At 36.1% G+C, this 57,671-nt stretch carries 57 protein-coding genes (2 of these 57 cut by a window edge); 10 read left to right on the plus strand and 47 right to left on the minus strand.

The annotated features are described in order from the left end of the window. The 9 genes from AB3M96_RS02270 to AB3M96_RS02310 all read right to left on the minus strand — a co-directional run. Positions 1-724, minus strand: partial view of a glycosyltransferase family 4 protein gene (locus AB3M96_RS02270; RefSeq protein WP_412966191.1) — the 5' portion only. Its footprint begins 440 nt before the window's first position; the window shows 724 of its 1,164 coding nt (coding positions 1-724); the start codon lies at positions 722-724; its stop codon lies beyond the left edge, outside the window. A gap of 2 nt (positions 725-726) precedes the next feature. Next, on the minus strand, positions 727-1,605 hold the full coding sequence (gene galU / locus AB3M96_RS02275) for a UTP--glucose-1-phosphate uridylyltransferase GalU (protein ID WP_412965945.1): 879 nt from the start codon (positions 1,603-1,605) through the stop codon (positions 727-729). A 13-nt stretch (positions 1,606-1,618) separates the two neighbouring features. After that, a complete protein-coding gene (locus AB3M96_RS02280) occupies positions 1,619-3,445 on the minus strand; it encodes a polysaccharide biosynthesis protein (RefSeq protein WP_412965946.1) in 1,827 nt (608 codons plus the stop codon). A 364-nt stretch (positions 3,446-3,809) separates the two neighbouring features. Further along, positions 3,810-4,475, minus strand: a complete 666-nt coding sequence (locus AB3M96_RS02285; protein WP_412965947.1) for a CpsD/CapB family tyrosine-protein kinase — start codon at positions 4,473-4,475, stop codon at positions 3,810-3,812. After that, the gene (locus AB3M96_RS02290) at positions 4,456-5,205 is read right to left on the minus strand and encodes a YveK family protein (protein ID WP_412965948.1); all 750 of its coding nucleotides are present in this window, start codon (positions 5,203-5,205) and stop codon (positions 4,456-4,458) included. The genes AB3M96_RS02285 and AB3M96_RS02290 overlap by 20 nt, the downstream gene beginning before the upstream one ends. 152 nt (positions 5,206-5,357) lie before the next feature. Beyond that, positions 5,358-5,735, minus strand: a complete 378-nt coding sequence (locus AB3M96_RS02295; RefSeq protein WP_412965949.1) for a helix-turn-helix domain-containing protein — start codon at positions 5,733-5,735, stop codon at positions 5,358-5,360. Between the two features lie 401 nt (positions 5,736-6,136). Next, positions 6,137-6,433 (minus strand): DUF5658 family protein, encoded by a 297-nt coding sequence (locus tag AB3M96_RS02300; protein WP_412965950.1) that lies wholly within the window; start codon positions 6,431-6,433, stop codon positions 6,137-6,139. 126 nt (positions 6,434-6,559) lie between these two features. Then, positions 6,560-6,805 carry a hypothetical protein gene (locus AB3M96_RS02305; RefSeq protein WP_412965951.1) on the minus strand — a complete coding sequence of 82 codons (246 nt, stop codon included), beginning with the start codon at positions 6,803-6,805 and terminating at the stop codon, positions 6,560-6,562. Between the two features lie 9 nt (positions 6,806-6,814). Next, complete coding sequence (locus AB3M96_RS02310) at positions 6,815-7,063, minus strand: hypothetical protein (RefSeq protein ID WP_412965952.1); 249 nt, start codon at positions 7,061-7,063, stop codon at positions 6,815-6,817. Positions 7,064-7,413: 350 nt separating this feature from the next. Here AB3M96_RS02310 and AB3M96_RS02315 point away from each other — a divergent pair, with 350 nt between their 5' ends. Then, positions 7,414-7,767, plus strand: a complete 354-nt coding sequence (locus AB3M96_RS02315) for a helix-turn-helix domain-containing protein (RefSeq protein WP_412965953.1) — start codon at positions 7,414-7,416, stop codon at positions 7,765-7,767. Positions 7,768-7,863: 96 nt separating this feature from the next. Here AB3M96_RS02315 and AB3M96_RS02320 read toward each other — a convergent pair whose 3' ends face one another. Both AB3M96_RS02320 and AB3M96_RS02325 read right to left on the minus strand, forming a co-directional pair. After that, a complete protein-coding gene (locus AB3M96_RS02320; protein WP_412965954.1) occupies positions 7,864-8,478 on the minus strand; it encodes a ligand-gated ion channel in 615 nt (204 codons plus the stop codon). 161 nt (positions 8,479-8,639) lie between these two features. Then, positions 8,640-9,260 (minus strand): hypothetical protein, encoded by a 621-nt coding sequence (locus tag AB3M96_RS02325; RefSeq protein ID WP_412965955.1) that lies wholly within the window; start codon positions 9,258-9,260, stop codon positions 8,640-8,642. Between the two features lie 97 nt (positions 9,261-9,357). Here AB3M96_RS02325 and AB3M96_RS02330 point away from each other — a divergent pair, with 97 nt between their 5' ends. Next, on the plus strand, positions 9,358-9,708 hold the full coding sequence (locus AB3M96_RS02330) for a YqzG/YhdC family protein (protein ID WP_412965956.1): 351 nt from the start codon (positions 9,358-9,360) through the stop codon (positions 9,706-9,708). A 240-nt stretch (positions 9,709-9,948) separates the two neighbouring features. Here the strand turns inward: AB3M96_RS02330 and sipW are convergent, their stop codons facing one another. The 5 genes from sipW to AB3M96_RS02355 form a co-directional block, all read right to left on the minus strand. Beyond that, the gene (gene sipW / locus AB3M96_RS02335; RefSeq protein ID WP_412965957.1) at positions 9,949-10,545 is read right to left on the minus strand and encodes a signal peptidase I SipW; all 597 of its coding nucleotides are present in this window, start codon (positions 10,543-10,545) and stop codon (positions 9,949-9,951) included. Continuing rightward, the gene (gene tapA / locus AB3M96_RS02340) at positions 10,538-11,176 is read right to left on the minus strand and encodes an amyloid fiber anchoring/assembly protein TapA (protein ID WP_412965958.1); all 639 of its coding nucleotides are present in this window, start codon (positions 11,174-11,176) and stop codon (positions 10,538-10,540) included. The genes sipW and tapA overlap by 8 nt, the downstream gene beginning before the upstream one ends. A gap of 132 nt (positions 11,177-11,308) precedes the next feature. After that, positions 11,309-11,911 (minus strand): TasA family protein, encoded by a 603-nt coding sequence (locus AB3M96_RS02345; RefSeq protein WP_412965959.1) that lies wholly within the window; start codon positions 11,909-11,911, stop codon positions 11,309-11,311. A gap of 118 nt (positions 11,912-12,029) precedes the next feature. Next, positions 12,030-16,361, minus strand: a complete 4,332-nt coding sequence (locus tag AB3M96_RS02350) for a S8 family serine peptidase (RefSeq protein ID WP_412965960.1) — start codon at positions 16,359-16,361, stop codon at positions 12,030-12,032. Between the two features lie 719 nt (positions 16,362-17,080). Further along, complete coding sequence (locus AB3M96_RS02355; RefSeq protein ID WP_412965961.1) at positions 17,081-26,419, minus strand: carboxypeptidase regulatory-like domain-containing protein; 9,339 nt, start codon at positions 26,417-26,419, stop codon at positions 17,081-17,083. Positions 26,420-26,905: 486 nt separating this feature from the next. Here AB3M96_RS02355 and AB3M96_RS02360 point away from each other — a divergent pair, with 486 nt between their 5' ends. Continuing rightward, positions 26,906-27,259, plus strand: coding sequence for a DUF2512 family protein (locus AB3M96_RS02360; protein WP_412965962.1), 354 nt, complete (start codon positions 26,906-26,908; stop codon positions 27,257-27,259). A gap of 93 nt (positions 27,260-27,352) precedes the next feature. On the opposite strand, the gene moaA is transcribed toward AB3M96_RS02360, so the two are convergent. After that, positions 27,353-28,375 carry a GTP 3',8-cyclase MoaA gene (gene moaA, locus AB3M96_RS02365; protein ID WP_412965963.1) on the minus strand — a complete coding sequence of 341 codons (1,023 nt, stop codon included), beginning with the start codon at positions 28,373-28,375 and terminating at the stop codon, positions 27,353-27,355. Positions 28,376-28,828: 453 nt separating this feature from the next. Here moaA and AB3M96_RS02370 point away from each other — a divergent pair, with 453 nt between their 5' ends. Beyond that, positions 28,829-29,029, plus strand: coding sequence for a hypothetical protein (locus AB3M96_RS02370; RefSeq protein ID WP_412965964.1), 201 nt, complete (start codon positions 28,829-28,831; stop codon positions 29,027-29,029). Positions 29,030-29,067: 38 nt separating this feature from the next. Here AB3M96_RS02370 and AB3M96_RS02375 read toward each other — a convergent pair whose 3' ends face one another. Genes AB3M96_RS02375 through AB3M96_RS02385 form a run of 3 tightly spaced genes read right to left on the minus strand, consistent with a single transcriptional unit; the run spans position 29,068 to position 30,645 of the window. Next, positions 29,068-29,253, minus strand: coding sequence for a YqzE family protein (locus tag AB3M96_RS02375; RefSeq protein WP_412965965.1), 186 nt, complete (start codon positions 29,251-29,253; stop codon positions 29,068-29,070). Positions 29,254-29,278: 25 nt separating this feature from the next. Further along, positions 29,279-29,797, minus strand: a complete 519-nt coding sequence (locus AB3M96_RS02380) for a shikimate kinase (RefSeq protein ID WP_412965966.1) — start codon at positions 29,795-29,797, stop codon at positions 29,279-29,281. A gap of 20 nt (positions 29,798-29,817) precedes the next feature. Beyond that, positions 29,818-30,645 carry an alpha/beta fold hydrolase gene (locus tag AB3M96_RS02385; protein ID WP_412965967.1) on the minus strand — a complete coding sequence of 276 codons (828 nt, stop codon included), beginning with the start codon at positions 30,643-30,645 and terminating at the stop codon, positions 29,818-29,820. 193 nt (positions 30,646-30,838) lie between these two features. On the opposite strand from AB3M96_RS02385, the gene AB3M96_RS02390 reads away from it, so the two are divergent. Next, the gene (locus tag AB3M96_RS02390; RefSeq protein ID WP_412965968.1) at positions 30,839-32,374 is read left to right on the plus strand and encodes a carboxypeptidase M32; all 1,536 of its coding nucleotides are present in this window, start codon (positions 30,839-30,841) and stop codon (positions 32,372-32,374) included. Between the two features lie 41 nt (positions 32,375-32,415). On the opposite strand, the gene comGG is transcribed toward AB3M96_RS02390, so the two are convergent. The 8 genes from comGG to AB3M96_RS02430 form a co-directional block, all read right to left on the minus strand. Then, entirely contained in the window at positions 32,416-32,802 is a 387-nt protein-coding gene (comGG, locus tag AB3M96_RS02395) for a competence type IV pilus minor pilin ComGG (protein WP_412965969.1), read from the minus strand. Continuing rightward, entirely contained in the window at positions 32,799-33,239 is a 441-nt protein-coding gene (gene comGF, locus AB3M96_RS02400; protein WP_412965970.1) for a competence type IV pilus minor pilin ComGF, read from the minus strand. The genes comGG and comGF overlap by 4 nt, the downstream gene beginning before the upstream one ends. Continuing rightward, positions 33,236-33,580, minus strand: a complete 345-nt coding sequence (locus tag AB3M96_RS02405; protein WP_412965971.1) for a hypothetical protein — start codon at positions 33,578-33,580, stop codon at positions 33,236-33,238. The genes comGF and AB3M96_RS02405 overlap by 4 nt, the downstream gene beginning before the upstream one ends. Further along, the gene (comGD, locus tag AB3M96_RS02410; RefSeq protein WP_412965972.1) at positions 33,564-34,007 is read right to left on the minus strand and encodes a competence type IV pilus minor pilin ComGD; all 444 of its coding nucleotides are present in this window, start codon (positions 34,005-34,007) and stop codon (positions 33,564-33,566) included. The genes AB3M96_RS02405 and comGD overlap by 17 nt, the downstream gene beginning before the upstream one ends. Beyond that, on the minus strand, positions 33,994-34,311 hold the full coding sequence (gene comGC / locus AB3M96_RS02415; protein ID WP_412965973.1) for a competence type IV pilus major pilin ComGC: 318 nt from the start codon (positions 34,309-34,311) through the stop codon (positions 33,994-33,996). The genes comGD and comGC overlap by 14 nt, the downstream gene beginning before the upstream one ends. 15 nt (positions 34,312-34,326) lie before the next feature. Continuing rightward, positions 34,327-35,367: a competence type IV pilus assembly protein ComGB gene (gene comGB, locus AB3M96_RS02420; protein ID WP_412965974.1), complete on the minus strand. Its 1,041-nt coding sequence runs from the start codon at positions 35,365-35,367 to the stop codon at positions 34,327-34,329. After that, positions 35,348-36,421: a competence type IV pilus ATPase ComGA gene (comGA, locus tag AB3M96_RS02425; protein WP_412965975.1), complete on the minus strand. Its 1,074-nt coding sequence runs from the start codon at positions 36,419-36,421 to the stop codon at positions 35,348-35,350. Before comGA ends, comGB begins: the two co-directional genes overlap by 20 nt. Before the next feature lie 357 nt (positions 36,422-36,778). Then, on the minus strand, positions 36,779-37,456 hold the full coding sequence (locus AB3M96_RS02430; RefSeq protein WP_412965976.1) for a DUF421 domain-containing protein: 678 nt from the start codon (positions 37,454-37,456) through the stop codon (positions 36,779-36,781). Positions 37,457-37,647: 191 nt separating this feature from the next. On the opposite strand from AB3M96_RS02430, the gene AB3M96_RS02435 reads away from it, so the two are divergent. Next, positions 37,648-38,340: a helix-turn-helix transcriptional regulator gene (locus AB3M96_RS02435; RefSeq protein WP_412965977.1), complete on the plus strand. Its 693-nt coding sequence runs from the start codon at positions 37,648-37,650 to the stop codon at positions 38,338-38,340. Between the two features lie 80 nt (positions 38,341-38,420). Then, entirely contained in the window at positions 38,421-38,666 is a 246-nt protein-coding gene (locus AB3M96_RS02440) for a DUF2626 domain-containing protein (protein WP_412965978.1), read from the plus strand. Between the two features lie 26 nt (positions 38,667-38,692). Here the strand turns inward: AB3M96_RS02440 and AB3M96_RS02445 are convergent, their stop codons facing one another. Next, positions 38,693-39,808: a class I SAM-dependent methyltransferase gene (locus tag AB3M96_RS02445; protein WP_412965979.1), complete on the minus strand. Its 1,116-nt coding sequence runs from the start codon at positions 39,806-39,808 to the stop codon at positions 38,693-38,695. Positions 39,809-40,152: 344 nt separating this feature from the next. After that, positions 40,153-40,791: an MBL fold metallo-hydrolase gene (locus AB3M96_RS02450; protein WP_412965980.1), complete on the minus strand. Its 639-nt coding sequence runs from the start codon at positions 40,789-40,791 to the stop codon at positions 40,153-40,155. Positions 40,792-41,121: 330 nt separating this feature from the next. Between AB3M96_RS02450 and AB3M96_RS02455 the strand changes: the two genes are divergently transcribed. After that, a complete protein-coding gene (locus AB3M96_RS02455) occupies positions 41,122-41,295 on the plus strand; it encodes a DUF2759 domain-containing protein (RefSeq protein WP_412965981.1) in 174 nt (57 codons plus the stop codon). A 358-nt stretch (positions 41,296-41,653) separates the two neighbouring features. Here the strand turns inward: AB3M96_RS02455 and AB3M96_RS02460 are convergent, their stop codons facing one another. The 12 genes from AB3M96_RS02460 to rpmG all read right to left on the minus strand — a co-directional run bounded on the left by AB3M96_RS02460 (position 41,654) and on the right by rpmG (position 53,623). Then, positions 41,654-41,965, minus strand: a complete 312-nt coding sequence (locus AB3M96_RS02460) for an MTH1187 family thiamine-binding protein (RefSeq protein WP_412965982.1) — start codon at positions 41,963-41,965, stop codon at positions 41,654-41,656. 16 nt (positions 41,966-41,981) lie between these two features. Beyond that, the gene (locus AB3M96_RS02465; RefSeq protein ID WP_412965983.1) at positions 41,982-43,109 is read right to left on the minus strand and encodes a YqgU-like beta propeller domain-containing protein; all 1,128 of its coding nucleotides are present in this window, start codon (positions 43,107-43,109) and stop codon (positions 41,982-41,984) included. A gap of 210 nt (positions 43,110-43,319) precedes the next feature. Further along, a complete protein-coding gene (locus AB3M96_RS02470; RefSeq protein ID WP_412965984.1) occupies positions 43,320-44,513 on the minus strand; it encodes a M14 family metallopeptidase in 1,194 nt (397 codons plus the stop codon). A gap of 237 nt (positions 44,514-44,750) precedes the next feature. Next, on the minus strand, positions 44,751-46,646 hold the full coding sequence (locus AB3M96_RS02475) for an LTA synthase family protein (protein WP_412965985.1): 1,896 nt from the start codon (positions 46,644-46,646) through the stop codon (positions 44,751-44,753). Positions 46,647-47,048: 402 nt separating this feature from the next. Further along, a complete protein-coding gene (locus AB3M96_RS02480) occupies positions 47,049-48,020 on the minus strand; it encodes an ROK family glucokinase (RefSeq protein WP_412966192.1) in 972 nt (323 codons plus the stop codon). Between the two features lie 25 nt (positions 48,021-48,045). Beyond that, positions 48,046-48,264, minus strand: coding sequence for a YqgQ family protein (locus AB3M96_RS02485; RefSeq protein WP_412965986.1), 219 nt, complete (start codon positions 48,262-48,264; stop codon positions 48,046-48,048). Positions 48,265-48,437: 173 nt separating this feature from the next. Further along, a complete protein-coding gene (locus AB3M96_RS02490; protein WP_412965987.1) occupies positions 48,438-49,907 on the minus strand; it encodes a spore germination protein in 1,470 nt (489 codons plus the stop codon). A 232-nt stretch (positions 49,908-50,139) separates the two neighbouring features. Further along, a complete protein-coding gene (locus tag AB3M96_RS02495) occupies positions 50,140-51,687 on the minus strand; it encodes a rhomboid family intramembrane serine protease (protein WP_412965988.1) in 1,548 nt (515 codons plus the stop codon). 120 nt (positions 51,688-51,807) lie between these two features. Continuing rightward, positions 51,808-51,987 (minus strand): hypothetical protein, encoded by a 180-nt coding sequence (locus tag AB3M96_RS02500; RefSeq protein ID WP_412965989.1) that lies wholly within the window; start codon positions 51,985-51,987, stop codon positions 51,808-51,810. A 43-nt stretch (positions 51,988-52,030) separates the two neighbouring features. Beyond that, on the minus strand, positions 52,031-52,828 hold the full coding sequence (locus AB3M96_RS02505) for a DUF92 domain-containing protein (protein ID WP_412965990.1): 798 nt from the start codon (positions 52,826-52,828) through the stop codon (positions 52,031-52,033). Further along, a complete protein-coding gene (locus AB3M96_RS02510; protein WP_412965991.1) occupies positions 52,821-53,390 on the minus strand; it encodes a 5-formyltetrahydrofolate cyclo-ligase in 570 nt (189 codons plus the stop codon). Before AB3M96_RS02510 ends, AB3M96_RS02505 begins: the two co-directional genes overlap by 8 nt. 83 nt (positions 53,391-53,473) lie before the next feature. Next, positions 53,474-53,623, minus strand: coding sequence for a 50S ribosomal protein L33 (rpmG, locus tag AB3M96_RS02515; RefSeq protein ID WP_412965992.1), 150 nt, complete (start codon positions 53,621-53,623; stop codon positions 53,474-53,476). Positions 53,624-53,928: 305 nt separating this feature from the next. Here rpmG and AB3M96_RS02520 point away from each other — a divergent pair, with 305 nt between their 5' ends. Together AB3M96_RS02520 and AB3M96_RS02525 are read left to right on the plus strand one after the other, a co-directional pair. Further along, a complete protein-coding gene (locus AB3M96_RS02520) occupies positions 53,929-54,291 on the plus strand; it encodes a hypothetical protein (protein WP_412965993.1) in 363 nt (120 codons plus the stop codon). After that, a complete protein-coding gene (locus tag AB3M96_RS02525) occupies positions 54,291-54,746 on the plus strand; it encodes a hypothetical protein (protein ID WP_412965994.1) in 456 nt (151 codons plus the stop codon). Before AB3M96_RS02520 ends, AB3M96_RS02525 begins: the two co-directional genes overlap by 1 nt. Before the next feature lie 79 nt (positions 54,747-54,825). Here AB3M96_RS02525 and phoU read toward each other — a convergent pair whose 3' ends face one another. The 5 genes in view from phoU to pstC are tightly spaced (at most 53 nt apart) and all read right to left on the minus strand, a layout consistent with a single transcriptional unit that may run on beyond the window. Then, a complete protein-coding gene (gene phoU / locus AB3M96_RS02530) occupies positions 54,826-55,485 on the minus strand; it encodes a phosphate signaling complex protein PhoU (protein ID WP_412965995.1) in 660 nt (219 codons plus the stop codon). 53 nt (positions 55,486-55,538) lie between these two features. After that, positions 55,539-56,345, minus strand: a complete 807-nt coding sequence (gene pstB / locus AB3M96_RS02535) for a phosphate ABC transporter ATP-binding protein PstB (protein ID WP_412965996.1) — start codon at positions 56,343-56,345, stop codon at positions 55,539-55,541. Next, a complete protein-coding gene (locus AB3M96_RS02540) occupies positions 56,329-56,496 on the minus strand; it encodes a hypothetical protein (protein ID WP_412965997.1) in 168 nt (55 codons plus the stop codon). Before AB3M96_RS02540 ends, pstB begins: the two co-directional genes overlap by 17 nt. A gap of 44 nt (positions 56,497-56,540) precedes the next feature. Beyond that, positions 56,541-57,425, minus strand: coding sequence for a phosphate ABC transporter permease PstA (gene pstA, locus AB3M96_RS02545; protein ID WP_412965998.1), 885 nt, complete (start codon positions 57,423-57,425; stop codon positions 56,541-56,543). A gap of 1 nt (position 57,426) precedes the next feature. Further along, positions 57,427-57,671 carry the end of a phosphate ABC transporter permease subunit PstC gene (gene pstC, locus AB3M96_RS02550; RefSeq protein WP_412965999.1) on the minus strand. The gene runs 697 nt beyond the window's last position, so only the last 245 of its 942 coding nucleotides appear in the window; its start codon lies off the right edge, out of view; the stop codon is at positions 57,427-57,429.

Consider the following 57,671-nt stretch of genomic DNA (forward strand, 5'->3'; position numbering starts at 1 on the left):
AAATACCATCTCCTGCAAGTAAAAGCTTTACGTTTGGGATATCATCCTTAATTATGGAAAGTGCTTTTATTAAGAATTGCTGATTTTTATTTTTGTTAATTTCTGCAGCATAAAACATGATAATGTCTTTTGGATTAAAGTCATCGATTCTTCGCAATACATTTCTTCTGATTTTGTCTACAGGACGAAACTTATCAAGGTCTACACCCACTCCATGTACATGTTCAATAGAACCTGCTTTAAACTGATGTCTCTTTGCTAGTTCATAATCCTCGGAGTTTATTGTAATGAGACAATCTGTACTAGAAGCTAGTAATCTTTCAATTGGATAGTACAGTAACCAGTTTGTTAGTGGCGCTCCCTTACAAAAATGAAAGCCATGTGCTGTATAAATCACTTTCGTACCATTTTTCCTGGCAGTCCTAGCTGCAAGACGTCCAAGAACGCCTCCCATTGGGGTATGACAGTGGATAATCTGGTAGTTGTTTTGATCTATTATCTTTTTTAACTCTTTGTATGCAGTAAAATTCTTTAAACTTAAAGGAGTTCGTTGAATCGGAATATTGTATTTCTTACATACAAAAGGAAGCTCAATGTCACCTTCAGCAGCAACATGAACTTCCCAGCCTTGTTCTTTGAACCATTTTAAGTAGGGGAGATGAAAAGCTTTAAAATGATAGTCTACAGTAGCACAGAATAATATTTTCTTTTTATTATTTTCCATACTCATTTTACTAACTCTTTATCGATTATATTCTTTAGATAATCAAGTAGATCGTTTCGAAGTTCCGCCCGATTTAATGCGAATTCTAACGTCGTCTGAATAAAGCCCATCTTTTCCCCAACATCATAACGAGTGCCCTCGAAATCGTAGGCATACACCGCCTCAAATTTATTCAAACTAGCGATAGCATCTGTTAACTGTATTTCCCCGCCAGCACCTGGTTGTTGATTTTCCAAAACTTCAAAAATTCTTGGGCTAAGAATATACCGACCCATGATAGCTAAATTCGATGGTGCTTCCTCAAGTTTTGGTTTTTCAACGAGGCTTCTAACATTGTAAAAACGTTCACCATATTTATCACCATCAACGATTCCATACCTTGCTACCTCATTCTCTGGAACCGTTTGAACACCTAATATTGATGCATTATAACGATTATATTGTTCAATCATTTGCTTTAAGCAAGGTTTTTCTGCCGATACAATATCATCACCTAACAAGACAGCAAAGGGTTCATTACCTATAAATTTACGTGCGCACCAGATTGCATGCCCTAATCCTTTTGGTTCCTTTTGGCGAATATAATGAATATCTACAAGTTTTGATGCCTTTTGAACTTCATTTAACAACTCAAACTTCCCTTTATCAAGAAGGGTTTGTTCTAATTCAAATGAGTGATCAAAATGGTCCTCAATAGCCCTCTTTCCTTTACCCGTGACAATAATTATATCTTCAATGCCAGATTCGACAGCCTCTTCAATAATATATTGAATCGTGGGTTTGTCTACGATAGGTAACATTTCTTTTGGCATTGCTTTTGTTGCTGGGAGAAATCTAGTTCCTAAACCTGCAGCTGGAATAATTGCTTTTCTAACCTTCATCTTTTAGACTCCTTTAACCTGGAATTGATAATAATTGTTGTGGAACTGGCGTTTTATTAGCAAGTGTTAACAGTTGTTTACGTAATTCTGTTTTATCTAAACTTGCATATGTTGCGATAATCTTCTCAATTTCATCAATATATAAGTCTGCTGTTTTCCCAACGTATATATTGGGATAGACTTGATTTTCGTGAACTTCACTATCTTTTAATAATTCTTCAAAGAGTTTTTCCCCTGGCCTCATACCCGTAATCTTTATTCCAATTTCATCAATTGAATAACCTGTTAACTTAATAATATTTCTTGCTAAATCAATAATTTTCACGGGATCTCCCATATCTAGAACAAAGATTTCTCCACCTTTTGCAAGTGCACCTGCTTGAATTACTAATCTAGAAGCCTCAGGAATCGTCATAAAATACCTCACCATTTCTGGATGTGTGACTGTCACTGGTCCTCCTTTTTCAATCTGACTCTTAAAAAGAGGAATTACACTTCCACGACTCCCTAATACGTTCCCAAAACGAACTGCAACAAATTTTGTATTGCTTTGTTTATCCATATTTTGAACAATCATCTCTGCTAGTTTCTTTGATGCTCCCATTACACTTGTTGGGTTTACTGCTTTATCGGTTGAAACCATTACAAATGTGTCGACTTTATGCCAGCTCGCTGCCTCTGCTACATTTTTCGTTCCAATAATATTATTTTTAATTGCTTCTTCAGGATTTCTCTCCATTAAAGGTACATGCTTATGTGCTGCAGCATGATATACAACATCTGGTTGATAATATCCCATTACCTTCATCATCTTTTGCTTATCTTGGACATCAGCAATTTCTGTTATTATATGAATATTTGAAGCCAGGCATATCTCTGATAGTTCCATTTCAATTGTATAAATACTATTTTCCCCGTGTCCTAGCAATATAAGTTGCTTTGGCTTAAAATTTGCAATTTGCCTGCATATCTCAGATCCTATTGAGCCACCAGCACCTGTAACAAGGACAATTTTATTTGTGACATACCCTGAGATACTATTAATATCTAAATCAACTGGATGCCTACCTAATAAATCCTCAACCTGCACGTCTCTAAATTGATTTACTGAAACTTTACCTGTAATCAAGTCTTCCAACATTGGAAGTATTTGTGTTTTTGCTTTTGTCTTTGCACACTCCTGAAAGATATTATTAAGCTCCCTTTTGCTTAGAGAAGGAATAGCAATAATGATATTCGTTACGTTTTTCTCTCTTACAATTTCCTCAATCATGTTTACCCCACCAAGAACTGGGATGCCAAGGATATCTAGGTTATGTTTCCTAACATTGTCATCAATAAATCCCACTGGAAAGAGTTGAGGGTTCTGATTATTTTTTAGCTGTCTCGCAACCATTGTTCCTGCTGAACCAGCACCAATAATTATTGTGCGTTTTTTTTGATTATTTCCTTTAATGTAAGTATCTCGGTAAATTCTCCAACAGAAACGTGATCCACCAATTAATAACATATGGAGTACCCATGTCACTGCCATTAAGCGATAGAACACTTCATGGTTTAGTAATTGTTGTATAATAGCTGCTGTAATGATTGCAAAAGTAATTGCTTTTAAAATACTTACCAGTTCACCAATACTTGCATACTCCCATGCTTTCTTATAAAGTTTAAATTTATAAGCAAAAAGATGATGGCTTAAAAGAAGAGAAAGTGAAATAATCACAGTTGGAAGTGTAAAGACAACAAGCGTTGCATCTACCAAAAAACGTCCAAAATAAATACAAGTCAAAACAATTATTGAGTCAAGAATAATAAATAATGATATCCTTTGACGATATGTCACCAATATCCCCCTTTTTCTCATCCTTTATTTGTAGATTTTTTTGTAACCTTATATAAATCAATAGATTTCTTGTTTTATATACAGATATGTCTTATAAATAGGTTTTGAAAACTAACCAAAATGACTAATAAACATATCTCTATTAACATTAAATAACTTACCTACGTTGTCTTCTGTAAAACAAAATAGGTAAATTATTTAAATATCGGGCATCTAACCCGTCCTCACACCACACTATCGACGACTTGCATCTAAGGCCTCTCAACCCACAGCATGACCGAGTGCCTCCATTGTTATTGATAAGGAGACATCACCATATATATTCTTAATAACGAACATAGTGATAAAAAAGAAAATGGTACTATTAGTTATTAAGTACAACACCTATTATTTTTGCTTTGGCTAGATTTAACAGTCTTTTTGTTTCAATTGCCTTCTTTGTATCTGTTTTACCACTCTTAACAACTAAAATGACTCCATCACACATACTTGCTAAAATCTTTGTACCTGATAATTCCAAAAACGAATTCGAATCAATAAGAACAACATTATAAAGTTTCAACGCTTTTGCTACTAATTCATACATCATGATTGATCCCAGCAACTCTGAGGAGTTGAATGGTATCGATCCACTAGGTAATACCTCCAGTCTTCCTATTTCTGTTCCTGTTACAGCTTCCTCAAGAGATAACTTTCCGTTTAATACATCCGTTAATCCGGTAGTATTGTCAATTCCAAATATAGAATGGAGAGATGGTTTAATTAAGTTGGTATCAATTAATAAGACTCGTTCTTTCTGCTGTGCAAGAGAAATTGCCAAATTTGCTGCCGTAATCGACTTTCCTTCTTTTCTTCCCGGAGAGGTTATTAATATAGATTGATTTTTCTTAACTCCATTTATAAATTGTATATTTGTTCGAATTGATCGATATTGTTCTGAGATTAATGACTCTGGGAATGTATGGGTAGTTTTTCCTTTTAATTGAAGTACTTCCTCACTCTTTTTACTACTAGGAATCAATTGTTTCACCTCTAACACTAATATACTGTTGATTCGCTTTCTTTTTATTCTTTTTATGTGTGTTTCTTTTATTTATTTTTGAAACATTCCCCAAGACAGGAAGTCCTAATGCTTTATGGATATCTTGGTCAGAGTTAATGGAATTATCTAAAGCATTTAACAAAAATACAAAACCAATTCCCAGAATAATACCTGCAATTAATGCTGTGAATTTAAGACTTGAAGAATCTCCTAAATTAGTTGGTATAGGATTTTCCTTTGCTTCAAGATAATGATTAATACCAATAACATTTATAATGCTTTCAGCTTTGTTAATAAAAACCTTTGCTGTAGCATTTGCAATATTGGCAGCACGCTTAGAAACTGTGTCGGTTACTCTTATTTCCAATATCTGTCCTCCAACATGGACTACGGTGATTTTTCCTGCCAATGCCTCTGGCGTTGTTTCCAATTCTAGTTCCGAAACTACATCAGCCAATACAATAGGATCTACAATAAATTGTTGCAGTGTTTCAATTCCACCATCAGAGCTTAGATGTAAACGGGTATATGATTCATATAAATTAATTGGCTCATTTTTTGAGTCAAAGTAATAACCAAGAGAACCTGCAATAATCGCAAAGACAATTACAATCCATATACGTCTTTTTATGACAAGGAAAAGACTTTTCAAATCAATTTCTTTCACAACATTCTGTTCATATTTATTAGTATCGTTTTGAGATTGCATATTGCTCACCAGATCCCCTTCTAAAAAGTTGTTCAGACATTAGTTCTCCATAAAGAACACTTGAATAAAAAAATAAGACTTACATAAATTGTTCAATTTGGAAAATCAATAATATATGTTCATTTTAGTTCTTAACAAAGAACAAGTCAATAAATATTTGGTTATTTTAACCATTTCTTTGATTCGGAGTATAACCTACCATCGTAATTCTTTATCTTCGCAATTTGTTCTGCCATTTCTTTTAATTCCTCAAATGTTACATTCTTACTCTTAACTTCTTGGGATAACATAAACCAATCAAGATCCATCTCTGTTAACTGTTTTTTGTTATGGTCCTCACCATCAAAAAAATATGAAATGTCGACTTTGTAATATTCAGAAAGCTTTTTCAAAAAGTCTACTGTGGGTTTACGCAAACCTCTTTCAATTTTCGAGAGATTACTATAATTAAATTTTATATCTTCTCCCAATTCCTTTAAGGTTAACCCGCGCTGAGTACGTAGCATCTTTATTTGTTCACCTATATGTTTTTTTGTCATTAACTATTTATTCTCCTTGGATTAGTATTCTAAATCTCTTTCGTTCTTAATAAAGTACGTTACTTTACTATATCATGCTTTACCGTATTGAACAATAGAGAATATATTCTTTGTTTTTTATAGTGAACAATTATGAATTTGCGGGTTTCAGAAGATGGGAAGAGTGTAAGCTTAGGAGTTATTATATATATATGTTTATAGTAAGATCATATACACTATCATTTTGAGTTTTTCTTGCTATATTATTCTGTACGCAAGCATCAACAGCCTTAGTGTTTTTTAAGTCTTTCTGACAAACCGGACAGTTCCAGTGTCCACTGTTGCTCGCACTATATGAAGGTTGTAAGCAACGATTACATATTTTTTTGTACATAAATATCACCACCAATATCATTTAATTGCTAAAATATAGAAACTATCCAGTACATATGTGCCGTACATATTATTGTGTATAAGAATGCTGCGATTACAGCTAGTCCCTTCACCCAGCTAGTTGTGGGAAGAGCTTTCAGTAATACAAATCCGTATAATAAGAAAGAGAGCATTATCTTTACACCGATAAAAAGTAGCGGATCTTTGGAATAGGTATAATCCATGAGTGGGTTACTTTCAGTTATTAAATTCAGTTTTAATCCTATAAAAGTTGTTATTCCATCCAATAAATTTACAATTGCCAGGTATTGAAATAAGACTTTCATATTTACCTCATTTCCTAATCGTTCCTAATTAAAATTTTAGAAAAAAAGACCTTGATTTATACTATTCTTTACAAATCAAGGTCATGTTAAAAACATATTTTACTCTTCTATATTTACACTGATTGCTTATTCCTCTGGAGTTTCTTCAGTTACTAGATCTGCGACTTCCAAGCTTTCTACAGAAACCTCGTTATTCATTGGAGCTCCCACTGTTTCTTCACGTCTTCCTTCAATCGTTTCCACTGTATCGGTATTGTTCGGATCATTATGAACTGGATTACCATTGTTACCACAATGCTTCCCCTCACCGTTATCATTTTCTCTTCCTTGACCATTATCAGATGGTTCAGGGCATGGATTTAATTTAGGCATGGATTTAATTTATTTTTGTATACACAACAACCTTGACTGGATGTTCAAAGTATTGGTCATATCCAATAATGAAAAATGTTTTTTTTCAAAATCGCCACAGTTCTTCGCAACTTGTTGAATATGCGTGATACTTTCCTCAGGCTGAAGAATATATACGTTTTCTCCAATTGAAACCTTCACCTGGTAATCATAAATGTTTTCAATGTTTACAGGTTGCTTGGCAATACAATTGTCCTCGTAGATTAATTCACCCTGCAATATGCTTTCCAAGTCTTCTTTTTTAGCGTTTTTACTGTCAAAGGCAGCAGCATATGCTGCGTTAAAGTCGCTCCTTTCTAAAACCGCTTTTGATTTTTGATGTACCAGTTCGTTCTTTGATGTTCTTTGATGTTCGTTATTTGTTCTTAATAATGAAACGACTAATTGATTATAAGCCTAATGAACTATTTTTGAAAAATATTAAAATCAGTCATTTCTTCTTAATAACGAACACTTTTCTATGTTTTACTTGCGTTTCCTTTTATTTTCTTACTATTTTGTAATTTTATTTAGAAGCTGTCGTTCCTTATAATGAACATATCTTGTAGATTGAATTGAGGAGAAAGAAGATGATAGGAGAGCGGATAAGACACTTGAGAAGAAAAAAAAGGTATTCAATTACAGAATTGGCAAAACGTGCAGGAGTTTCAAAATCATATTTAAGTTATATTGAACGAGATGTTCAAAATAATCCGTCTTTGCAATTTTTATCTAAGATTGCAATAACCTTAGAAACAAGTATTGAATATTTGTTAGGAGATCAACCAAACTCAACTGAAAGTAGTGAACAACTTGATAGAGAATGGACAATGCTTTTACAAAAAGCAATTGACGATGGAATGAGCAAGGAGGATTTTCGTGAGTATCGAGATTTTATCCATTATAAAAATTGGGTAAATTCACAGGGGGATATAAATAAGTAAAATCGAGAAATGTATTGAATACATGACTTTCTTTTAAAATTCATATAATTTCTCTATAGAGAAAAAGCGATCCAAATCTGGGTCGCTTTACCTCCCTTATTCATTCTTCTCCAACGCAGTTATAACAAGACCTCTCTCATTCTCCTCAGCCTTATAAGTAACATCATTCAACACGGCAGTACCATTAATCACTTTATCCTTATCGCGAAGTAGCCCAAGCTTATAAGTAGCAACACCAATATCTTGTTCCTTAACAGCCTCTTCTGTATTTGTAACGGCTACTAGTAGAAAGAATGCAGCAATCGCATCTTCATACTTATCTAAAGTAGTTACTAGATCATCTGATTCAATGTCTTTTTTCACGATAGCTAGCCTTACTACTTCATTTGTTTGTTCATTAACAATTCCTTCTAAAATTAAGCCGTCGCTAACATCTTGTTTAAACTCTCCGTTAGTGACGTTAATTGCCTCAAGTTTATATGCACCGGAGTCTTCCATCTTCTCCTGTGCTTCATTCCAGTTTGTAAGTAAATCTTCTGTAGTAAAGCCTAATGATCCCAAAGTAAGGATTCTTTCATCTGCTGCTTGTATTTTTGTTGTTTTTGGATCTTCTTTCTTCTGTTGTTCCTTCGCTTTGTCGTCGCCTTTACAGCCTACGAGTACTGCAATACTTAAAAGTAAGATTCCCAATAGATATAGTTTTTTTCGCATGGTTTTCCTCCTACAATAATTACGTTCGCATATTGATAATATGTACGCTAAAGGAGGAAATCATTCAAACATTAGTAAGTACAATTTGCGCACATGATAGTGGAAATCCTAGTCTTTACACCTTTTAATAAAAATAAAAAGCGACCTCCAAAGGTCACTTACTACTCAAAATCCTCAGATTTACTTACCATTACTTTTACTATGTATACTTCTTCAGACTGTTCAATTGTTCTTTCAATTACTTCATCATCAAGTCCTACCCCAATGCCATTTGAGCCATCTTTAATGATTAGAGAAACAGCAACTGGTTTTTCAGCAGTAATTTTTGTCTTCTCACTAATCCAACTCTTTGCTTCCCCAATCTCTTCAGGAAAAGTTTTAATTGGTAGTGATTCTGCGGAAGATAATGAGGTTCCGTCTGAAACTGACAAGTTCCATCTCTCGTATGTATCAGTCTCATTAATAGACAAGTTAATTTTTGAAAACGCAAAGGTTACATCCTCTTTATTTAATGTTGTAGCTGCTCGAACAAGATCATCTTGCTTTTTTCCACTTTTGTAATGTTCAACCCAATAGTGAATCATCTTCAAATCTTCATCTTTAATTTCTACATCGTACATAAGCAGAGTATCAAGTCCCAACGAACCAATTAAATTCATATGATCTTCGGACTGTTGTATTGGTTTAAGAACTGCATCAGACTTCTCAGTTGAAGTTATTTCATTGCTACAACCTGCAAATACAAACGAAATAATCATTAATAGTAATAATATTTTTTTCACTTGCCCACCTCCTTCAACCATATTATCATACAAACCTTAACCTGTATAAATTTTCCTAATAGGTATACCCTAAAAGAAAAAAGTGAGGTGTTTTACTTTGCTGCGTAAACTATTGATTTCATTTAGTTTAGCTTTCGTGTTAACTGGTTCTTTTTTCACTTTCGATACAACTATTTCAACTGTAAATGCCCAACCTCCAAAGAAACCAGTTCCCGATTATGCTAAATGGGGCCGCCTAGCAATGAAGGAAACACAAAAACGGTATCCGATGGCACAATTGATTGATTATTTACACATGGGAAGGGATAAAAAGAACGGAACTACAATCGAACGCTTCAAAATATGGATGAGACAGGGCAACAGGGAGTTCGGGGCATTCGTCACCATCTCGTTTGACACCAAAACCGAGCAAGTAAAAAACATCTTAATTGTAGAAACTGACCGGTAGTGTCCTCTCCAGAAGGACAAATGTATTTCTATGGTGCCTGACACATTGAAATGCTGAAGCGCCTTGATCAGAAACGAGAAAACTGGAGACTCCGACGAAGAAGCGTTCTTTGCTTCTGCTGGAGGAGTTGAAGTTTCTCGAGTTTCTAGGCGCTGAAGCTGGACACCATTGTGGATTGTGTTAAATATGTGGATAATTTAATGCGCTAATAAAGGCTGAGCCAGTTGGGTGGTCAGCCTTTTAGGTGAGGTTTTTATGTGGTGGTTCTGTGTTTGCGTTGTTTGTAGGTGTGTTGTTCTTTTTAAGTTTTAGGTAGGTTATTGATGAGTTTATGAGTGAGTATGCAAAAATAAGCAACCCAGGAATGATAAATAGTAGTATTTTTCCGTTTTTTGATTTTGTGAATTCAATCGCATATCCAAGATAGGGGATGGTGATATTTGTGTATTCTCCTACCACGTTGTTCGAAACTACTGGATTTGTGTCTCTTGTTTTATTACTATCACCTTTTGTACGATACATAACTTGGCCGTTTTTATTTATCACTTTCACAACTCTATGAGTAACAATCCTATTCTTACTCTCCTTAAAAGAAATTACATCATTCTCTTTAAAACGTGTCATGTCTCCACCAGTTTTCACAAATATTATGGAGCCTGTTTTAATACCAGGCTCCATGGACCCTGAGAGGACAATTTTTATTTGGTATCCAAATAGCTGTGGTTCTCCTTTGGAAAAAAGAGCTGAACCAATGACAAAAAACATGAAGAGTAAGGCGACATAAAATAGACATGTAATTATTTGGCCGACTACCTTTTTTACAATGTTTTTATTCATAGTCATTATTCTCCTTTCTATCATCTTCTTCAGGGTTTGAAACATCGATCTCACTTGTTATTTCCGCATTTTCTTCAACTTGTTCTTTTTCTTCAGTTATTTCAATATTTGAACTCTCATCATTCACCTCTTGTTGAGGCTCTTCCTCTTTAATACATGTCACCATAATTTCTCCACTCCATACTTCCGACCTTAAATCATAGTTTTGGTTATAACCTGGTCTTTGAAAAAACTTGAAGGCATAATACCCAGGTTTATCCGCTTGGTATGCTAAATGCAACGTACTATTAGCACCAATAGGATCAATAATGCCCTCATATATTTTTTCTCCCGTTTCATTTAGATGTAAAGCTTCAGAGTAGTAAACTTCATATTCCGTAGTTCCTATCATAGTAAAGCCTCTATTCTCAATTTCAGCTGTAATATCAACCTGAGTACATGAAGTTATATTTTGAGGATTATTAGACGTGAAATTCAAATCACTTTTATCCCACCAAGTTCCAACTTTTATTTCAGAACTCCAAGTTTGACTATCAGTAAAGTAGGCTTCAGTGCTGGACGTAATAATTGACATGAAAAATAAAAAGAAATAAATACATGCAATAATTGATACGATCTGAATTTTTGGCATCAAAATACTCGGTCCTCCCTCACGTTTATTTGCTATCGTAAATATACAATTCGATTAGTGTACACTTACGATAACAAAAAAACATCTAGAAAGATGGGATATCCCATCTTTCTGTAAAGTAGAAGACCTGAATTATTCTTTATGTTCACCTTCGCCTTGTTTAGCTTCTAAAGACCACGTTATTTGTAAAGAATCACCTTGGAATTGATTTTGATCCTGCTCATTATCAACAAATTCAAACTGAACAAACATTAGATCATCCGTCCCTGCCTCAAGTCCGCTTTCTTCAAAGCCTTCAAGAATTTTCAGCTCTACGAGGTCTGGTGTCATATTTTGAAGATCGTATAGTGTTGTTGAGTAGACAACATCGTTATATTCAAAAGGACTTTGTTTATCTACATTTTCAAGAAAGTTAACCCGAATATGCTTTCCAAGATCCTCGGTGTTATCTCCCTTAAAATCACCTACAGTATATGAAGTACTTAATAGCACTTGAGATATGTCTAAGGTTCCTAAATTATCCAGATAAAACACACGGTTCATCCAGTCACCAGGTTTGATATTATCAACATCTATGATCACCTCTGGATCAACCGCTAAATCCAAAGTCCCTGCAACAAAAGTTCCGGTAGCTTCGGCGGTATCGCTAAAATATGCATATGTACCCCCGGCAGCTATTGACAGGCCAAGTGCTGCAGACAAAAGTCCATATTTAAACTTCTTTTTTACGTTCATTAAATTGTCCTCCCTTAACTTTTAAGTTTACTTTCATCTTGTCCACTTCCAAACTTCCTTCAAAACATAGCTATTTTTAAAGAAGGATGTAAGAAACCTTACATCCTTCTTTGTTGCATTATTTTGTAAAGCTACCTGGTAGGTCTGGTCTGCCTGGTCTTGGTTTCACTGGTCGATCTTTATCACCAGGTTTCCAAGCATTAATATGAAGTTTTCCGTCAGCAATTTCACGAGATTCGTTACCATACGCATCTCTAGCAATTACTTCGATTTCCACTCCTTCAGCACTTAGGCTAACAGGTGCAGTCCAAGTTGCTTCATATTGACCTGGTTCTACTTCTGTAAGTGGAAGTTCTGTTACATTATTTAGACCAGAGAAATTTGCTAACGGCATACGCAATGCAAATCCAGCATCTAAACCTTCTTCACTTGTGAAGGAGATCGTTACTGTGTCATTTTCCCCAGACCTAAGAGTTACGTCTTCAGCAGGTTGAATATTGGAAATATCAATATCTCCAAATTTAACATCTAACACAACACTTTCAGTAGTCGTGTTACCTGCTTTGTCTGTTGCAATAACTTCAATTGTATTTTCGCCATTATCAAGTAAAATTCGCTTAGAGAATGAACCATCAGCAACAGTTGCGTTCTGTCCATTAACTGTTACTTTATCAATATTGGCATCAGCAACTGTACCTTCGACAGTAACTGTTTCTCTATTTGTTTTTGAGCCATCTTCTGGACTAGTAATTGCTAGTTCAGGAGCATTTTGATCAAGTGTAACTTTTACAGTCTCAGATGGATCTGTAACACCATTTTCAGATGAAGCTTTCGCTGTAATGTTGTTTTCACCATCAGCTAATGTTATAGCAACTGAGAATGTACCTTCAGCAGTTGCCGAAGCTGAACCTACTTCCTCGCCGTTATTGTAAACAAGAACAGTTGTCGTAGGAGCTGCTTTACCTGTTACATTAACTTCTGCTTCATTTGTAAATGAACCATCGACTGGTGCAGTAATTGTTGGTGGTGTTACTTCATAATTCACTGTTGCACGAATCATGTAGTTACCTTCTGCTTCTGGAGATGGCCCCCATGCTCCACCAACTAATTGATAGCTGCGTCCTGCATATTCACCATCTTCGTCAGTAGCAAGACCTGGTGTATTTGGATTTGCATGATTTTGAATGTATACCATGTAGAAGTCACCTTCAACAACGATACCTTCTTCACTTAAATCCACATTTGTCCAATTACCATCACGGAGTGTAGTTGCATTGAACGGTCCTGCAAGCTTCGTACCTGGTCCTCCATCAGCTCCATCAGCTGCATATACAGCTACTTGGAACTCATTTCCACCTGGTACTGGCCATGATGCATCCCAAGTACGGAATAAACCACCAGTAACTAATGCTTTATCATGACCTTCTGCAAGTGACATTTTCACTGCCCAACCATTACCTGCGTCATAGAACGCTCTTGCATTTTCTGCAGTACCATCGTCATAGCCGATTTCGCCAGGGAAACCAATGAATGGCTTTAATTCAAAGTTCTGCTCAACATTTCCTTCTAAAGAAATAGTAACTTCTTGGCTGTAGTAGCTTGGTGCAACAACCTTAAGAGTATAGTCGCCTTCATATCCAGTTAATGAATAATGACCATCTGCACCAGTTGTAACAGGTGTAACAGCAGCATCTTCCATTAAATAGATTGTTGCGCCTTCAATTGGGTTGCCCGTTTGTTCATTTACTACAGTACCAGTTACAGTACCTTTTGGCAGTTCTTCTAAATTGAAGTTTGCTGTTACTTCTTCACCATCAACAACAGTTACTGACTGTGATGCTGGTGCATACCCATAGCTTTCAGCAACTACTGTATAATCGCCTACAGCATGGCTAAATGTATAACCACCAGTAGCTGGATTCGTTTTAGTTGATCTTCCAGTTTCAACTACAGTAACAGTTGCATCTAAAGGCAATGCCATTGGAGCAACATCAGCAGTTTCTACATCGTCAGTGGTCTTAGAAGCTTCATTCATTTTTTGCTTCAATTTAGTAATGTCTACTTTTTCGCCTTTCTTCGTTGTAGCTGGCTCTTTTTCTGGTTTTGCAGTTAAAGGTGCAGCAATTTGAGTATCAGAGATTTGGAAATCATCGATGTACCAGCCATCTCTAGTTACGCTGCCATCAGTTGCAACATCAAATGAGAAGATAACAGTATCTCCTGCATATGCGCTTAGATCAAACTCAGCATCGATCCAACCGCCAGTTGTACCTGTATATTCAGCAAGTGAATCCCATGTTAACCCACCATCTGCCGTTACGAAAACTCCTCCGAAATCCCAGTTGTTTTCTAGGTTATACCATTGTTTAAATTGCAGGTACGAATTTCCAACTTCTGGAATTTGAATTGGAAGTGTTTCAAGGGATTCATAAGCATTAGAAGTATACTGACCATCAAGGTTAGTTGCTACTACATTTTCACCAGAGAATGCAGCACCAGGACCTGAAGTTGGTACGCCTCGTTCCCAAGCTTCACCTTGGACTACAGTCCAACCAGCCATATCTGTTTCAAAGTTTTGGAAATAGCCAACTGTTGGTACACCATTAATCGTTACTGTGTAATCATCACTAACAGTTTCATTTCCACCGAAGTCTGTTGCTTTGATGCGATATAACAATTCACCTTCAGCAACATCCGTGCCTGGAATTGTTGCTTGGAATACTCCATTTTTGTAGTCTCCGCTTACTCGAGAAGCTTCGACTGTCTCAAATGAACCATCTTTTGAATATTCAACAACAACACCTGTAACACTTACATTGTCAGTAACTGACGCTTGAACAACTACTGGTAATCCTGCAAATGTTTCACCAATGCTCTCATGTTCAACAACAGGTGCCTCTTCGTCATTACCATCAACTGTTACTTGACCTTTAATAGTACCCAGTCCAGAAACAACTGAAGATACTGCATCAAATACGTTGATAATCCCATGACCAAAACCATTGTTTGGAGCCTGAGGATATTGAGTATTTGTTCTTGGTGTTGCAGTGTCTTTTAAGACTTGCTCAATTTGGTCCACAGTTAAACTGTTATCTGCTTGAAGTAATAATGCAGCAGCACCAGCTACATGTGGAGCCGACATTGATGTTCCACTATTTCCAGCATATCCACTACCTGGAATTGAAGAACGAACACCTACTCCCGGAGCTGATACTTCCGGCTTCATTTCACCAGTTGGTGATGGACCTTGTAGTGAGAAACTAGCCAATGCGTCATTAATATCTGTTGCACCTACGGCAATTGCTTCTGGATAGTTACCTGGTGAAGATACTGATCCAGGACCACCCGGGTTTGTATCGCGTACATTTCCAGCAGAGAAAACGGGAACAATTTCTGCAGCTCTCCATGCTGCAACCATTGGTTGATACCAATCGTCCATACCTGCATAAATTGAACCCCAAGAGTTGTTAATAATATCTGGTGCCATTTCTGGATGTGGATTGCCTTCAGCATCCTTTGGAGCTAACATCCATTCTCCAATTTCCATAAACACTGCATCAGTTGCACCTAATGGACCGAATGCTCTTGCTGCAATCCATTTTGCACCTGGTGCTACACCTATTTCATTTGTACCATTTGGATCTGCCCCTACCATCGTCCCCATTGTGTGAGTACCATGACCATCAGTATCAACAGGAACAGATGAACCGTGAGGATCAAACCAACTAAATGTATGGTCTACTTCTCCATTGTCTGCGTTATATCCGCGATATTTCTCCATTAACGCGGGGTGATTCCATTGAACTCCAGAATCGATGTTAGCAACAACCACACCAGTACCATCGATACCTAAGTTCCAAGCTGCAGGAGCGCTTACTCGATCAACTCCCCACTCAACAGCGTTAAGTACTTGCTCTTCAGTAGCTGTATGAAGAACATTCCTAGTTTCATTGAGTTTAATTGATTCTACCTCTGGAAATGAAGCCAGTTTCTCCATTACTTCTTTCGTAGCCGTAACAGAAAGCCCGTTAACGATATAGAAAGATTTAATATCCTTTGCATTTTTCTCTTTTTCCAAATATGAAAGGACATTAGCCTGTGCTTCTTTCGCAGTTGCTCTCAATTCATTTACGATTGTTGAACGCTTAGCAACTTCTTTTTTTGCTGGTGTAAGCTTCTGTAAAGAAGCCTTTTCTTCAGCTTGCTTTGCAACACTTGCCGTATCTACTTGTTCTTTAAATCTGACTAAAAATGAAACCATTTCATTTTTATCAAATTTTTCTACTACCTTTTTGTTAATTTTGTTTTCCGCTACTTCCTTGTTGCCCTTGTAAGAAACCGAGTGTTCCTTCCCTGCAGCCAAAGCTAGGTTAATAGAAAAGCTGGGCACAATTAGAAAAGCACACATTAAAACACTTGCAATTCTGGTCAGTCTTCTTTTTTTTCTCAACGCTACATCCCCTTTACTAATTTTTATTAGGTAACAAACTCTCCCCCTCACTTTGTAGATTCCTATACTCCAAAAATATTATTTTGCTAGAATGCTAAGTTACTACCTACACTTATATTAAAGTTGTATTGTAGTAACCTAATTTATGTAGGAATACAGGTTCACATTAAGTGTATTTAAGGAAAGTCCAAATAATTATTAAAATTGGACTAATTATCCGAAAATTCTAAAAATGATTATAACGACCCATAAATCTTATCCTAAAATAGTACTATAACTGTGTATTTTTACTTACTATTTTTTTATAGACTATAATTAAAAAGACCCATTTGAATAATTTATATAAAATTCAATTGAGTCTTTCATATTTTATATTTTTGTGATGACGCAAACTATTAATCGTTACTGTAAGGATCGTTCCCATGTCCAAAACCTAATGATGGTCATCCGCATTAACCAGTCTAGTATTATTTGTAGTAATCCAAGGAGTTTTAGGCCTAGTTAATATTACATATTTTTATTTGAAAACACATAGTTCATAACTACTAAAATTTAAAGTGAATGGATTTTTGTTAGGGTAGTCCCCATTAGTACAACAACAATAGATTTTTCAATCTTGTCAGTTCCCGCTTCACCAATTGTATTTCTACTTGATGTACTTAAACGAAACAAAAAGGAATCCAGGGTCGGAGAACCTTGGATTCCTTTTACAAAGTCTACTACTTTACGGTAATACTTACTGGAACAAACTCAACTACAGAGCCATCTTCAGCAATCGCCTTAATTTGGTAAGTGTAAGTTGTACCACGAGCAACGTTTTCATCTATATAGTTTGTCTCAACTTGCTCTACCATCTTTTCTCCATCACGGAGAATTTCGAAGCTGTTTGCTTCTATATCCGTCCAGGATAGATTAACTTCACCATTTACAACTTCTACCTTTGTTTCATTACTATTAACGTTAGACTTCGGTTTACCACTTACTACAACATGTAACGAATGTTCAGTCTCAACCTGTCCTGCAAAGTTTATTGCTTGAGCAGTCAGTTGATAACTACCATTTGTAAGTTCCATTTCAACTACAAACGTTCCATCCGAATTAGTTTTAGTAGTCCCCAGCACTTTATCTTTCTTTTTATTAGAACTAATGATTTGAATTGTGGTACCAGGGTCTGCCTTACCAGAAAGTGTAACATTTGGGTCTTTCACTTTTACTTCCTTCTCATCCCAAGAAACACTTGTTGGAGCTTCTTGTTCAGCGTCCATAGCCCAAAGAAGTGCGTTTCTAAATAGTTTTTTACCATCTTCTGTCCACCCGTAAGTTGGACCTACCATATTCGTGACTGCGAAGGACGATAATAATAGATGCATATGGGCTTTGCTTCTAAATTCATAAGCAATTGAATTTCCCTTTTGTTCTTCCCCAACTGAGAGTCCCGCTAACGGAACGCCAGTATAGCCTTTAAAGGTTGCATATGGGCTCTTCTCAGCCAAAATCCGAATAGCAGAAGGAGTTTCAAAGCCTTCAAATATTGGATGCCCCTCAATTCCATTTACAAAAACTTCATCCTCATTATATCCATGCTGATCTACTTCAGGATTCTTATAGACTTGTCTTAGTAACGATATGGAGCCCTCTTTTTCACCCCAAGTACCTGTAAATATTACACTGACTTGATGTTTGTCACTTTCCTCTATTAACTTCTCTACCTGTTCATTGGTTGCTTTATTGGTATTGACGAGGATTAAACGGTATTTTCCGACCTCTTCGGTAACGTCCCAACTTCTTTCCTCAGCATACAATTCTTGGCTGTTTAAGAAAGTTGTAAGTTCCGTTTTTACATCTCCAATAACAGCTACCTGATATGGGTGTAAACTCAGATTAGCAATTACATCTTCTTCGGCAATAACAACTTCCTCAGTTACAGGAAGATATCCATTAATCGTAATACTTAATTGATAGTTACCCGGAAGTAAATCCTTAAATGTGTAGGTACCATTTTCATCCGTAGTTAGTTCATCAACGAATCCCTGCGGGTCTTCTGGTGTTAATACTACCTTTGCATCTGTAATAACTTCCTCATTATCGGCATTTGTTACAATACCAGACAATGTAATACCTTGAATTTTTTCGAGTTGGAAACTAATTTCCTTTGAATCACCAATCGATTCAATGACTACATCCTTCGTTTGTTCCATATATCCTCTTGCTTGAACCTTCACTTTGTATTGACCATTACCAAGGCCAATGCGGTATTGACCATCAGCATTCGTAGTTGTACTTAAGCCTGTATCCACAATTGAGAGTTTTGCATTTTCAACCGGCTTGCCTTCTTCATCTGTTACAGTACCAAAAACTTCTCCTTGGCTAGCTGTTAAAGCAAATTCAATTGCATTTACATATATTTGTTTAGCAGCATCTGTCCAACGGTCAGCTGGATGTCCATAACTGCCTGCATGAAGCCCTGAGAGAAGAACATGTACACTATTAGATGAAGTATATTTAAAGCCAATACCATCTCCAAGGACACCGGATGTGTCATGTGTAAGCTCTCCAATTGTTGTGCCACTATAATCTTTGTACACATTATATTGTGTACTAGAGCCCTCACGACTTAATAGAAGTAGCTCATCACCTACGGTAAATCCTTTAAAAATAGGATGATCTTGTTGTACCTTTAGATTAATTCTATTGTCTTTAAAGGTTGATGTAACTGTTTTAGGGTCACCAAAGACATCTGATAATTCTTTTATTGTGCCGTTACCCCATTGCCCAGGGAATATCATACTTACCTGTAATTCGTTAGCATGTTCTACAAAATTCTTAAACTGCTCATCTGTCATGCTACTATCATTAAAAATGATTAAGCGATAGTTTTCCATATTTTCATATAGTGCAGCGTGATTTGTATTCAGATAATGATCAACATCAAATCCATATTGTTGAATAAATGGAACAAGTCGATCTTTATTCAGACTTGATGTCACAACAGCAATTTTCTGTGATACCTTCATCATGAAGGAAACATCAGTATTTTCTCCGATTGAAACGGTAATTCCCTCTTTATTCATTGGAGCATATCCAGGTGCGATAATCCTTATATCATATACTCCTGCAGGAACCGTTACCTTGAATTCACCTTTATTGTCAGTTTTACCTTTTAAAGGTGTACCTCTAATTTCAAAGGATGCTTCTTCAATTGGCTCATTTGTTTCACTGTTAATTACCTTACCAGTTATTGTGCCAACATCATCTGCTGTTATTTCAAAAATCTGTGTGAGCTGCTCCCCGTTCTCGACGGATACTGAAACAGTTTTTTCATGATGTCCAAAAGCATTAAATGATAATTCATAGGTTCCCTCTTCTAAAGCAATAAAGAAGTTGCCTTGATCATCTGTTTCATAGGTTTTACCTGTTTCTTTCACTATAACTGTTCCTGCAACATTCGTACCAAGGTTGTTTTTAACAGTGCCATGAATTTCTCCAACTAGCGGCTCTGTATTGTAAAGTGCCCACTCAATTGCATTATTTAAAATTGTTTCTCTTGTTGAGTCGAAAGAAGGAAGAGCTGGGTTATAGACATGGCTAAATGTCATGTTTGCTAAAAGAATCTCCACTGAGTCAGTTGTTCTTCCTTTATATGCAACCATACTTCCTTTTTCCCCATTTGCTTCATGATTGAACTCTACAATGGATTCTCCTGAATAACCATCAAATCCGTAGTAATAATCAAATCTCGCTGGAATATTAAACTCTGTTCCAATATCTATTCCGGCAGTAATTGGGTGTTCTGCTAAAACTTTCCCTTTTGCTCCAGCGTCATCACCGGCAATTATAACTGAAGGATCATTTGTATATTGATTCAGGAATCGAATTCCACCTCTACCGCCATCTTGACCTGTCCAAATCACAGGAGTTCTTGTTTCATCTAATGCTTTCTGGAAGGCTGCAAATTCTTGTGATGTTGGAATCTGAGCATTATCATAATCTGAATTCACAAAAACAAGATCAAGTTCATCCAACAGCTCAATGTCTTTAAATGTCATATTTTGAACAATATAGCCGCGTTCTTCCAGATATTGTTTTACTGTAACTCCTGAGGTATTTAAATCCTTTGTAACCCCAATGGTAGGTGAAGGATTTAGCTGTTCATCAAGTTTTAGCTGTTCACTTGGAGAAACCTCTACTTCGATGTCTTTGCGAACAAAGCCGTCTTTTTGAACACGAAGTGTGTATGTGCCTGGTAATAGGTTTTTGATAGAGTATCTTCCTTGAGCATCAGTGTATGCCTCACGTGGAACCCCTAAAACCTCTATATGCGCACCTTCAATAATATTTGTGTCTTGCTTGTTTTCAATTACACCTGAAATCGATACTGCATTATCAACCACATCTAACTGGATTGTGTAATTGTCTGCACTCGCATTAACGATTACTGGCACAACTTGTGACTTATATCCATATGAACTTACTTCAATCTCATAGTTTCCATCCAGAATCGCAATAGAAAACTCTCCTGACTCTGAATTTGAAGTTGTTGAAAAGTTTTTCCCTTTTACTTTTATATCAGCTTTAATTGGGTTTCCTTCAACGTCAACTATTGTTCCTTTAATTGTATTAAACTTCGCATTTGAAGCCCAGAGTACTGTTTGGATAAGAAGTTCTTTCCCTTTATCGGTATAATCACTAGCATCATGATCATAATCAAAGCTATGGCCACTCATCAAAACTTCTACGCTTCCGGAAGTCCTTGGTTTGTATGCTATCCCTAGACCAAGAGATTCTCCACCTTCATGTTTTATTTCTGCAAGTGGATAGCCGCTATAATCATTAAAATAACCGACCCTACTAGAACTTGGTGTCATAAGTTCTATAAATTCACCAATGTCTGCCCCTTGGAATATAGGGTTTTCTTCTAAAACAACATAACCGGCTGAACTAGAAGTGTTTCTTACAATATTTCTAACCTTTGGATCAGCTCTATGGTTTACGAGCTGGTTTATACTATTGTTCCAATAAGAATCACCAAAAATAATACTAGTCTGCGATGCATCAGCTGTAGTTAGAATCCTCTCAAAAACTTCCTTAGTTGCAGTTCCATTGTTATAGAAAACAACGTCAAACTCACTCATTCTATCAGCAAGATTACTTACTGTAAGTGAAGTAACCTCAACACCAAGATTCGTAAAGATAGATGTAAAGTTATTTGCTGCTGAATAATAATCTCCTACAACAGCAACTCGTGGGACCTGATATAATACGACATTAATATCCCCAGACAATTTTGCTACATCAAAAATCTGTGTATCGACAATATATCCGTCCTTAGTAGTCTGAAGTGTATAAACCTTGTCTTCCAAATCCTTTACTTCAAATCTGCCATTTGATCCTGTTGTAGTTTCACTAATAACAGTTTCATTCTCATCTACTACCTTAACAAGTGCGCCGCCCACTGCACTATTTGATGTGGCGTCTGTCACGGTACCAGCTACAACTCCACCACCGTTAGCGCCCATAGTAATCTGCAGCTCATTCGGTTCACCATGTGTAAAGGAAACCTCTACTGTTTGAGTTTCATAACCTGTTGCACGGATTTCCAGTGTATATGTTCCTTCGTCATGGAATATTTCAAATGAACCATCAGAAGCAGATATTGTTTTCACCCCTGTTTCAAGCACTTCAAGCTGGGCGTTTACTGTTTCACCTGCTCCATTTGTTATTGTCCCTGTAGCTTTTCCAAAATCAGAGTTCATTAGATAATTTAGGCCGTTAAATAAAATTTGTTGATGATCTGGCAGCCACCCCTGAAGTGGTGATACCCATGGTGCTGCTCCATGTGAAGCTAGGAGTAAATGCGCACTATTTTCTGATACGGCATTATACGCAACCCCAGTACCAACGAAACCAATTGTTGTGTCACCGATCGTACCTAAGCTTCGTCCCGAATAATCCTTAAACCACGCAAAGTCCCCAGTTCGCTGGTAAAGAGTTAAACGGTCCCCTTTTTGGTACCCTTCAAAAATGGGATGCTCAACATCAACTTGCATACGTACGGTTCCATTGTCATAATGATGACTTACTTCTTTTGGATCTTGGTAATAATTCTTCAGATGCTCAATTGAACCATATCCAGACCCCCACTGATCAACAAAAACCAGATTAACGTCATGCGCTTTTGCTTTTTCTACTAATTGCGTAAATTCTGCCTCAGTAGGTTGTTTTCCACCAGAACCATATGCTCCATTTAAGTAGATTACTTGATAACGTTCGAGATCATCAATAATATCCCATCCACGTTCTTCAGCATGAAAGTCATTCGTTTGTAATAGCTTTGTCACTTCGGAATTCCAGTCATTCAAGACTGCAATATCTATAGGTTGCATATCAAATGAAAAAGTATTTTCCTGATTTTTCAAAATTTCAACCTGTTGTTTTCCTAGCACAAAACCGTTTAGTGACACTTCAACTTGATAGGCTCCCTCGTAAACATCATCCTGTACGAAAACCCCTTCAGCATTTGTCGTTCCACTTACGGGAGTACTTGTAAATGAAACACTCACACCTTCGAGTGGTTGTTTTGTCCGCTTATTAACCACCGTTACTTTTACAGACCCAGTCTCTGCATCTTCGAGAATATAGTTCTTACTTTGCTCATATCCAGATACAAAGGTGATATCTTCAATTACTTGTTTTTTCCCGTATTTAGATACTTTCACACGATATTCACCTGGTTTATGAAGTAGTTCATAGCTGCCGTTTTCAGCTGTTTGAGTAGTTACCCCAGATTCATCTACTGAAACAGTAGCTTCAATTGGTGAACCATTTGTATCAGTAACTGTTCCTTTTAAAATTCCTAGAGATTGATAGATTTGAATTCCTGTACCATATGTTACAAAAACCTTACCAGCTGTAACTGGAATTCCTGATGTACTGTAATCTGGTAAAGTGAAATCTTTTAATGATTGTCCAGTAAATACGTCAAGTGCAAAAAATCCACCGTTTGAGCCTGTTACAAATAGGATTCCATTTGCGGTAACAGTACCACTATTTAAGCTGGTTCCTACAGTTTTGTTTTGCCAAATCATGGCACCTGTCTCTTTATCAAATGCTTTTAATGCCGGTACAGTTGACGATCCGACGATTACTAAATCTTCATAAACAATTGCTGTACCTGCTTGAGTAACACCAATACCAGGTGCCTTCCAATTGAGTTCTCCGTTACTTGCGTTAAAAGAATAGAGAGTACCATCTCCAGAATCAAAATTACTTCCTACTACATATAAATTCCCATCCTGATACACAGGTTGTGTCGATATTCCCTCTGCCGCCTCAAGTTTTACAGTCCATAGTTCTGAACCATCTTCCATTTGTAATGCTCGTAGCGTTTTATTTTCATAGCTTCCAACAAATACATGTCCCTCTCCAAAGCTGGCACCTAAGTACGTTGATGCTCCTAAAGGCTTACTCCATAGCTTTTCACCTGTTTTACTATTGAGTACTGTTAAAGAAGCATTTTCATCAAGGCCAGATGTAACAATAACCTTACCTTCATAATATAATGGTGACTCATAGATTGGTAAGGAACCTGTTTCATAGTTCCATAGAACACGGCCATTGTCTAAATCAAGCGCATAAATTCTTTTGTCAGCTCCCCCTGAAAGATAAACAACACCTTCTTCGATTGTTGGGGATGACCGATTTGAAGATCCAAGTCTTACACTCCATTGTTCCACGCCTGTCTCACTGTCAAGACTTACTACCCATCCTCTATCAGTAACGAACACTACTCTTTGTTCAGCTACTGCCGGGGTAGAAAATAAGATTTGACCATACGATGAATTATCAAAACTCCATCCTGGTTCTAGACCTTCAATATCGATAGCTACTGGTGAAACAGCATTTCGATTAAGGTTGTTATTTGCCATTTTCCAGTCCAGATTTGAGGATGAACTTATTTTACTGACAGAAATAACAATTTCTTCTTCTTTTTCAACAGTAACTTCTGTTGAGTTTGATTTGATCCCTTCACCTGATACCTGAAGTTTATACGTTCCTGCTGGAACTTTTTCAAGATTGAATGTGCCATTTTGATCAGTTCGAACAGCTTTTAATGGTGTATCATTCACACGTATATATGCAAAAGCAATACCATCTTTCGTTTCAGAATCTACAACTCTTCCTGATAGACGATATGTTTGTGCAGGGTCAAGTTTCCATTGAACAGTTGTATTCTCACCCTTTTTAATAGTTACTGTTTCTTCCTTGGTTAAATATCCAAACGATTCAATCAAAACCTTGTGTGTGCCTTCACGAATGGAAAGATTAACTTCCCCATCTTCTCCTATTTCGTGTGTACTACCATCCTTTACAAAAGTGACAGTTCCGGCGATAGCTTGTCCATCTGCATTTTTCAAGCTTCCTGTTAATTCACCAGCAAAGGCAGCTTCTGTTACAGCCTGGTATATGTTAACTATTCCGTTTCCATATATATCATTCGGAAGAGTTCCCATGTACGTTTCTTTTCTAGCTGTATTTTTTAACAGGTTCTTAACTTCATCGATTGTCAAATCAGGATTTGCTTGATATAACAGCGCTATTGCCCCTGCAACATGTGGAGTTGCCATTGAGGTACCACTGATTGTATTGTATTTGCCTTCATTCCTTTTTGATGGCCATGCAGAATATATATAATGACCTGGTGCAGATACATCTGGTTTAATAAGTCTTGTTTGATTCCCATTACCATCGTCCCAAAAAACGGGACCTCTACTCGAGAAATATGCAATTTGATCATTTTCATCGGTTGCTCCAATTGCAAACGCTGAAGGAAAGCTTCCTGGTGAACCGATGGTTTGTGAACCTGGACCATCGTTTCCTGCTGCAAATAAAGGGAATATCCCTGCTGCAACCCAAGCTTCAACATCCTCATAGAATTCAATATTATAAGCGTTACTATTTCCCCAAGAATTATTTACTACATGAGGAGCTTTTGAAGGGTCCCCTCCTGGTGCCATGAACCATTCAAAGGCACGATGGATAGCACTAGTTGTCGTACTGCCACCATCATTAAATATTTTTGCCGCAATCCATTCAGCTTCAGGCGCCACACCAATCGGCTCACCTTGCCCACCGCCAACAGCAGTTCCTGCAACATGGGTTCCATGTCCATTACCATCCTGTGGAGTTGGATAGTTATGCCCCGATAGATCAATCCAAGAATATTGATGATTTCCGTCTTTTCCACGGTAATTATGTTTTAGTGCTTCATGCCCACCATCGACTCCTGAATCCATAATTCCAACTACAATTCCTTCACCCTTAATTCCATATTCGCCCCATACCTTGGTAGCATTAATTTTCTCAATGCCCCATTCAGGTAACCGTGGTGTACTATCTTCTACTGTAATCTCTGGCAGCTGTAGAGTCTCATCTAGAGTGATACTCTCAATATCAGCCCTCTGTTTAAGCTCTTCCAGTGCATCTTTCGTAATGGAGGCTGATATTCCATTAATTATCCAGAAACTTTCTTTCTTTTTTACCTTGTCTTGCTTTTCAAGTGCTGCAAGAGCTAGGTTTAAGCCTTTTTGAGAGGCATTTGCTTTTTGTTCTAAATGATTCTTTAATTCTTTTATTTTTTCACTTCTTTTTTCTAAACCTTTTATCTTTGGATAAATATCATTAACTTCCGGCCTTTCCTTAAGACGAATAATTACATCAACACGGTCTTCATTCTTCAATTGTTGAATAACCTTTTCTTCAACTTTTTGCTTACTAATCGCCTTTGTACGATCTTGTTCTTCCGAGAATTCTGGTGCCTCAATACCTAAACCTTTTAAAAGATTTGGTAGCTCACTAGTTTCGGAATCTACCGTTTGCAGACTAGTAGATTCGTTTTTAAATTCCTGCTCTCTTTGTTTTTCTAATTGTACTTCCTCAACAGTTGTTGAGCTGCTCCCGTTCGATTGGGCAAATGAGAGAGAAGGGAAAAACATTGAAAATACTAGAATAAAGCTAAAAAATAATGAAAAGGTTTTCCGAGCTAACTTCCTTTTAGCCAATAAAATACACCTCCGTTTGTACTTAAACCCTCGACACACAAATAGTCCTTTCGACCCAATCCCTAATCATCGCCCCCATTTCGCTAAAAATAATGGTTGTTGTAGTTTCTGTTTTTTCTAATTAAATTGCTTTCTATTTATAAGTGAAGAATTCCTTCGGAGAAAAAAGAGTTATTTTCGGAATTATTAGATTTTAATGTCGAAAATACAAGCTTTTCTTTTCTTCCGTCTCTTACTTCACAATTTTTGGGAATTTTAGCTTTTAATCAAAGATAAGTACCTAAATTTCTGCTTAGGTATAAAGTCCGTTCAAACTCTTGAGGCTTAGGCTTAAAGTCCGTAACGGTAGAAACTAATGGTTTAATAAAAACAGTCTACTTTTTGTTTGAAAATCTCGTTTATTGATTGAAATACTTTTTAACGAAAAAACACGATTACATAAAATTTTATTTTTTGCTAAAAATACCCGTTAAAGGAGGTGTTACAATGAGTGGTTTCTTCTTGAAGATTATTGTTTTACCATTGGTTGTAGCAGTGTGTGCAGGTTTATTTGGAAATGTTGATTATGTTTCGTGGTATCAACCGATCGTTGTCGGTATTATCTTAGCGATTGTAGGACATTTAATGGAAGTAATGATGCTAAGAAGAACAACAACTGTAATGACAGATATCGTAGATTTTGTTTCGGCAGCGATTGTAGTATATTTTGTTTCAGCGTTTATGGTGGGTGCAGAGGTAACCTTCTGGGGTGCAATCTTAACAGCTTTAGTCATCACTTTAATAGAGATCCCTGTTCATCGTTGGCTAGTTCGGACTAGGCAAACGGGACAAGAAGCATAAGAAAAGCGCTGGAGCTAGACAGCAAAACTAAGTTGAAAACTTAATACTTTTTTATCTCAAAATAAAGAGGTGCCAAATAGCACCTCTATACCTTTATCCACCGATATAAGACATTTCAATTTTTTTCCGTTGTTTTGCGGTTTCTTCTGTTCGTTCATCTGAATAACGGTCTTTCCTTGCCTGCCAAATCGATTGAAGGGCTTGATCAATTTCAGCATCTGAAGCACCTGAACGAACCAATTCCTTCAAATCGTGTCCACCAGTTGCAAATAAACACGTGTAGAGCTTGCCATTAGCAGAAATTCTAGCCCTCGTACAACTTGAGCAAAATGATTCAGTTACAGATGAAATAAATCCTATTTCTGCATTACTTCCAATATAACGATACCGTTTCGCAACCTCACCAAAGTAATCCGCATCGACAAGCTCTAATGGCATTTCCTCGTGAATCAAATCATGAATATATTTTTTGGACACAACCTGGTCAAAATTCCAACCATTTGTAGTTCCAACATCCATGAATTCAATGAATCGTAATGTAATCCCTTTTTCCTTGAAAAAGCGTGCCATCGGGAGAATTTGCGAATCATTTTTCCCTTTTTGCACGACCATGTTCATTTTCACATGAAGACCAGCTTCTACTGCTGCTTCAATTCCTTTTAGGACAGGTTTAATTCCAACAGATCGACCGTTCATTCCTTTAAAGGTTTCATCGTCAATTGAATCCAGGCTTACATTTACCCGCTGCAGCCCCGCTTCTTTTAATTGCTTTGCATATTTCGGTAAAAACACACCATTTGTCGTCAAAGCAATATCTTCCACACCATCTATTTGATTTAAACGCTCAATGAGCTCATGTACATTTTTTCTTACTAGTGGTTCTCCACCAGTTAGGCGAATTTTTTGCACACCTAATTTCACAAAGCTTTTCGTAAGTGTTTCTATCTCAGAAAAGGATAAAAGCTCTCTCTCTGGCAGAAAAGCATAATCGTCTCCGAAGATTTCTTTAGGCATACAATAAGAGCAACGGAAGTTACATTGATCAGTAAGTGATATTCTCAGGTCACGTAGTGGACGTTTTAACTGATCAACAATAGGTTGTCTTTCAATAGTCATACAGCTGTCACTCCTACAATATGAAGTATCTTTAACTCTATCATACTAGTTACATGTTGTGAATAGAAACGATATCCTTGAAAAATATCATTGTATTTTAAATTTTCTAACCTGCTAACTTTGTCCAATAAAGTGAAGTTCAATCAGTGGGGGATTGTCAGTTGCGGCCCACTGGAAGTGGCGAAATTAGTCTTTGTACTCTTGAGAGAGGTGTTAGCGTTCGTTATCGCTTCGTTTAACTTCACGGTTTGAGGTGGGAGTCTTACGGACGTTTACACCGGGATAAATAATTTAGAAAAGGTAGACAAACGCCCACGACATCTTACCTCTTGTCACATATCCATATAAGTGTAGACAGAATTGGGGGAACACCCACAAAAATTTGTAGAAATGATCTACAAACTACTCATTAAACTGCTTGCAATAGATAAAAATTTTGTAGGAGGTAATTGAATGGGACCTTATAGAAGACCTTATGACTTCGGGAGCAATACGCGACTTTTTTGGGGCGGACCATTAGTTGGTGGCTTATTAGGTGGACTTGTTGGTAGCACATTATTCAATCCATATTTGTACGGTGGATATGGATATGGCTTTCCTTATGGTAGACCACCGTTTTACCCACCATATTATCCGTACGGAGGATTCTGGTAAAAAAGAAAGGGCTGACTAGAATGATGTAGTCAGCTCTCCTATCGTTTATGTTTCTTTTTGAAAATTAGAGAAAAGGCCAGTGGTAAAACTCCGAACCAGCGATTTGATAAAGGAGGTAATTCTTCCTTTCGTTGCTGGCGCGTTTGTTTTCGCACTTCCTTTGGTTTGTCTATATAACTGACAATCTGTTGGGTAACAAATTTCACGTAATCGTTTGTAGACATAATAACCACCTTCTAGTTGTACTTATTAGTTATTATTTCCACTACTCTCCGTTTGTAACCATAATTTGATATTATTCACAATTTCGTCAAAGCTTTTCGAAGAGGTATCAATTTTATATTGTGCTTCCTCGTAAAACGGGATTCTCTGAGTATATAGTTTAACCGTATTTTCCTTTTGTTTTGAGTCAAATAATGGACGTGTCGAGTCATGCTTAACTCTTTCGAAAATCGTATTGATATCAGAATGAAGGTAAACAACATGTCCGTGTTCCTTCATCCAATTTCGATTATCTTTTTGTATTACGATTCCCCCACCAGTTGTAACAATAACGTCAGACGTTGGGAGTTGCTTTAAAAAATCTCGTTCATATTTTCGAAATACTTCTTCGCCATATTCAGCAAAAATGTCAGCTATTGTTTTACCAACCTGCTCTTCTATATATTGATCTGTATCAATAACCGGTAATTTCAAGGCTTTACCAAGTTTTTTTCCAATTGTAGTTTTCCCTGCTCCCATAAATCCTGTTAAATATATTGCCTTCATTTAATCCTCCATTACTCTGCTTATCCAATAAATTTCCGAACCTCTCGATTAAATCTCTCAGGTTGTTCCACAATGGTCCAGTGCCCGCAATTTTCTAAAACAACTAAGGTTTTGTTTGGTATATATTGTAGCAATAATTCCTCTAGCATAGTAGGTGTAATTAAATCATGTTTCCCTTGAAGAACTAAGACCGGAATGTTCACAAGCTTATGTAATGTTTCTCTAATGTCATAAGTGGATGTAATCTCCGCACCTAGAATTCGATTAACGACTTCATTACTTACTGTTTTTGTTTTGCGAGTTAATGCCTCTGGATTATATACATAATAGGGATCAAGGACAGTAAATATTTCATCAACAGTTCCCGTTCCTGAATTCAATCTTTTGATAGCAGATTCGAGTGCATCCCGATCACTTTCAGTAAGTCGCCTATCCAATTCTTTACCAAATTCTGATAACCCTGCACCTGTTGCTCCAACTGCAGCGGTTAGGATGACTTTATTAACATTTTTATGATACGTTGTAGCATAACAAAGGGCAAGCATACTCCCCCACGACTCACCAACAATATTCAATTTTTCAATGTCTAAATGAATCCGAAGTTCTTCAAGCGCTTCAATTTCTTCTTTAATGGTATACTCACTTTCATCCTGTAAGCACTCAGATTGCCCACACCCTCTTTGATCATAAAAAATAAGTTGATAGAAGTTAGCTAACTCTTCTACGTGAGGCAAAAAGAACCTATGCTCACCTCCAGGCCCACCGTGCAAAAACAAAAGTGGTGTTCCGGAACCCATTGTTTTAACGAAAATAGAACTTCCCCGTATTTTTAAAAATTGCTCTCTCATCTCTTTCCTCCTCGAAATAAAACGACTATACAGTTTATTTAAATTATAGTAAATACTCTACCCTTTATCAATTATTATTTTTTTATTGTGTATTTTCAAAAAGTTATTTATAATAAGTTACGTAGACTGAATAGTCTATTTTATTTTTCAAATGAATATTGGGGAATATAACCGATAATGAGGGGGAGAAGGTATGTCTACTACTCAAGGATTAGACACTAAAGTACAAGAAAAGATTGCTCAATTTAAGGAATTAGATCAAAAAATTGCTCACCTTAATAGTGTGCTAGCTCTTGCAGGCTGGGATCAAAAAGTAATGGCTCCTAAAAAGGGACGTTCGCTTTTTGCAAATGCAATCGGTACTTTATCAACAGAAGTCTTTAAACTTACTGTTTCAAAAGAAATGGGTGAGTTACTAGAAACTCTAAAAAGTGAAGAAGTCTATAATCAATTAGATGAAGTAACGAAAGCTTGTGTCCGTGAAAGAAGTAATTTTTATGAACAGTCAAAAAGTATTCCTGCTGAGCTTTACAATGAATATATGGTACTTACTTCTAATGCAAACGACGCTTGGGAAGAAGCAAGAGAAACAAACAACTTCGATATCTACCTTCCATACTTAGAAAGAATAGTTGAAATAAAAAAGCAATTCACTGAATACTACGGATATGAAGGACACCGATATAACGCCTTATTAAACGAATTTGAGCCTGGTTTAACAGTGGAAAAGCTTGATCCACTTTTCGCAGAGCTGCGTAAAAGTTCAATTGATCTTTTACAAAGAATTAATGCATCTTCCTCAAAACCAAGTGGAGAAGTATTTACTAAACTGTACGATGTAGAAAAGCAAAAAGAGTTTAACAGATTCATACTTCCTAAGATTGGCTTTGATATGAACGGTGGTCGATTAGATGAAACGGTTCATCCATTTGCTCAATCTGTTAATACTGGTGATGTGAGAATTACAACACGTTACCTTGAAGATAACGTTCGATCTGCTATCTTCGGAACCATCCATGAAGCTGGACACGGAATTTATGAACAAAACATAAATCCGGAACTTGAAGGTACGTCAATCTGTAGTGGTGCTTCCTTTGGTATTCATGAATCCCAATCAAGATTCTTAGAGAATATGGTTGGACGCAGCGAAGAATTTTGGAAGTATTTCTATCAAGACCTACAAGAAACGTACCCGGAGCAACTTTCCAATGTAACATTAGATGAATTCTACCGTGCAATTAATATAGTTGAGCCTTCATTTATTCGTGTTGAAGCTGATGAATTAACGTATAACTTACATATCATGCTTCGCTACGAAATTGAAAAAGGTCTTATTGGTGGAGAAATTAAAGTAAAAGACTTACCAAAGGTATGGAATGAGAAAATGGAAGAATACCTGGGAATTGTGCCTCCAACTGACACACTAGGTGTGTTACAAGATGTTCACTGGTCATTCGGTGGATTAGGATACTTCCCTTCTTACTCACTAGGTAACCTCTATGCAGCACAAATCTTACATACGATCACGAAAGAAATTCCTTCTTTCTATGAACATATTGAAAAAGGTGAATTTGACGTGATTCAAAGTTGGTTAAAGGAAAAAATCCATCAATATGGCGTAATTTATACACCTGATGAATTAATCCAAAAAGTCACTGGTGAGAGCTTAAACGCCTCATACCTTGTTGACTATTTAGAAAAAAAATATTCAAAGGTTTATAAACTTTAGTCTAAAAAAGCACCTTCAAATGTCGAAGGTGCTTTCCCTATTTACCGATATTCCAGCCATTTCACAATTGTTTGTGTTTCATAATCATACAAAATTTCCGCTTTATATATCCGAAGATTATTCGTCACACATGTAATCAGTACCTTCGATGTTGAAATTGTCACTGGAGTTACCGAAAACGATGTGGTTCCAGACGGATATCTTCTTTCTGTACCTGTGCGCTGAATCGGAGTAACATCCTGCCGAAGAAGCTTTGTGATGTCGCTTACCCCCAACTGCATGAGGTTTTCTAAGACGTGGATTTCTTCTGTTTCTTTGCTAACATTCTTTTCTGTAAGATACATATTAAGTTGAAAACTAAAAACCATGAAAAATAAGAATGAAATAGCGATTGTTACAGGTAAAATAAATCCCTCTTCATTTCTCAAAGCACCTCTACCTCCAACGTCATGAATGATGATACAACTACATCAAGGCTTGTACCATCCACCGTTGTAATTGAGATCATACATCCATTACTTTTTGGAGTATAGATTATGCTTGTTATTTTCTGAAGTATAACTTCATTTCCTGTACCGTTTACCCTTCTTCTTATTTTATCTTGGTAGACTTCATAGCTTATTTTTTGTCCTCTTGGGTTAATAAAGGAAAGGGTATGATTTTGATTCGTTATGGAGAGATTTTTCGCTTCTCTAATTTCCATCTTTACTTGTTGAACAAAAACCTGCCATTCTAATTGATTAAATTCTGAGCTCGTTTGGTGGTAAATCACCCGAAGAAATGGAGACATAAATGAAACTATAACTAACAATACCGAAAAAGTAAGAAGCATTTCTACAAATGTAAACCCACTTTCTTTATTCATTCACTTACATATCCACACCTTTCGACTTTTCTTCCTAACTTGTCCTCCCAAGAATTGCATACTTCCCACATGTTACTCTCAGCATTATATTCTCTTGTTAACCAATAGCGTGTACCACCCTTTTCCAGTACCTTACTATCATATTTGTCAACTCCACCTTGAAAAGCTGCTTGAAGTTCCTCTGATAACAGCTGATTACCAATCGTCAGAATTTCTATGTTATTCCGTTCGGCTAAGACTACAATGAACTGTGGTAGTAAGATCGTACAAAGTAGGAGCCAGACACTAACCGCCAAAAGCATTTCAAGCATGGTATATCCTTTTTCACATCTTAGAGACATAAAAGCGGCCCTTTCCTAGCAAAAAAGTAATCGTGTAGGTCTCATCTTGATACTTTACCTTGATACTTCCAGCTTTTTGAATATTTCCTTGACTATTAAACTGTAAAATGGTTCCTAATGTTGATTGTGAAAATTGAATTGACTGATCGTATCTTCGCGTTAGAATATTTATGTTTTTTGAACCGCTCGATAATAGATAATAAGGTTCAGAAACTGAAAAAATGATTCTAGAAGTATCACTGTGACTAATTGCATATTGTTGTGCATAAAAAATATCATTCTGCAGTTGTTCGAGGAACTGCTCAATTCTCTTTGATTCCTGTAATGGCTTCACATGTAATAGGCTAATAGATGTGATTACAGCAAATATGAAAAGTACTAGCAGCGTCTCAATTAAAGTAAATCCCTTATTATTAACCTTCTGCAACAGCTGTCACTTCTTTAACTATACCCTCTTCAATTGTTAAACTAGACCCATTCGGACATGCTGGAGGGTCTCCTCCATCTAAATATTTTTCTGTTTGTAATTCACTTATTGAAACTGGTTCTTTATTTTTATCAATTTCATAGGCTTGTACTTGTGCTTGAACCATCTTTATCAAAGCCTCACAGCCTTTTTCATTAATCATAGAGTTATGTTTCGTGACATTTGGTACTGTTACCAGCAACAAAATGGAGATTACTAATAGCACAATTAACATTTCGATTAACGTAAAACCCTTTTGATTCATAGATATTCATCCTTTCTAAATTCCGTTTAATAATTGAAACATTGGCACCATAATGGCTGCATACATAAGCATTATAATCGCCCCAATGCATGTAAATAAAAGTGGTTGAATGACTGCTAGAAGTTTTGTTATTTTTTCTTCTAACCTAGCCATAACAAATTGTCCATAATGATGTAGTTCCTTCGCAAGGTTACCGTTTGACTGCCCGTGTGCAATAATCAGTGATAACTCATTCTCATAAAACTGACGTCCCTCTATAATTTCCTCAAAACGATTACCAGCTAATAAAAGCTGTTTCATTTCTCTAGCCTCTTCTCTAAAAAAGGGAGAGTGCTGTTGTTGTTCAAACATGGTTAATGATTCTAATATGGATAATCCACCTTTTAGAAGATTAGAAAGCTGAACAGCGAAGAAATGGGAATGATATAGAATGGAAATGTGGTTCAGAAAAGGGATTTTTAAGAGAAGATTCATTTGCTGCTTGACAGGCAGCGTTTTTATTCGAAGAAAATAACAAATAGTTCCCACTATTATTAGTGTCATAAAAGCAAGAATGACTACACGATTTAGTAATGGCAGGTTCATGAGTAGTATGGAAAGAAAGTTCTTTTGGTAATTCATAGAGGTATATAATTGTTCAAACTGCGGCAATAAAATTTTTTCAATCATAGTAAACATGAAGCTTACAAAGAGCAAAAGAAATACAGGATAACGAATAAGCTTTTTCGTTTTCTCAATTTGAACGAGTTTCTTTTGCAGCATTATACTTCCCTCACGAAGAGCAAATGAAATATCACCATGTTGTTCTGCAAAATATAAATAACCTAAAATGTCTTTATGGAAAGAAACTTTTCCAAAAGCTGTGTATAGTGAATCTCCCTGCTTACAGCTTTCAATGATGGTTTCAATGTCTTTACATCGATTTTTAGGAAGTTGCAATAAAAGAAATTGGGAAGCTTGTTCGAACATATATCCTTGATCTAATAATTCTCCTAAACGGTTTAAATACAAAGCTTGTTCTTTAAGTGTCCACCTATTACTGCTTTTCCTGATCATTCATAACCCATCTTTCCAATGCATCAGGATATAAATAGCCTAGCGCGATTCCTTTTCTTATGACGTCCCGCAACTTTTCATATTGATAAGTTGCGTCCTCTCCCTTCGCTTCTTTCATTACCTCAGATAATGCACGACCACTAAGTAACTCATACACGCCAACTCGTCTTACTTCACGGTATTTTTTACAAAGCTGTGAGCACTTTTCTCCACAATATCGACATTTTAGTTCCACTAAACGCTGTGCAGCAATTGCAATCAGGGTTTGTTCGATTTCTTGAAGCGATACACCGAATTCAAGCAAGCGGTAAATTGCCCCCTTTGTATCCCTAGTATGCATGGTAGTTAACACTAAATGGCCAGTCAATGATGCTCTAACTGCAATCTTTGCGGTTTCAGCATCTCTTATTTCTCCAACCATGATAATATCAGGATCATGACGCAGAATTGCTTTTAGCCCTTGAGCGTAGGTGATACCCGCTTTTTCATTGACTTGAACTTGAAGAACATCTTCACTTCTTTTTTCAATGGGGTCTTCGAGAGTAATGATATTACGGTTAAAAAGTTTTTTAGTGGCATGAAGTAATGAGTAAAGAGTTGTGGTTTTACCTGACCCTGTTGGTCCCGTAAAAATAATAAGGCCGTGTGAATGCTTTAATAGAGATAGCATTTTTGTAGTCATATGTGGGAAGAGCGACATTTTTGCAAGAGAGTAAGTAGTTGTTTCGGGTAAAATTCGAATGACTAGACTTTCATTATACGGGGTAGGTAAGGTAGATAAACGAAGGTTAATGGTAACACCTTTAATGATGATGGTAATTGCACCGTTTTGGGGTCTTCTCCTTTCTCCAATATCCATTCCAGCAAGGAACTTATAATGGGAAATGAGTCGCTGACATACATCCTTTTGGATTGTCTGCTTTGTGAATAGATCACTATCAAGCCGGAATTGAATTGCTGCATCATTTATCCTCGGGGTAAAATGGATATCCGATGCATTAATTGACCAGGCTTCCTCAATCAAGTGATCTCCGAGCCGTTCAATTTCACTCAAATAGCTTCACTCCTTTTTTCTTTTTTTTCTCTTGCAAGTAACATAATTCAACATAAATCTACATAATCCTTCCTGCTTTTTAAAAATATTTAAAAAAAAGATTGCCTCTAAATTGTGCTATCTGAATTTGCGTGAAGTACTTTGTTTGGTGATTCCCGCCCCTGCCACTCGCTTTCCACGGGTGAACCGTGAGCCTTAATCAAAAACGACTTAAAATAAAAACGCAACCCACACAAATGGGTTGCATTTTTAAAAGCAGTTAAAGATTGGTCAAAACTATCTATATTTAGGAGGAATCATTAAAGTATATGTACAATAAAGTTGTTTATGACTATTAACACGGAAATGTTAACCGGATTATTGCAAGTATTTCGGTGGAGGGTCTCCATGTGAACCCTCATCAACTTCTTTAAAAAGATCTGTTTGATCTTCGTCAGACTGCTGAGGGTTAATTGCCTGGGGCATCGGTTCCACATCGTGTTCCATTGAAATTACCTTCGTTTTTGGAAGTTTCGTTTCAACTAAATACCGGATGGCTAGAATTTCATTCATCAATTTTGAGATATCTTCTTTTGTAGCAGCTTGCTTAGGTTCTTTTAATATAAGTCCAATTTGTCCATTTGGTTCTAATGTCGCATATTGTACATCACTAATTTTAGATATACTTCGCTGACGTAGCTGCGTTTCTAATATATCAACAGTGAATCTGAGCTTTCGTAAATTTTTCTCATTCAATTGACCATTTTCAATGATCACCTTTGATTTTCCAGTAATAAATTTCTCTACAAAATTTAATTTTAATTCAGCATATTCGATAATTACTAATGTTAATACAAGGACTAACCCTACAAATAATGTGTTCCATACATTTTCTCCGGCCAAAGGTTGTATTAGTAGAGAACCAATTCCAATCATAATCACTACTTGTGCAAGAGTTAGTTGGGAAATTGATTTTCGGCCAGCTATTCGTAAAAGGATAGTTCCGCCTAGTACAATTAAAGCTGCTTTCCATATAAAACCAAAGCTAAAATCCATTCTTATCCTCCTTACGTACAATTTATTTTTAGTCTCTTACATTGTTCAATCTCTATTCACACTCCACAACTTATGAGTACATATTTTCGCCTTTCATTTGTGAACAATTTCCTACAAATGACATAAGTAACTTAATTACGTTGTATTACTGTACTATAATAGGGGTATCAAAGGGTCTAGGAGTGATTAGGATGGAACAAACACTAAAAATTACAAACGTACTAGCCGATCCAACACGTTACTATATTTATCAATACATTATTAAACGAAATGAAGATGTCACAGTTCAGGAAATTGCTGATTCTTTTGATATCCATCCAAATGTTGCGAGATTGCATTTAACAAAGCTGGAAGACGTGAATATGCTTGTTTCTGAAGCAAAGAAAACTGGTAAAGGTGGCAGACCTAGCCGTTTATATAAATTGTCCGATGATCACATTCAAATAAATTTTCCACACCGTGATTATCAATTACTTTCAAAAATAGCGATTGAAACAATGGCCTCATTAGGTGAAGTTGGGAAAAAGGCATTAGAAGAGACAGGAAGAAGATATGGAGAAGAGTTAATTAACCATAACACACCTGTATCAATTCACGAGCTAACCTTTGAACAAAAGTTAGATATTCTAAAAAAAGCTTCAACTGTTGCGGGTTTTTATCCGGATTTAAGCCATAATAAAGATAAAACAAAGATATTTTTAAAAGTGAATAATTGTCCATTCAAGGAAATTGCAAAGGATAATTATGAAGCTGTTTGTGGTATGCATCATGCATTCTTACATGGTATGTTTGATTTATTGTTTGAAGATGTTCAGCTCGAGGAAACAGAAAATATTATTTTAGGCTGCGGTTCTTGCAGTTATAATGCTTTTGTTGCAAAGTAATATTTACATTTGTGCAACCGTTCCATTATAATAAGAAAAGGCATGTTTAACAAATGTCATGAAGGGGGGAAAATATACATATGGAACGCATGTATCGAGTTTTAGGTTTTTGGACTGGTATTTTTTCTGTAATGTTTTTTGTAGGCGATATGAATGTTCTTGCCCTATTATTCTTTGCTCAAACAGGGTTCTTCGTCCTTTTAAGCTACTTGAAATTGTCTGAAAGAATGTATATTTACATTTTCGGCGCATATTTAACTATATTCTTCTGTGCCTTCTCTTATTGGACAACATTTATGATGCCACTTGGTGGAACTGGACATTAAAAAAAGCGATGTTATCATCGCTTTTTTTATTTTATTAAAATACTGTCCCATTCCACCTGATAGTTCTTTTCTTGTATGAATACATGAAACATCGAACTCATACTTCCGTCCATGATGAGTGAACGAATCGCCCGGTTTCTTTTGCTTTTTTCAGAAAAAGGATCAGGATCATAGTTTTGTTCTAGAAAAGACAGAATTCCTGCTGCAAGCAAAAATTCATCCTGTCTCATCTTACGGACCTGTTTGATCCCAAGCTTGTCACCATAAGATACAAGAGAATCGAAGTGAATATGCGTAGTTAAATCCATCTCTCCTGGATGCAGAAGCGGATCGCGTATTAATTGATGTTTATAATAACCGCGTAAACTACCGTCTTTATGAGCAGGTTGCATCCATTCTTGGTTTGTATAACCATAATCAACTGTGAACACAACAGCGCTATTAATAAACCTTGAAAGCTGTTCTAAATATTGAAGCATTGCAAGTGGGACTTCGAATCTCTGTCCATTCACTAAAGCTATTTCATTTTCCGATAGATATCTTAATATTTTTTCATCGGTAAGCTTAGATAACCTCTCGCCTAACTTATTATCGTCTTCGATAGCCACCTTAACTTCAAAAAGTTGATCATCTCTTTTTTCTATTACTCGAACTGGGAATGCATCAAATAATTCGTTGGAAAAAACAATACCATTAAAGGCTGGATATACTCTCGCTGCTTCTTCTATACTTTCATATTGAACAATCTTCTCACCGATTGGTAAAGTTTCGTTTTGCAAGGACTGATGGTAAGGACTTGTTTCAATGATGAGGTATGTAAGTTTTTCATAAGTCTCGTTATAGTTTTCTGACAACTCATCTAAAACTGCCTTCGCAAAACGCCCGTTACCTCCACCAATTTCACAAATATATGGAGAAACTTTTTCTTTGGTAATCAGCATATGAAAAACTCTAGCAAAAAGAATACCGAAAATAGTAGAAATATTACTAGTTGTAATAAAGTCTCCGCTTCTTCCAATCTTTTCTGCTTTTTTCATATAATAACCCTTTTCTGGATGGTACAATACGATACTCATATAGTCTTCAAAGCTAATTTCATTGTCTTTTGAATTCGTAATGATGTCCCGTAAGATGTTTATCATTTTACTCACCTTTACCAGTTAACACTATTGACACAGTGTTAACTTTATTATATTGTAAATTTAGTAGCTTAAAGATTTATCCCTACCATTATATGAAAATAATACATCCCCCAGAAATGCCCGACTCAGCTGAGTTGGGCATTTCTTGTATCTATATCAAATGCGCCTTGGCGTATTTGCGCCCGATTTTTTTCGAGCTTGCTCGAAAAATTTCCATTTAAAAATCGAGGCATCCGCCGGAGGCTTTAACTTTATTCAGCCGGAGTTTGAACCCCGGCTGAATTGTATACTCTTTTTGCATTCATCCCCTACTTATAGAAGTAGGGGACTTCTGCTGAATAAAGTTAAAAACCATTTAAAAACGGATTAGAATCCATTTCTGCTTCAATTGTTGTCTCTGGACCATGACCCGATAACACGATGGTATCTTCTGGAAGTGTTAATAATTTCGAATGAATGCTACTTAATAACTGGTCATGATTTCCACCAGGTAAATCTGTTCTACCTATGCTCCCTGAGAATAGCGCATCACCTGAAAACACAACCCCTAACTCCTTATTGTAAAAGGACACACTTCCAGGTGAGTGACCTGGTGTGTAAAACAAATCAAATGTAAAAGAATCAACAATGAAAGTACCTTCTTTTTGTAAAGTATGTACTTCCTCTCCTTTAACGGAGATTTCATGTCCTGGCATAAAGTAACTCGACCGATTCAGAGCTGGATCAACTAACCAGTCTTTTTCCTTTTCATGAATGTAAATTGGAATACTCCAATTATTCCGTATGTCGTCAATCGCTCCGATATGATCGAAATGAGCATGCGTTAAAAGTATAGCAATTGGTTTTACATTTTGTTGTCTAAGAACAGAGACCAACCATTTGCCATCTCCACCCGGATCAAAAATGACACATTCCTTTTTATCATTCGTAAGGATATAGGCATTCGTTTGTAAAGGTCCTAAAGGTATTCTTTGCCATTTCATATTAAATCCTCCCACTACTTTCATATTCTGCTCTTATTGTACACTATTGTATGAAAACGAAAAAGCGGAGCAAATTTGTCTAAGAAGTGTCACTTTTTACTCCTCGACAAAATCAGTGAAAACGATTAGAATATAGAATGTATATATATGTTATCTTTACATAAGGTAGTAACCTTCTTAAAAGAAGGCTGTAGCTCTTTTTATAGCTTCAGGATGTTGTATATTTTCATACTATGGGGAAAATAGTAATGAAATAGGACAGAAACGTTCTTTATTGAATGTTTTACTTCACAAAAATGAAATTTGAAAATAGACAAGGGGGTAAGTCACATGGGTCTAATGATTATTTTCGCGCTAGTTGTAACTTTATCTGCGTTTGCAATTATTCGTTCATTACGTGAAAAGAACTTGCTTGCTTTAGTTTTTTCAGCAGGAATCTTTTTAGTATTAGGTTGGTTCACATTTATGACAATTTGGAAACATGGTTTCCCAGCTGCTCATTAATTAAGAAAAGCGCAAGCGCCTTTGAAAAAGGACCATCGACTAAAAAGCCGCCACGTCCTGTGGCGAACGTCGATGTCAGCACATCCTGTGCAAGTCCGACAAGCGCTGGAACCCTGACGAGGAGGCTCGAAAAAAAGCAAAGCTTTTTTCCTGCGAAGGATTATCCTCACGAAGCATTCCTTTGTGTTGCCGCCGCAGGAGGGGTGAAGCGACCTCGAGGGGCTAGGCGCTGGAGCTAGACACCGAAAACTCGGTTGAAATTTTTATACTTTCTTATCATTTAAAATTAAGCCATCGGACTATCCGATGGCTTTTTTCATGTATATATGAATCCAATATAATAAGCAGAGCTAGTTTATTATGTCAGCTTCTTATTCACACTGTCTAATTTGTCGTTCATAGATACTTTTTTATCTCTTCGATCATCAATTCGTATATTAGTTGCTACCCTTTCAATTCCTTTTGCAAAAGGTGCCTCATGTATTGCTTGAATAACTTTAAAAAGGGTTGAAAGTTCACCTTCAATAATTGTATTCATTGGCGTTAATTGAAAATTGATAAGACCTTCATCCTTATACTTTTGAAGGATTTTTTGTATTTCTGCTACATATGTGCTCACACTTGGGGTGGGAGTACCAATTGGAATAACTGTTACATCTACAATTGCCATGTTTTTTTACGCTCCTTTAGTAATTCACTAGTTCAATTACTGTTTTCGTCTTGATATCAATCAAGTTCTCCGATTTATAGCCATACAATGCTAAATAACCATCCGGTGAAAAATTTAACGGTGAATCATCAACTTCTTCTAAAACGACTTCCTCTTTACCAGTAGATAAATTATATGCTACCAACTCAAATTTTTCTGAATACGTATCAAAAGCTCCAGTTGAGTATGGCCGGAAGGAATAAAACACTTTCTGCAATGGTGCATAATCTGATGCTGGAATATACCACTTCGAGTAGTCACTTAAAAGAGGAACACTAGCTTCGTAAAGCTTTTTATTCATTTCTGGATGGAAAAAATTAATTTTCCCGTATGCATCTTTTTCATGATCAAGCTCATAAGTAACCAATAATTGGTTATATGTTGCAAACGAAATAATATTTTCGAATAAAAGACCTTCTGTCTTAGTATCAAGGTGATACGAGTGTAAAGGAGCAAAATAATCGAGTTCATTTTGATTCCATTTTAAATAAGAAATTGTATTTGCATCCATCCATTGTACAAAAGGCTGGAACACTTCAAACTTCATTAAATTTTTAGTAGAAACATCAAGTAAATGGGTTTGAAATGACCAATCCTCAAGAAATGTAGTCACAAATACCTGGTCTGTCTGATACGGGTTCCACGAATAAAATAAATCAAAAGACTGAATTTCCCATTCATACAAAATTGAGCCTTCCTTGTCCACAGTAGTTAAAGTAGCTTGATTATTAAAATTTGAAGTATGTATCAAAAACAGCGAATGATCTTCATTTGCTTTCATCGTAAGAATTGGCGAGTCTGTTTTTAGAAACAATTCACGTTCACCGCTGTATAAGTGGTAACGATATAGCTCAGATCCTCCATCAGCATCTACTACATATAATATGCTTTCATTATCATACCATTCTCCAACTGTATTGAAAGCTTCACCACTCATGTCAAGAGTTTGTATCGGCCTGTTTTCTCCTAAGAATTCACTTGGAACAGGACTTTTACTTACATTCTTATCACTACTTTTTGGTACATCACTTATTTCTAACAGTTGATGAGAAGAACAGCCGACTAAAAAGAGTACAATATAAAGAAAAAATATAGGAATTCTCATCAACTAGTATTCACCTCTTCTTATTTCTATGTATTCTAACCTTACTCTGTCAGAAAAAAACTGCCTGACATTAATAATACAGAAAACCTAGGTTACCCTCTGAATTTTAATACCTTAATTTCTACTACGATTATGCATTTAAAAAAGTTTCATTTCAAGTAAAAAAAGTCACAAAAAGTGACTTTAATTTTTAAAGAATCAATTGGCTTTTCACATGTATAATGCAGCTATAAAAATCCCTAAGCATTCATCATATATTTCATCAAACTGTGATAAGGGAAGTGGGTTAACTCCCTCACCTAACTCTAAAGTAAAGCCTGGCCTTCTCCATTCCTGAATATACCAATCCTTATATCCTGCATGACTGTCTACATACTTCACTGCCTTATAACCACTAACACGAGAGAATTCATTAACGATTCCACTTGCTTCAGAAGGTTCAAACCCCTCATATCCCCAGTAAATCTCCTCACCCTGTGTATGAAATGCTAGTACTCGATGAAAATTCTCTGCTCTTGTTAATTTTTCGATTGCAATAACCTCTGGTTCTGTTAATGGTGCATCTCCAGGATAATCTCTTGGAGCAGGAGATTTTGGTTCTTTTCGTTCTTTTTCAATTTCCCATTTTGCCGGGAATTGATTATTCAAATCAATACCCCGTATATTTGCTTTCCAATCCTTAAAATTTAGACTTCCGTTATTGATACTTACTACCTCAGATTTATATGGCTCCCCTTCAGGCGGACCATTTAACACTAAATTAACGCCATCTGGGTTGACCATAGGTACTATTGATAACAATGACTCAAAATAAAGTGGTTCCACGGAAAAGCCTCTTATTGGTGCCTGATTTGTTAATGCAAGTAAATATTCATTTAACAAGGTCATTAATACATTTGTTGTGATCCACTCATTTGCATGAAATGAGCCATTCATATGTACCTTCTTTATTCCCCTACCTACCTGTATTTCAATTATATTTTTCCCAAGAACGCTGTTTCCAATTGTACGCGTACGTAAAAAAGGATAAATCGTTTGTAGCTTCTCAATGTCAGTTGTTAAGTCGGCATAATCATATTCTCGTTTAGCATTAACAATTGGTTTTATCACTCTCTCAGGAGTATATATTTCCTCACCAACTTGTAGATTCTCAGCTTTAATCTCCGGGTTCACAAGAAACAGTACGTCGGGTAAAAACGACCTTGCTTTAGCCAACTTCCATAAGGTATCATCAGGGGCTATAGTGTACCTAGAGAGTAAAAAACCTGGTATATTTACTGCGCTTCCAATTAGCAGCTGATTACTGTTGATTGTTGGATTAGAATCAAGAATGAATTGAAGTGGGATCCCGAAGAGCTGGCTATAATACCAAAGTGTATCTCCTTGCCTTACTGAAACCTCCATTTGTATCCTCCTTCTGATAAAACATATGACTATTTATTAAAGTCAACTCTCCTACTACTCTATGAGATGACTTAGTAAATCATTCAAGAATAAGTTCTGTAAAAACTATTTCAGAAATCTCCTAACTGGTTTAGGCTTTTTCCTTCTACAGTTCACTTTAAGGATTAGTTTTTGATTGATACAAAAGGACCTTAATTCTCAAGGGAATTAAGGTCCTAATTTTCAGTTCAAAATATCTTATTCATCAAACACAGCATTTGGCTGCTCTTTATAAGAGGTGCCATTATAGAAACGTAATAGGTCACCGTATATGATTTCATCTGAATAATCTAATTCAAGCTGTGCCTTCTCCATATATGGTTCGCAGATACTTACATCCGTTTCTAAGCCAGTGTTTTTATCATAACAAACATTTTTTGTATAAACTGCATCTTTTGTGATAAAACTTCCGTCACGGAAAACTGTTAATTCAAGTTTTTCTGGTGAGAATATATCACTACCAAAATGCACGTCATTACTTATGTCAATACCTAGGAGGCTTAAGATGGTTGGCTTCAAGTCAATTTGTCCTGAAACAGTAGAAACCACTTGTGGATTTTTATCTGTTACTCCTGGAATATGAATGATTAACGGCACCTTTTGTAACTGAACAGTATCAAATGGAGTAATTTCCTCTTTATTTAAAAATTTCGCCATTGCTTTATTATGATTCTCGGAGATTCCATAATGGTCTCCATACAAGATAAAAATAGTATTCTCGTACATGCCTTCCGCTTTCAGTTGTTCTATAAATAGTTTAATTGACTCGTCCATATAGCGGACTGTTGGAAAATATCTATTTAATGTACGACTATTCGAGTCATATTCATTGACCATCTTATCCACTTCTTCAAGTTCAAACGGGAAATGGTTTGTTAATGTAATAAATTTTGAATAAAATGGTTGTGGCTGCGATTTTAAAAGATCAACAGATTGTTCAAAAAAGTCTTTATCCTTTAATCCCCAACCAATTGAATTCTCCTCTGTTACCTGATAGCTCTCGACATCAAAGAATTTGTCATACCCTAAAGAATCATACATAATATCACGGTTCCAGAAGGTTTTATTGTTCGCATGAAATACCGAAGAGAAGTATCCATGTTCTTTTACTATTTCTGGAGTAGCTGTCAGCTCATTGTTTGCATGTGTAAAGAATACAGCACCACGACCTAAAGGATATAACGAGTTGTCTAACAGAAATTCTGAATCAGATGTTTTACCTTGGCCCGTTTGGTGGTAAAAATTATCAAAGTAGTAACTTTCTTTTATAAAATCATTTAAGAATGGAGTGATTTCTTCTCCATCAATCGTTTCGTTAATAACAAAGTTCTGTAATGACTCCATTGAAATCAGTACAACATTTTTCCCCTCAGCGATACCAAATTTTTCACTAGGATCTTTTTGATTTGCCTTTAAATAGTTCTCAATATCAATAAATGAACTACTATCCGCAAGTGCTCTCTGTGCAGAAGATTTGGATTGCAGGACAATATCATATATCTGGTAATTGTATGTTCCGATATTCTTTACTAACATTTCACGGTCAAACGTTCTTGTTAATAATTGCGGACGTTGTGCTTCTGCTAAGCCTAGATTAAAGAAAAATATAGCTGCAACTAATAAAAAGTAAGCTCTTCTTTCCTTTTTTGTTATCTGGGAAGTTGCAGTAATACTTGGCTTATATTTATAAACAAACAGTAATATAAGCAAGTCTATAAGCATAAGTGGATCTGTCCATTTCAGATTTCCTGTAATACTTGTTCCTAAGTCCCCCATGTTGCTTGTTTGAAATAAAACTGGAAGTGTTAAGAAGTCATTAAAAAAACGATAAAACACAACATTTGCATATAGTACAAGCGAAGAAATGAAACTAGCAATTAGTATGAACATATTTCTACGTTTCTCTTTAATAAACATAGAAACACCAAAAAATAATAATAGAAAACTAATTGGATTTATAAGCAAGATAAATTCTTGCATTACATTCTCTATCTTTATATCAAAGCTAGTTTTATATACGATGTAGGTTTTTATCCATAATAAAAAAGTTGCCAAGAACAAGAACTTCGATTTTGCTAAAGATGACTTAATCATCTTACTTACCTCCTTGTTTATCAAGACCAGCGGAGTTAATAAATTCCATATTTTGGTTTATTTTAGGAAACACTAAACAATATCTTAATACTTTTTTTACACAAAATCAATCGGCACTAAAACCTAATTTTGTAGAATAGTACATTATGTATTTCCTAATATATACATATAAGACGTTTAAATGACTAGAAAGTTTCATAGAAATCCAAAGTAAAATTTTTATGAATTTTCTAATAAGTAACAAAAAAAGAGAGAAATCAAATTAATTCTCTCTTTTACACTACTTTTGTAGGATAAAAAACACTACTATTTCCTTATGAAATATAGGTTTCTTTATATTTAATTCTCATAAATTATATTTCACTAACTTCTTCGTTACTATAAAAACATTTCATTTACATCTTATTTCGCTAACTTGGTTTTAGCTAAATAGGCAGCTCCTATTACTCCTGCATCATTTCCTAATGTTGCTATTGTAAGCTCAACGGCCTCTGCAACCCTTGGAAATGCAAATCGATCGAATTGCTGTTTTAAAGGCTTAAGTAGCTGGTCACCTGCTTTTGAAACACCGCCACCAATTACAATCTTCTCAGGATTTAATCCGTTAGCTATATGACTCATCGATAATCCAAGATAAAACGCTACAGAATCAATTACTTCTTGTGCAATTGGATCTCCTTCAGCCGCTGCTTCAAAAATACTCTTTGACGAAAGTTCTCCTGTAGATTCAAACTCATCCCGGAGCTGACTCGCTCCATAATGACCTTGAATAGCTTCGGTTGCCAGTCTAACAATACCTGTAGCAGAAGCAATTGTTTCAATACAACCTGTCTTACCACAACCACATCGTGCTCCACCTTCAGGAACTGCTGTAATATGTCCTATTTCACCACCAGCCCCATTTGTTCCACGGATAACCTCACCATTAGAGATAATCCCACCGCCAACTCCAGTACCTAGCGTAACGCAAATAATATCCTTTGAACCGTCCCCTGCACCCTTCCACATTTCTCCGATTGCAGCGACATTTGCATCATTATCAATAACTGCTTTAAGACCTATCTTTTCCTCGAGTTCTGCTTGAAGTGGGTAGTTCTCCCAGCCTAGATTTGTTGTTTTATATACAATTCCTTCTTCAAAATTAGTTGGTCCGGGTGCACCCATTCCAACTCCCAAAAACTGACCCTTAGTCAAGCTCATCTCTGTCATCTTATTATTTAGTGCTGTAGCAATATCAGAAATGATAGATCTGCCTGTTTTATCAGTTGGAATCTCCCATTTTTCAATAATATCACCTTCCTGGGTGATAAAGGCTAGCTTAACGGTTGTTCCACCTAAATCAATACCAATAAGTAATTGTTCATAACTGCTCATATGTATTCCTCGATTCTTCACATGATTAATGTCCAGCATTTTTTTTATTTTTCTCACGTTCTCTAACAATTTCTTGGCGTAAAAGAAAAATAGCCATTTGATAATCCTTTGTATCCATAAGCTGTGAATTATATAGTTCTTTTATTTCTGCTTCCATTAATTCTAGGTCAGCCACCCGATCACCAATGTATATGATTGTTCCAAATTTCTTTAAATACTGCCTTATGTCGTAAATCGTTTCCATTTTGTTCTCCTCTGTTGGTCACTTCCACTTAGTGTTACACATATTTAGATTAGTAAAAAAAAGCCGAACGTGCAAGTACTACTCAAAATTGTCATAAAGTAGCATAATAAAATCCCTCTCAATAATAGGAAAAGGGAGCGTCCAGCATGTGAACACTCCCTTTTAATTTAGTTTTATTTATCTGGGTCCCTAGGATGTAATACTGCTGGTCTTTTTCTTTTTAAAGGAATCGGAGCACGGAATAATACATCCTTAAAGGCACGATATGAAAATGGAACAAAAGGCCATAAATATGGTACATTAAATGACTTCATTCTAGCTAAGAATAGGATCCACATGGTTATTGACCCAACAAACCCTATAACTCCAAATATACTTGTTGCAGCTAATATGAACAACCTTGCCAATCGGTTAGCAAGACTCATTTCATAACTTGGAGTCGAGAATGTACCAATTGCTGCAATAGCTAAGTATAATATTACTTCATTGGTGAATAATCCAACCTCTACCGCAACTTGGCCAATCAACATAGCGGCAACAAGTCCCAACGCAGTTGCTAGGGAAGTTGGGGTATGAATGGCTGCCATCCGTAATAAATCAATGCCTATCTCAATGAGGAAGAACTGCAAAATAAGTGGTAGCCTTCCATTATCATTTGGACCGATAAATTTTAATTCTTCTGGTAATAATTCTGGGTGAACTGCAAACAAGTACCATAATGGTAATAGAAATAGTGATGCCCACACACCTATATACCGGACAAGTCGTAAATATAATCCTGCTGAAGGACTATTTCGATATTCTTCTGCATGCTGCATATGGTGCCAAAATGTTGTTGGTGTAATCAGTACGCTTGGTGACCCATCTACCATAATAATAATATGTCCTTCGTATAAGTGAACGGCTGCCGTATCAGGTCTTTCAGTATATCTTACAACTGGATAGGGATTCCAGTGGCGTCCTGATATATACTCCTCAATAGTCTTTTCTCCCATTGGTAGTCCGTCTGTATCAATTTTACTAATTGCCTTTTTAACATCTTCAACGTGTTTCTTATCTGCAATATCCTCGATGTAACAGACTACTATATCAGTCTTAGAACGTCTGCCAACCTGTTGGTATTCCATTCGTAGGGATTTATCTCGAACTCTTCTTCTTGTTAAAGCCGTATTAAATACAATGGTTTCTACATACCCATCTCTGGATCCCCTAACAACCCTTTCAATATCAGGTTCTTCCGGTCCACGTACGGGATAGGTTCTGGCATCAATTAGTATGACTTTATCAATTCCGTCAATTACTAATGCAGTCGGGCCGGCTAGAACTGTATCAACAACCTTGTCCAGGTCATCCGTAGTTTCAACTTCAACATAAGGTATATATGTTTTTAATAGCTTTTCAAGAGTATCTACCTTTAAGGTGCTTTCATCTTGCTTAGCAAGAAATTTCATTAATAAGTGCAAGATATCATCTTTAACAAGACCATCGATTAGGAACATGGCCATGTTTCTTCCAACATACTCTAAATCAATTTTTATAACGTCAAAACTTTTATCTACTCCAAGTGCATCCTTTAAATAACTAGCATTTTCATCTAAGTTTGACGTGACAGGATGCTTTGGCTTTTCTGTTTCATTTCCCATTTGAATCACTCCAATCCTATGCAAAACAGAACTAGTGCACATGTTTTGGCTTTATGTAAACAGGCTACTAATTCATCTTTGACTAAAAATTGGAAAAACATACTTATAAAGGGAATTGATTCCTAATTGTTTTTATATAGGCTTTTTCCTTCAACCTATTGGTGCATTAACACCAATAATACTTAATAAAGCTACCGTTATATACTCACAAAAAAGACACCCGCAAAGGTGCCTATTCATTCGGTTCAATTATTGTCTCAATTTCACTTATAAGTTCCTTATAACTTTCATTATCGGGATTTTCTTCAACTGCACGTTCTGCTGATTGCTTCGCTGAATGGTAATCCTTAAGTTGCATGTATACAAGGGCAAGATTGTAATGCGCCTCAGAGATAGTTGGTTCTTCCTCTGTTACGATCAGTAAATGGTCCTTAGCATCTTCAAATTTCCCAAGCTTTATTTCCGCAAAAGACATATAAAAATAAAGTTGTGGGGAAGTAGTGCCTTTTTCTTCAGCTTGAGTGAGCAACTTATATGCCTCCTCAAACTCATTTGCCTCTAGATGCTTTTGGGCAGTACTCACTACAAAATGTGGACTGTCAGATTGTGGTTGTATAACATATCCTACATATAATAACCCAGCTAAGACGAGTACAGCTGCTGCAAGACCTGCAATTCTTTGACCGAGTTTCTTATGCTTGGGAAGATGCATAATACTCGATGCTAAGAATCCGCCTACTAGTCCCCCTATGTGACCAGCATTGTCTATTCCGGGTATGAGAAAACCAAAAACTAGGTTAATTACGATTACTCCAATAACATTTGTTCCCATAGTTCTAAAGAATAGCGAAGGATATGCTATACCAAAAAACAATAATGCACCAAAACAGCCAAATATAGCACCAGATGCACCAGCTGAAACGGAGGAACTAAAAACAAAGCTTGCTAGGCTTCCAGTAAATCCAGCAAATAAATAGATAAAAAGAAAACGCCCTTTTCCATATAATTTTTCAACCTCTGTCCCTAAATAATAGAGCGCAAGGGTATTCATGAGTAAATGAAAAATACCAATATGTAAAACAATTGGGGTAAAAAAACGCCACCATTCTCCATTTAATATAAGAAAGTTTTCCTTTGCACCGTACTTTATTAATGTGTTTGTATTGGTACTCCCACCATTTAATTCAAGTATACCGAACATAATAAGCTGTAGTGCTACCAGAAAATAAGTGAAAAATGGCTTTCCGTTTTGAAAGAGATTTTTTTCTTGTGATATACGTTTATTTGCAACTGATATTACGTCATGTCTAACCTTTTCCAGCATCTCTTGATCAATATAAAGAGATTCATCATTATATGTAAGCGGAAGATTGACCTGCTTTGAGACTACCCCTAACCCTTCCAATACATCTTCGGACTTGATTAAAATTGTATGTAATAAAGTTTGTCCTTTACCTCCTGCTTGTAGAGGAGCTTCGATTCTAAATTGCCAATCATCCACCGGCGGATATGTCGTTATATAGATGTTTAATGCATCTAGTTTTCGAAGATACAGCTTTTTTCGGAGTTGTTCAAGTCTTTGTGTTGTAATCTCCATGTCACGCTGCATCCAATTACTCCAGTCAAGGTCATGACGTAACATCCGAATAATTCTGGGTTTGTCTTTATCCGTAGATTCCAACCAAACTTCCTGGTTCGATTTTGATAATTGCAAGATACGGTAGCCTCCATTTTGGAGTCCCTGTATAACCTTCCAAAATAAATAATCTTGTCTGAACACCCTATCCCCCCTTTACCTTAAAATAATTACTTTTATTATAAACGTATTTCCACCATTGTTACCAATAATTCCACATAGTACAGGAAAAAAACCTGTTGACTGGATCAACAGGTTTACGAATTACCGGAAGGCTTGATGAATCAATTTGTTTCTTATAAACGGGATACTCATTGAAGTACTTATGAAAAATCTGCGGATTACAGGATTCCCAAATACTTTATTAAAGATTCGGTACCGATACCTATAAACAGCATAGATTCCTCCAAAAATTAACGCAATTCGGCTTAGCATACGAAACATATTCAATCCCTCCTATTTATACTGTTTGACTTTCTTCAGTATTTTATCCTAGAAATAAATTGAGGAAAAAAGTTCCTAAGATAGCCGCTAAGAGGATCGATGCAAAGTTTATTACATCATTGTTACAAAAAGGAACTCCCTTAAGATAGTTCGTTTCTTTGTTACAATGAAAAGTTTTTTCAGTTTCTATACCACATACAGAACATTTAAATACAACTTGTATGGATGCACCAAGTATTGTATCAATCAAATTCCCCAAAAAGCCTACTAGTGTTAAAACAATAAACACCATGATGGATACCTCTGGCCATATAAAATATGAAGAACATGTGATTACTAAGGAACCAGCGAAGCCGGCAAAAGTTCCCAAAGCTGAAACTGCACCAGAAGTACCCGGCTCTACCCTCTTTAGTTTGGGTAGTAGAAGAATTGGTTGCTTTCTACTTAACGTTCCAATCTCGGAAGCCCAAGTATCTGCATTTGCAGCAGCAATTGCACTAATAAAAAAGAAAATCCAAATTTCTGAATCTGTTAAAACAAATAAGAGACTTGCAAGGGCAGCAACACCACCGTTTGCAAATACTTGTATAATATCTCTTTGTTCTCCCTTTTCAACCTTATTTTGTAGGCTTTGTTTTTTCGCTCGTTTATATTTACTCCATAAACTCGAGCTAGCAAAAAATAGACCTAGCAAAAATAAACCTTTATAACCGAATCCAATGGATACAACTGAACCTATTATTATCGTTGCAATTGCACCACTTCTTGTTAAAGATGCAAGCTTATAACCTGCGAAGGCAACAAAGATTGTAGCCATGAGTTGTATAAGTAAATCAATCATCACATGTAATCACCTGTGAGGGTGTAACAAGTTTTTGGACGGGTACATCGAATTCTTCTATTGGTAAAGATTCAACAATTTGCATAGGGAAAGCCAAAGAAATTGTTTGACCATTGTAAGAAGATAAGTATCTATCATAATAGCCACCACCATGACCAAGGCGATATCCTCTTTTAGTAAAATATAGACCTGGGACAATAACTAGGTCAATTTGACTTTGGTCAACTGAAGTCGTCTGCTCTTCAATAGGCTCCTTCAGACCAAAGTACACAACTTCTAGTTGCTCAAAAGATTTAATTTCTCGAAAGGTCATATCTTTGGTTTTAGGATGACATTTTGGAACAACTACTCTCTTATTGTTCTCCCATGCGTGTTTAATTAAGCCCTCAGTATTTACCTCATAATCCCCTGAAATAGTAACACCAATTGTTTGAGCATTCTGCCATTCGGGTAAATGAATGACGTGTTTTGTAATAGTTTCAGACCAACTAGCAAAGGTGTCAGAATGAATGGAAAGTAAGGTTTGTTTCATTTCTTTACGAAGTTCCTGTTTCGTTTTCAATGTCTTCCCCCCTATATGTTAAGATATCATAAAAATAATCTGTTTTATGTATAAAAAAACAGCAGGAAATTGCTTTCCTACTGTTACTTTGTTTCGCGGTGTAAAGTTACTCTCTTAAGTCTTGGGCTATATTTTTTAACTTCAAGACGATCTGGGTTGTTACGCTTATTTTTAGTTGTAATATAATTACGATCACCAGTTTCAGTACAAGCTAAAGTGATTTTAACACGCATGTTCATTTCCCTCCAAACATATAAAGCTTTAATCAGACTTTCCTATCATACCATCTTACTGTCGAAAATTCCAGTCCTATTTTTATATATCAAAAATAAAGATTGAAACAGACTTTCATTACATAACTTCTAAGTCAATAAGTTTATTTAACCATTAGCGTCCTCTTTTAGCAACAAGCCATTTTTAACCATTTTTCGCGCTGACTACTTTACTAAAGAATGGTTTTCCTTGCTTATTTCATAACTTTCCTATTTGTCGACTTGTACATTCTACGATAATATAATGTATGGAATGGAGTGAAATAATGGAATACGCAATTATTGGATTATTATCAGTCGCAATCATCCTTCTTCTTATATCTTTCACTGGGAAAGACCGAGTAAAAAAGCTTGAAGAACAATTTGATCAGCTTTCACTTTCAGTCATTCAGGAAACATATTTAATTAAAAAGAAGGTAAAAATTCTTGAAGAAGAGTTGTTAACAAATGATATCGATTTCGAATTGGACTTACCAACAACCAGTAAAACCAACTCATCTGTAGATGCTTCAATTTTATCCCTTTATGAAGCAGGGCTGAGTTATGAGCAAATTGCTCGTAAGGTAAATATGCCAACAGAAGAAGTCCGCCTAATATTAGAACATGCTAGAAAAATGGGGCTTTCATAATGGACAAGTTACTATTGCGAGGCATTGCAGTTGGAATCATACTTTCAACCATTATCTATGGATACTTTTATTATTTTGAAAAGGGAGAACCAGTTATTTCTGAAACACAAGTAAACGATTATTTAGAGGAAAAAGGATATGTATCACTATCAAAAGAGAAGTATAGTGAATTACTTCAAGAAGAAACTGATATTAATGAAAACCAAAAAGTTAATGAGCCATTATCTGAACCTATAAAAAAAGAAATTACATACAGTTTGTCAATTGAACCAGGTATGAATAGTAATCAAATTGCCGAAGTATTGGAGAATGAAGAAATTATCCAAAATTCTTCCGATTTAAATACCTATCTGATTGAAAATGGGCTTAATACCAAAATACAAATCGGCACATACGAACTTTCCAATTTGATGGATGTATCTGAAATTGTAAAGATTATATGTGGAGGAAACTAAAAAAGCGATTTGGATACTGATGCTTTTTTCTTATACACTTCTTAAAGTACAAAAAACTCAAGCGAGTGCTTGAGTTTTTTTAAGCATTTAAATCAATTTTCTTACCTTTAACCATATAAATAATATGTTCTGCCATGTTTGTTGTATGATCTGCAACCCTTTCGATGTGACGGCAAATAAAAGAAAGTTGCGTAATTTGTGAAAGCGACTCTGGATGACTAATCATCAATTGTAAAAGTTCTTTAATCAACTTCCCATATAATTGATCGACTGCATCATCTGCTTCTGCTGTACGAATTGCTAATTCAACATCTTCCTCATGATAGGCCTTTATAACATCTTTTAACATATCTAATGCCATATCTGCCATCTTAGGAATTTCGACAATCGGTTTTATTAATGGTCCGTCTCCAATATGAAGGATCGACTTAGCAATATTTACAGCCAAATCACCAATTCTTTCTACATCATTTGAAATTTTAAGGGCAGCAATAATTTTTCGCAAGTCTGAAGCAACTGGTTGTTGTTGAGCAATTAGGTGTATCACAATATTATTGATTTGCTCTTCAAGTTCGTTTATTTTAACATCGTCTTTAATAATCTGTTGGGCAAGTTCAATATCCTGTTGCACTAAGGATTGCACCGACTTTTCTACCGCTGCCTTTGATTGCTCAACCATTTCTACTAATAATTCCTTTAATCGAACTAAGTCTTTATCTAGAGTCGTACGAATTGACATACCAAACACCTCTCATAATAGGATTGAGTGCAAAATTTGGGATTTATAGTTTATTATCCAAAGCGACCTGTAATATAGTCTTCTGTACGTTTATCAGAAGGATTTGAAAACATTTTGTCTGTTTTTGCGTATTCAATAACTTCCCCATTTAAGAAAAAGGCAGTTCGGTCAGATATACGAGCAGCTTGCTGCATATTATGAGTTACAATAATAATGCTGAAATCCTTTTTAAGTTCTTGAATGAGTTCTTCAATTTTTAACGTTGAAATTGGATCAAGTGCAGATGTTGGCTCATCCATTAAAATAACATCTGGCTCAATCGCTAAACAGCGTGCAATACAAATCCTTTGCTGCTGTCCACCTGAAAGTCCGTATGCATTTTCATGTAATCGATCCTTTACCTCATCCCAAATAGCAGCACCGCGAAGACTTTTTTCTACAATTTCATCAAGAATCTTCTTGTTTCGAATCCCATGAATTCTAGGACCATACGCAATATTGTCATAGATTGTTTTTGGGAACGGATTTGGCTTTTGAAACACCATACCTACTTGAGTCCGTAATTTTTCTTCTTTATAGGACTTATCAAAAATATTTTTACCTCTATATAAGATTTCACCTGAGATACGAACAATTGGAACTAATTCAACCATTCGATTTAATGTTTTGATATAGGTTGACTTTCCACATCCAGATGGACCAATAATAGCTGTAATTTCATTTTCATAAATTGAAAAGTTAATATTTTTTAAGGCATGGTCTTCTCCATACCAAAGATTCAAATCCTTTGTTTCATAAACAACCTTTTTGTCTATAGTAGGTAATTTACTAAATTTTTTATTTTCAGCGAGAACCGTCATTTTTATATTCCTCCATATTATCAAATGCGCCTTGACGTATTTGCGCCCGATTTTTTTCAAGCTTGCCTGAAACATAATCGTTGCATCCGCCAAGGGCTTTAACTTTTTTCAGTCCGAGTTTGAACCCGACTGAATTGTATTCTCTTTGCATTCATCCTCCCACTTATAGATGTAGGGAAATTCTGCTGAATAAAGTTAAAATCTTCTTTGGAATTTATTTCGAATGACTATTGCAATTGAATTCATTAAGAATAATACAACCAATAAAATTACAATGGTGGCTGCTGCAAGGTTTGCATACTCTGCTACAAGTGCAGCATCGATTGTCCAGTAATAAATCTGCATCGGTAAAACAGTAAACTTATCAAATATTCCATCTGGTAAAGGAATTAATAATGCTGGAATTCCTATTACAACGAGTGGAGCTGTTTCACCTATTGCCCGGGAAAGTGCCAAAATCACACCCGTCAAGATTCCTGGTAACGATGCCGGGAGAACAACATTTTTGATTGTCTGCCATTTAGTTGCACCCATACCGTATGAAGCTACTCGTAAGTACCCAGGTACAGCCCTAATGGCTTCTTGACTTGCGACTACTACAATCGGAAGTACTAATAGTGACATTGTAAGTCCACCAGCTAGTACAATATTTCCAAGGTCAAATCCTCTAACAAACACCGTAAGTCCTAAAATTCCAAATACAATCGAAGGTACTCCAGCAAGATTTGAAATATTTGTTTGAATAAAACGTTGCAATCTACCCTTTTTTGCGTATTCCTCTAAATAGATAGCTGTCCCAACACCTAAAAATAATGTTATAGGAGCCACTACAACCATTAACCATAACGTTCCTAAGACTGCACCCATTATTCCGGCGTTTTCAGCAACAGTTGATAGTTTACTAGTTATAAATTGAAAATCTATCCATCCAATACTTTGGGAGATTACTCGGTAAAAAAGAACAGATAACACAACAAGCCCAAATAAAGTTGAGACCAAAAAGATACTCTTTGCAATATTATTGGTAAACAAACGAGTGTTTAATTTTTTTTGCACTTGTACAACATCAACGTATTTCATTTTAATATTCCTCCTTAAACTTGCGAGAAATATATTGAGCAAATAGATTCATTAGTAAAGTGAAAATAAACAGAGTCATAGCTACAGCATATAAACTATAATACAAAGTTGATCCAGCAGGTGCATCTCCACCCGTAACTTCGACAATATAAGCTGTCATTGTTTGCATAGATTGGGTAATATCAAAAGTAAAGTTCTTAGAGCTTCCACTTGCAATGGCAACAATCATTGTCTCGCCAATTGCAC

The organism is Ferdinandcohnia jepli (genome assembly GCF_047246645.1).
Lineage (GTDB): Bacteria > Bacillota > Bacilli > Bacillales > Bacillaceae_L > Ferdinandcohnia.

Bases quoted from the DNA above. Each gene is read 5' to 3' on its own strand.
- galU (WP_412965945.1), bottom strand. From the start codon at position 1,605: ATGAAGGTTAGAAAAGCAATTATTCCAGCTGCAGGTTTAGGAACTAGA.
- AB3M96_RS02295 (WP_412965949.1), bottom strand. From the start codon at position 5,735: ATGACAAAAAAACATATAGGTGAACAAATAAAGATGCTACGTACTCAG.
- AB3M96_RS02300 (WP_412965950.1), bottom strand. From the start codon at position 6,433: ATGAAAGTCTTATTTCAATACCTGGCAATTGTAAATTTATTGGATGGA.
- AB3M96_RS02305 (WP_412965951.1), bottom strand. From the start codon at position 6,805: ATGCCTAAATTAAATCCATGCCCTGAACCATCTGATAATGGTCAAGGA.
- AB3M96_RS02315 (WP_412965953.1), top strand. From the start codon at position 7,414: ATGATAGGAGAGCGGATAAGACACTTGAGAAGAAAAAAAAGGTATTCA.
- AB3M96_RS02320 (WP_412965954.1), bottom strand. From the start codon at position 8,478: ATGCGAAAAAAACTATATCTATTGGGAATCTTACTTTTAAGTATTGCA.
- sipW (WP_412965957.1), bottom strand. From the start codon at position 10,545: ATGAATAAAAACATTGTAAAAAAGGTAGTCGGCCAAATAATTACATGT.
- tapA (WP_412965958.1), bottom strand. From the start codon at position 11,176: ATGCCAAAAATTCAGATCGTATCAATTATTGCATGTATTTATTTCTTT.
- AB3M96_RS02345 (WP_412965959.1), bottom strand. From the start codon at position 11,911: ATGAACGTAAAAAAGAAGTTTAAATATGGACTTTTGTCTGCAGCACTT.
- AB3M96_RS02360 (WP_412965962.1), top strand. From the start codon at position 26,906: ATGAGTGGTTTCTTCTTGAAGATTATTGTTTTACCATTGGTTGTAGCA.
- moaA (WP_412965963.1), bottom strand. From the start codon at position 28,375: ATGACTATTGAAAGACAACCTATTGTTGATCAGTTAAAACGTCCACTA.
- AB3M96_RS02370 (WP_412965964.1), top strand. From the start codon at position 28,829: ATGGGACCTTATAGAAGACCTTATGACTTCGGGAGCAATACGCGACTT.
- AB3M96_RS02375 (WP_412965965.1), bottom strand. From the start codon at position 29,253: ATGTCTACAAACGATTACGTGAAATTTGTTACCCAACAGATTGTCAGT.
- AB3M96_RS02380 (WP_412965966.1), bottom strand. From the start codon at position 29,797: ATGAAGGCAATATATTTAACAGGATTTATGGGAGCAGGGAAAACTACA.
- AB3M96_RS02385 (WP_412965967.1), bottom strand. From the start codon at position 30,645: ATGAGAGAGCAATTTTTAAAAATACGGGGAAGTTCTATTTTCGTTAAA.
- AB3M96_RS02390 (WP_412965968.1), top strand. From the start codon at position 30,839: ATGTCTACTACTCAAGGATTAGACACTAAAGTACAAGAAAAGATTGCT.
- comGF (WP_412965970.1), bottom strand. From the start codon at position 33,239: ATGAATAAAGAAAGTGGGTTTACATTTGTAGAAATGCTTCTTACTTTT.
- AB3M96_RS02405 (WP_412965971.1), bottom strand. From the start codon at position 33,580: ATGTCTCTAAGATGTGAAAAAGGATATACCATGCTTGAAATGCTTTTG.
- comGC (WP_412965973.1), bottom strand. From the start codon at position 34,311: ATGAATCAAAAGGGTTTTACGTTAATCGAAATGTTAATTGTGCTATTA.
- comGB (WP_412965974.1), bottom strand. From the start codon at position 35,367: ATGATCAGGAAAAGCAGTAATAGGTGGACACTTAAAGAACAAGCTTTG.
- AB3M96_RS02430 (WP_412965976.1), bottom strand. From the start codon at position 37,456: ATGGATTTTAGCTTTGGTTTTATATGGAAAGCAGCTTTAATTGTACTA.
- AB3M96_RS02435 (WP_412965977.1), top strand. From the start codon at position 37,648: ATGGAACAAACACTAAAAATTACAAACGTACTAGCCGATCCAACACGT.
- AB3M96_RS02440 (WP_412965978.1), top strand. From the start codon at position 38,421: ATGGAACGCATGTATCGAGTTTTAGGTTTTTGGACTGGTATTTTTTCT.
- AB3M96_RS02445 (WP_412965979.1), bottom strand. From the start codon at position 39,808: ATGATAAACATCTTACGGGACATCATTACGAATTCAAAAGACAATGAA.
- AB3M96_RS02450 (WP_412965980.1), bottom strand. From the start codon at position 40,791: ATGAAATGGCAAAGAATACCTTTAGGACCTTTACAAACGAATGCCTAT.
- AB3M96_RS02455 (WP_412965981.1), top strand. From the start codon at position 41,122: ATGGGTCTAATGATTATTTTCGCGCTAGTTGTAACTTTATCTGCGTTT.
- AB3M96_RS02460 (WP_412965982.1), bottom strand. From the start codon at position 41,965: ATGGCAATTGTAGATGTAACAGTTATTCCAATTGGTACTCCCACCCCA.
- AB3M96_RS02465 (WP_412965983.1), bottom strand. From the start codon at position 43,109: ATGAGAATTCCTATATTTTTTCTTTATATTGTACTCTTTTTAGTCGGC.
- AB3M96_RS02470 (WP_412965984.1), bottom strand. From the start codon at position 44,513: ATGGAGGTTTCAGTAAGGCAAGGAGATACACTTTGGTATTATAGCCAG.
- AB3M96_RS02475 (WP_412965985.1), bottom strand. From the start codon at position 46,646: ATGATTAAGTCATCTTTAGCAAAATCGAAGTTCTTGTTCTTGGCAACT.
- AB3M96_RS02480 (WP_412966192.1), bottom strand. From the start codon at position 48,020: ATGAGCAGTTATGAACAATTACTTATTGGTATTGATTTAGGTGGAACA.
- AB3M96_RS02485 (WP_412965986.1), bottom strand. From the start codon at position 48,264: ATGGAAACGATTTACGACATAAGGCAGTATTTAAAGAAATTTGGAACA.
- AB3M96_RS02490 (WP_412965987.1), bottom strand. From the start codon at position 49,907: ATGGGAAATGAAACAGAAAAGCCAAAGCATCCTGTCACGTCAAACTTA.
- AB3M96_RS02500 (WP_412965989.1), bottom strand. From the start codon at position 51,987: ATGTTTCGTATGCTAAGCCGAATTGCGTTAATTTTTGGAGGAATCTAT.
- AB3M96_RS02505 (WP_412965990.1), bottom strand. From the start codon at position 52,828: ATGATTGATTTACTTATACAACTCATGGCTACAATCTTTGTTGCCTTC.
- rpmG (WP_412965992.1), bottom strand. From the start codon at position 53,623: ATGCGTGTTAAAATCACTTTAGCTTGTACTGAAACTGGTGATCGTAAT.
- AB3M96_RS02520 (WP_412965993.1), top strand. From the start codon at position 53,929: ATGGAATACGCAATTATTGGATTATTATCAGTCGCAATCATCCTTCTT.
- AB3M96_RS02525 (WP_412965994.1), top strand. From the start codon at position 54,291: ATGGACAAGTTACTATTGCGAGGCATTGCAGTTGGAATCATACTTTCA.
- phoU (WP_412965995.1), bottom strand. From the start codon at position 55,485: ATGTCAATTCGTACGACTCTAGATAAAGACTTAGTTCGATTAAAGGAA.
- pstB (WP_412965996.1), bottom strand. From the start codon at position 56,345: ATGACGGTTCTCGCTGAAAATAAAAAATTTAGTAAATTACCTACTATA.
- AB3M96_RS02540 (WP_412965997.1), bottom strand. From the start codon at position 56,496: ATGCAAAGAGAATACAATTCAGTCGGGTTCAAACTCGGACTGAAAAAA.
- pstA (WP_412965998.1), bottom strand. From the start codon at position 57,425: ATGAAATACGTTGATGTTGTACAAGTGCAAAAAAAATTAAACACTCGT.